At 65.6% G+C, this 57347-nt stretch carries 59 protein-coding genes, 1 tRNA gene, 1 other RNA gene and 1 pseudogene (1 of these 62 running past the window's edge); 33 read left to right on the forward strand and 29 right to left on the reverse strand.

The window, feature by feature from the left end:
- The coding region (locus VGM20_06410; GenBank protein HEY4100492.1) for a hypothetical protein at positions 1 to 665 on the reverse strand (665 nt) is incomplete at its 3' end.
- A gap of 141 nt (positions 666 to 806) precedes the next feature.
- Here VGM20_06410 and VGM20_06415 point away from each other — a divergent pair.
- Positions 807 to 1883, forward strand: coding sequence for a helix-turn-helix domain-containing protein (locus tag VGM20_06415; GenBank protein HEY4100493.1), 1077 nt, complete (start codon positions 807 to 809; stop codon positions 1881 to 1883).
- An 89-nt stretch (positions 1884 to 1972) separates the two neighbouring features.
- Here VGM20_06415 and VGM20_06420 read toward each other — a convergent pair.
- The 12 genes from VGM20_06420 to VGM20_06475 all read right to left on the reverse strand — a co-directional run bounded on the left by VGM20_06420 (position 1973) and on the right by VGM20_06475 (position 8635).
- Positions 1973 to 2045 (reverse strand) — tRNA-Phe (locus VGM20_06420).
- Positions 2046 to 2693: 648 nt separating this feature from the next.
- Positions 2694 to 3020, reverse strand: coding sequence for a quaternary ammonium compound efflux SMR transporter SugE (sugE, locus tag VGM20_06425; protein HEY4100494.1), 327 nt, complete (start codon positions 3018 to 3020; stop codon positions 2694 to 2696).
- Positions 3017 to 3532, reverse strand: coding sequence for a TonB family protein (locus VGM20_06430; GenBank protein HEY4100495.1), 516 nt, complete (start codon positions 3530 to 3532; stop codon positions 3017 to 3019). The genes sugE and VGM20_06430 overlap by 4 nt, the downstream gene beginning before the upstream one ends.
- A gap of 353 nt (positions 3533 to 3885) precedes the next feature.
- Entirely contained in the window at positions 3886 to 4284 is a 399-nt protein-coding gene (locus tag VGM20_06435) for a RidA family protein (protein ID HEY4100496.1), read from the reverse strand.
- The gene (locus VGM20_06440) at positions 4281 to 4493 is read right to left on the reverse strand and encodes a hypothetical protein (GenBank protein ID HEY4100497.1); all 213 of its coding nucleotides are present in this window, start codon (positions 4491 to 4493) and stop codon (positions 4281 to 4283) included. Before VGM20_06440 ends, VGM20_06435 begins: the two co-directional genes overlap by 4 nt.
- Positions 4490 to 4993, reverse strand: coding sequence for a DUF664 domain-containing protein (locus VGM20_06445; GenBank protein ID HEY4100498.1), 504 nt, complete (start codon positions 4991 to 4993; stop codon positions 4490 to 4492). Before VGM20_06445 ends, VGM20_06440 begins: the two co-directional genes overlap by 4 nt.
- A gap of 10 nt (positions 4994 to 5003) precedes the next feature.
- On the reverse strand, positions 5004 to 5582 hold the full coding sequence (locus VGM20_06450) for a hypothetical protein (protein HEY4100499.1): 579 nt from the start codon (positions 5580 to 5582) through the stop codon (positions 5004 to 5006).
- Between the two features lie 51 nt (positions 5583 to 5633).
- Positions 5634 to 6377 carry a class I SAM-dependent methyltransferase gene (locus tag VGM20_06455; protein HEY4100500.1) on the reverse strand — a complete coding sequence of 248 codons (744 nt, stop codon included), beginning with the start codon at positions 6375 to 6377 and terminating at the stop codon, positions 5634 to 5636.
- Positions 6378 to 6386: 9 nt separating this feature from the next.
- Entirely contained in the window at positions 6387 to 6974 is a 588-nt protein-coding gene (locus VGM20_06460) for an ATP-dependent Clp protease proteolytic subunit (GenBank protein HEY4100501.1), read from the reverse strand.
- Positions 6975 to 7114: 140 nt separating this feature from the next.
- A complete protein-coding gene (locus VGM20_06465) occupies positions 7115 to 7495 on the reverse strand; it encodes a carboxypeptidase-like regulatory domain-containing protein (GenBank protein HEY4100502.1) in 381 nt (126 codons plus the stop codon).
- 85 nt (positions 7496 to 7580) lie between these two features.
- A complete protein-coding gene (locus tag VGM20_06470) occupies positions 7581 to 8093 on the reverse strand; it encodes a nuclear transport factor 2 family protein (protein HEY4100503.1) in 513 nt (170 codons plus the stop codon).
- Complete coding sequence (locus VGM20_06475; protein ID HEY4100504.1) at positions 8090 to 8635, reverse strand: DUF4019 domain-containing protein; 546 nt, start codon at positions 8633 to 8635, stop codon at positions 8090 to 8092. The genes VGM20_06470 and VGM20_06475 overlap by 4 nt, the downstream gene beginning before the upstream one ends.
- Positions 8636 to 8761: 126 nt before the next feature.
- Here VGM20_06475 and upp point away from each other — a divergent pair, with 126 nt between their 5' ends.
- Genes upp through VGM20_06535 form a run of 12 tightly spaced genes read left to right on the forward strand, consistent with a single transcriptional unit; the run spans position 8762 to position 22547 of the window.
- A complete protein-coding gene (gene upp / locus VGM20_06480; protein HEY4100505.1) occupies positions 8762 to 9403 on the forward strand; it encodes a uracil phosphoribosyltransferase in 642 nt (213 codons plus the stop codon).
- Entirely contained in the window at positions 9400 to 10752 is a 1353-nt protein-coding gene (locus VGM20_06485) for an MBL fold metallo-hydrolase (GenBank protein HEY4100506.1), read from the forward strand. Before upp ends, VGM20_06485 begins: the two co-directional genes overlap by 4 nt.
- 59 nt (positions 10753 to 10811) lie before the next feature.
- A complete protein-coding gene (locus VGM20_06490; protein HEY4100507.1) occupies positions 10812 to 11342 on the forward strand; it encodes a YdcF family protein in 531 nt (176 codons plus the stop codon).
- The gene (locus VGM20_06495) at positions 11339 to 12742 is read left to right on the forward strand and encodes an MBL fold metallo-hydrolase (protein HEY4100508.1); all 1404 of its coding nucleotides are present in this window, start codon (positions 11339 to 11341) and stop codon (positions 12740 to 12742) included. The genes VGM20_06490 and VGM20_06495 overlap by 4 nt, the downstream gene beginning before the upstream one ends.
- Complete coding sequence (locus tag VGM20_06500; GenBank protein ID HEY4100509.1) at positions 12739 to 13284, forward strand: NUDIX hydrolase; 546 nt, start codon at positions 12739 to 12741, stop codon at positions 13282 to 13284. Before VGM20_06495 ends, VGM20_06500 begins: the two co-directional genes overlap by 4 nt.
- Positions 13285 to 13335: 51 nt before the next feature.
- Positions 13336 to 15291: a DNA polymerase III subunit delta gene (gene holA / locus VGM20_06505; protein HEY4100510.1), complete on the forward strand. Its 1956-nt coding sequence runs from the start codon at positions 13336 to 13338 to the stop codon at positions 15289 to 15291.
- Between the two features lie 59 nt (positions 15292 to 15350).
- Positions 15351 to 18011: a DNA mismatch repair protein MutS gene (gene mutS / locus VGM20_06510; GenBank protein ID HEY4100511.1), complete on the forward strand. Its 2661-nt coding sequence runs from the start codon at positions 15351 to 15353 to the stop codon at positions 18009 to 18011.
- A 28-nt stretch (positions 18012 to 18039) separates the two neighbouring features.
- On the forward strand, positions 18040 to 18420 hold the full coding sequence (locus VGM20_06515; protein HEY4100512.1) for a TonB family protein: 381 nt from the start codon (positions 18040 to 18042) through the stop codon (positions 18418 to 18420).
- Positions 18420 to 19805, forward strand: coding sequence for a pyridoxal-phosphate dependent enzyme (locus tag VGM20_06520; GenBank protein HEY4100513.1), 1386 nt, complete (start codon positions 18420 to 18422; stop codon positions 19803 to 19805). The genes VGM20_06515 and VGM20_06520 overlap by 1 nt, the downstream gene beginning before the upstream one ends.
- A 40-nt stretch (positions 19806 to 19845) precedes the next feature.
- A complete protein-coding gene (locus tag VGM20_06525) occupies positions 19846 to 20859 on the forward strand; it encodes a D-alanine--D-alanine ligase (GenBank protein HEY4100514.1) in 1014 nt (337 codons plus the stop codon).
- Positions 20860 to 20877: 18 nt separating this feature from the next.
- On the forward strand, positions 20878 to 21735 hold the full coding sequence (locus tag VGM20_06530) for a rhomboid family intramembrane serine protease (protein HEY4100515.1): 858 nt from the start codon (positions 20878 to 20880) through the stop codon (positions 21733 to 21735).
- A 2-nt stretch (positions 21736 to 21737) separates the two neighbouring features.
- On the forward strand, positions 21738 to 22547 hold the full coding sequence (locus tag VGM20_06535; protein HEY4100516.1) for a hypothetical protein: 810 nt from the start codon (positions 21738 to 21740) through the stop codon (positions 22545 to 22547).
- Between the two features lie 14 nt (positions 22548 to 22561).
- On the opposite strand, the gene yidC is transcribed toward VGM20_06535, so the two are convergent.
- From yidC to rpmH, 4 genes and pseudogenes are all read right to left on the reverse strand, one after another.
- The gene (yidC, locus tag VGM20_06540) at positions 22562 to 24262 is read right to left on the reverse strand and encodes a membrane protein insertase YidC (GenBank protein HEY4100517.1); all 1701 of its coding nucleotides are present in this window, start codon (positions 24260 to 24262) and stop codon (positions 22562 to 22564) included.
- A gap of 15 nt (positions 24263 to 24277) precedes the next feature.
- Positions 24278 to 24499 (reverse strand): membrane protein insertion efficiency factor YidD, encoded by a 222-nt coding sequence (gene yidD / locus VGM20_06545; protein ID HEY4100518.1) that lies wholly within the window; start codon positions 24497 to 24499, stop codon positions 24278 to 24280.
- 1 nt (position 24500) lies between these two features.
- Positions 24501 to 24818: pseudogene (rnpA, locus tag VGM20_06550) on the reverse strand (ribonuclease P protein component).
- A 25-nt stretch (positions 24819 to 24843) separates the two neighbouring features.
- Entirely contained in the window at positions 24844 to 25005 is a 162-nt protein-coding gene (gene rpmH / locus VGM20_06555) for a 50S ribosomal protein L34 (protein ID HEY4100519.1), read from the reverse strand.
- Positions 25006 to 25147: 142 nt separating this feature from the next.
- On the opposite strand from rpmH, the gene dnaA reads away from it, so the two are divergent.
- The 3 genes from dnaA to VGM20_06570 all read left to right on the forward strand — a co-directional run bounded on the left by dnaA (position 25148) and on the right by VGM20_06570 (position 29849).
- A complete protein-coding gene (dnaA, locus tag VGM20_06560; GenBank protein ID HEY4100520.1) occupies positions 25148 to 26539 on the forward strand; it encodes a chromosomal replication initiator protein DnaA in 1392 nt (463 codons plus the stop codon).
- 232 nt (positions 26540 to 26771) lie between these two features.
- Positions 26772 to 27884 carry a DNA polymerase III subunit beta gene (dnaN, locus tag VGM20_06565; GenBank protein HEY4100521.1) on the forward strand — a complete coding sequence of 371 codons (1113 nt, stop codon included), beginning with the start codon at positions 26772 to 26774 and terminating at the stop codon, positions 27882 to 27884.
- Between the two features lie 81 nt (positions 27885 to 27965).
- Positions 27966 to 29849 carry a M28 family peptidase gene (locus VGM20_06570; protein HEY4100522.1) on the forward strand — a complete coding sequence of 628 codons (1884 nt, stop codon included), beginning with the start codon at positions 27966 to 27968 and terminating at the stop codon, positions 29847 to 29849.
- Positions 29850 to 29856: 7 nt separating this feature from the next.
- Here the strand turns inward: VGM20_06570 and VGM20_06575 are convergent, their stop codons facing one another.
- From VGM20_06575 to rnpB, 4 genes are all read right to left on the reverse strand, one after another.
- Positions 29857 to 30705 (reverse strand): biosynthetic peptidoglycan transglycosylase, encoded by an 849-nt coding sequence (locus VGM20_06575; GenBank protein HEY4100523.1) that lies wholly within the window; start codon positions 30703 to 30705, stop codon positions 29857 to 29859.
- A gap of 34 nt (positions 30706 to 30739) precedes the next feature.
- The gene (locus VGM20_06580) at positions 30740 to 31615 is read right to left on the reverse strand and encodes a hypothetical protein (GenBank protein ID HEY4100524.1); all 876 of its coding nucleotides are present in this window, start codon (positions 31613 to 31615) and stop codon (positions 30740 to 30742) included.
- Positions 31616 to 31697: 82 nt separating this feature from the next.
- Complete coding sequence (locus tag VGM20_06585; protein HEY4100525.1) at positions 31698 to 32486, reverse strand: hypothetical protein; 789 nt, start codon at positions 32484 to 32486, stop codon at positions 31698 to 31700.
- 66 nt (positions 32487 to 32552) lie between these two features.
- An RNA gene (rnpB, locus tag VGM20_06590) (RNase P RNA component class A) lies at positions 32553 to 32955 on the reverse strand.
- 113 nt (positions 32956 to 33068) lie between these two features.
- Between rnpB and VGM20_06595 the strand changes: the two genes are divergently transcribed.
- From VGM20_06595 to VGM20_06605, 3 genes are all read left to right on the forward strand, one after another.
- Positions 33069 to 33908: a helix-turn-helix domain-containing protein gene (locus VGM20_06595; GenBank protein HEY4100526.1), complete on the forward strand. Its 840-nt coding sequence runs from the start codon at positions 33069 to 33071 to the stop codon at positions 33906 to 33908.
- A gap of 74 nt (positions 33909 to 33982) precedes the next feature.
- Positions 33983 to 34816, forward strand: coding sequence for a hydrogenase maturation protease (locus VGM20_06600; protein ID HEY4100527.1), 834 nt, complete (start codon positions 33983 to 33985; stop codon positions 34814 to 34816).
- 81 nt (positions 34817 to 34897) lie between these two features.
- Entirely contained in the window at positions 34898 to 35557 is a 660-nt protein-coding gene (locus VGM20_06605) for a hypothetical protein (protein HEY4100528.1), read from the forward strand.
- An 89-nt stretch (positions 35558 to 35646) separates the two neighbouring features.
- Here the strand turns inward: VGM20_06605 and pyrE are convergent, their stop codons facing one another.
- Positions 35647 to 36195 carry an orotate phosphoribosyltransferase gene (gene pyrE / locus VGM20_06610; protein HEY4100529.1) on the reverse strand — a complete coding sequence of 183 codons (549 nt, stop codon included), beginning with the start codon at positions 36193 to 36195 and terminating at the stop codon, positions 35647 to 35649.
- Positions 36195 to 37091 carry a serine/threonine-protein kinase gene (locus tag VGM20_06615; GenBank protein ID HEY4100530.1) on the reverse strand — a complete coding sequence of 299 codons (897 nt, stop codon included), beginning with the start codon at positions 37089 to 37091 and terminating at the stop codon, positions 36195 to 36197. Before VGM20_06615 ends, pyrE begins: the two co-directional genes overlap by 1 nt.
- Before the next feature lie 79 nt (positions 37092 to 37170).
- Here VGM20_06615 and VGM20_06620 point away from each other — a divergent pair, with 79 nt between their 5' ends.
- Complete coding sequence (locus VGM20_06620) at positions 37171 to 38601, forward strand: GWxTD domain-containing protein (GenBank protein ID HEY4100531.1); 1431 nt, start codon at positions 37171 to 37173, stop codon at positions 38599 to 38601.
- A gap of 34 nt (positions 38602 to 38635) precedes the next feature.
- Positions 38636 to 41500 carry a DNA polymerase I gene (gene polA, locus VGM20_06625; GenBank protein HEY4100532.1) on the forward strand — a complete coding sequence of 955 codons (2865 nt, stop codon included), beginning with the start codon at positions 38636 to 38638 and terminating at the stop codon, positions 41498 to 41500.
- Between the two features lie 24 nt (positions 41501 to 41524).
- On the opposite strand, the gene VGM20_06630 is transcribed toward polA, so the two are convergent.
- Positions 41525 to 43795 carry an MMPL family transporter gene (locus VGM20_06630; GenBank protein HEY4100533.1) on the reverse strand — a complete coding sequence of 757 codons (2271 nt, stop codon included), beginning with the start codon at positions 43793 to 43795 and terminating at the stop codon, positions 41525 to 41527.
- Positions 43796 to 43887: 92 nt separating this feature from the next.
- On the opposite strand from VGM20_06630, the gene VGM20_06635 reads away from it, so the two are divergent.
- Complete coding sequence (locus tag VGM20_06635; protein HEY4100534.1) at positions 43888 to 44688, forward strand: matrixin family metalloprotease; 801 nt, start codon at positions 43888 to 43890, stop codon at positions 44686 to 44688.
- Positions 44689 to 44718: 30 nt separating this feature from the next.
- On the forward strand, positions 44719 to 45837 hold the full coding sequence (locus tag VGM20_06640) for a serine hydrolase domain-containing protein (protein ID HEY4100535.1): 1119 nt from the start codon (positions 44719 to 44721) through the stop codon (positions 45835 to 45837).
- A 17-nt stretch (positions 45838 to 45854) separates the two neighbouring features.
- Here the strand turns inward: VGM20_06640 and VGM20_06645 are convergent, their stop codons facing one another.
- The 5 genes from VGM20_06645 to VGM20_06665 form a co-directional block, all read right to left on the reverse strand.
- Positions 45855 to 46187, reverse strand: coding sequence for a metal-sulfur cluster assembly factor (locus tag VGM20_06645; GenBank protein HEY4100536.1), 333 nt, complete (start codon positions 46185 to 46187; stop codon positions 45855 to 45857).
- A 3-nt stretch (positions 46188 to 46190) separates the two neighbouring features.
- On the reverse strand, positions 46191 to 47348 hold the full coding sequence (locus tag VGM20_06650; GenBank protein ID HEY4100537.1) for an HRDC domain-containing protein: 1158 nt from the start codon (positions 47346 to 47348) through the stop codon (positions 46191 to 46193).
- Entirely contained in the window at positions 47349 to 47519 is a 171-nt protein-coding gene (locus VGM20_06655; GenBank protein HEY4100538.1) for a hypothetical protein, read from the reverse strand.
- A gap of 303 nt (positions 47520 to 47822) precedes the next feature.
- A complete protein-coding gene (locus VGM20_06660; GenBank protein HEY4100539.1) occupies positions 47823 to 48086 on the reverse strand; it encodes a ferredoxin family protein in 264 nt (87 codons plus the stop codon).
- 122 nt (positions 48087 to 48208) lie between these two features.
- Positions 48209 to 48595, reverse strand: coding sequence for a hypothetical protein (locus tag VGM20_06665; GenBank protein HEY4100540.1), 387 nt, complete (start codon positions 48593 to 48595; stop codon positions 48209 to 48211).
- Positions 48596 to 48771: 176 nt separating this feature from the next.
- On the opposite strand from VGM20_06665, the gene VGM20_06670 reads away from it, so the two are divergent.
- The 10 genes from VGM20_06670 to VGM20_06715 form a co-directional block, all read left to right on the forward strand.
- Positions 48772 to 49467 (forward strand): helix-turn-helix domain-containing protein, encoded by a 696-nt coding sequence (locus VGM20_06670; GenBank protein ID HEY4100541.1) that lies wholly within the window; start codon positions 48772 to 48774, stop codon positions 49465 to 49467.
- Complete coding sequence (gene sufB, locus VGM20_06675) at positions 49464 to 50900, forward strand: Fe-S cluster assembly protein SufB (GenBank protein HEY4100542.1); 1437 nt, start codon at positions 49464 to 49466, stop codon at positions 50898 to 50900. The genes VGM20_06670 and sufB overlap by 4 nt, the downstream gene beginning before the upstream one ends.
- Positions 50901 to 50915: 15 nt before the next feature.
- Positions 50916 to 51677: a Fe-S cluster assembly ATPase SufC gene (sufC, locus tag VGM20_06680; GenBank protein ID HEY4100543.1), complete on the forward strand. Its 762-nt coding sequence runs from the start codon at positions 50916 to 50918 to the stop codon at positions 51675 to 51677.
- On the forward strand, positions 51647 to 52984 hold the full coding sequence (gene sufD, locus VGM20_06685) for a Fe-S cluster assembly protein SufD (GenBank protein HEY4100544.1): 1338 nt from the start codon (positions 51647 to 51649) through the stop codon (positions 52982 to 52984). The genes sufC and sufD overlap by 31 nt, the downstream gene beginning before the upstream one ends.
- A 31-nt stretch (positions 52985 to 53015) precedes the next feature.
- Entirely contained in the window at positions 53016 to 54242 is a 1227-nt protein-coding gene (locus VGM20_06690; protein HEY4100545.1) for a SufS family cysteine desulfurase, read from the forward strand.
- Entirely contained in the window at positions 54239 to 54664 is a 426-nt protein-coding gene (locus VGM20_06695) for an SUF system NifU family Fe-S cluster assembly protein (GenBank protein ID HEY4100546.1), read from the forward strand. The genes VGM20_06690 and VGM20_06695 overlap by 4 nt, the downstream gene beginning before the upstream one ends.
- Positions 54665 to 54693: 29 nt before the next feature.
- Positions 54694 to 55113, forward strand: a complete 420-nt coding sequence (locus tag VGM20_06700; protein HEY4100547.1) for a BrxA/BrxB family bacilliredoxin — start codon at positions 54694 to 54696, stop codon at positions 55111 to 55113.
- Positions 55110 to 55391, forward strand: coding sequence for a hypothetical protein (locus VGM20_06705; protein ID HEY4100548.1), 282 nt, complete (start codon positions 55110 to 55112; stop codon positions 55389 to 55391). The genes VGM20_06700 and VGM20_06705 overlap by 4 nt, the downstream gene beginning before the upstream one ends.
- Positions 55392 to 55497: 106 nt before the next feature.
- Positions 55498 to 56451, forward strand: a complete 954-nt coding sequence (locus VGM20_06710) for an ATP-binding cassette domain-containing protein (GenBank protein ID HEY4100549.1) — start codon at positions 55498 to 55500, stop codon at positions 56449 to 56451.
- On the forward strand, positions 56448 to 57347 hold the 5' portion of the coding sequence (locus VGM20_06715; protein ID HEY4100550.1) for an ABC transporter permease. The gene runs 417 nt beyond the window's last position; the window shows 900 of its 1317 coding nt (coding positions 1-900); it begins with the start codon at positions 56448 to 56450; its stop codon lies off the right edge, out of view. The genes VGM20_06710 and VGM20_06715 overlap by 4 nt, the downstream gene beginning before the upstream one ends.

A 57347-nucleotide genomic window follows, 5' to 3' on the forward strand; every position in this document is an offset into this window, starting at 1 on the left:
GTCGTGATGTAGTTGAAATACTGGATCCGAAGATGCTCCGCGCGCGCCGATGTGCCGAGGTAGTTCTCGCGATCGCCCAGCCCGAGGCCACCTTGCAGAAGAAACGCGACGTAGCTGCGCTCGCCGTGAATGCTCGGTTCCACCGACAAGCCGAGGATATGCGACGAGCGATAGATCCCCCAGTTGAGCGGATCGACATCGGCCGGCGTTTCGCGGCCGAGGTACCGGGTCAGCGCCACGTTGTCGCGGAGTTGGTCGATGGTGTCGAGGGCGGATCGAAGTGGCTCGATCCCGTGCGCTTCGATCGTCGCGTCGTCGAGCCACGCGGCGCGAAAGTCGGCGATTCTGCGCTGATTCGATCCCGGAGGAGCCGTCGCTGCGTCGTCGAGAAGCTGCACGATGCGCTGCCGGGTCCGCTGGTCGATTTCGTTGCGCGCACCCCAGCGCTCCATTCCCGCCGGGATCGGCGTGGAGTGGAGCCACTCGCCGTTGGCGTAGGCAAAGAAGTCGTCCCCGGGGCGGGTATGCGGGTCGACACCGGTCAGCAGTGGCGATGGCTTCGAGGTCCCCGCGTCCTGGGCACGGAGAGCGAGGGGCCGAACGGACGCCAGGGTGGCGAGGATGGCGAGGGTGCTTCGCGAAATCGTACGAAGAGTTCTGATCATGGCGCGAAGGCTATCGGGCGCGACCGATGTCCGCGCTGCCGCCGCGCGACAAGTTCAGATCAATTTCGGACGACGGGGTAGTCTCATTGGTTGAAATGCCAGAATTCGTGCTATCGTTCCGACCATGCCGGATGTCCTGAAATGATCGCTCGTACCGAGACGATCGATCTCCTCTTCGTCATCGTGCCGCACGCGCTGCTGCTCGACATTGCCGGCCCCGCCGAAGCGTTCCGCCTGGCGAACCTGCACCGTGAGCGTCAGGGGTTGCCGCCGCGCTTCGTCCTGCGGTTTGCCGGGCCATCATCGACCATGCCGACGTCGGTCGGCCTTGCCCTCGGCGAACTCGAACCACTGCCGCGGCACCTCCCCGCGCCGACGTGGGTCGTCGTGGTTGGTCAGCCGACCGCGCACACCACGCAGGCGACACCTGCGATCATGGCGACCGCGCGATGGCTCAATCAGATCCTTCACTCGTCGCTGCGAGATGCCGGCGCGCCACATCGTCTGGTGACGATCTGCTCGGGAGCGCTCCTCGCTGCGCGTGCCGGTCTCCTCGGCGGCCGCCGCTGCACCACGCATCACGAACTCCTCGATGCGCTGCGCGCGCTGGCACCCGGCGCCCAGGTCATCGACAACCGCGTCTTCGTCCTCGACGGCGCAATCGCCTCGAGCGCGGGCGTCACGGCGGGAATCGACATCGCGTTGCATCTCATCGCCGAGGAGTGCGGCGAGGCATTGGCGGCAAGCGTGGCCGAAGACATGGTGGTCTACCTGCGGCGATCGCCGCGCGATCCGGAGCTCTCGCCGTTCCACATGCACCGGCGGCACTTGCACGCCACGGTCCACCGCGTGCAGGACGCCATCATCACCCGCCCCGAGCACGAGTGGGACATGCCGGCGCTCGCGGCGGTCGGAAACACCACCACCCGTCATCTGCTCCGGCTCTTTGTCGAGCACGCCTGCATCTCGCCGCTCGACTTCCTCCGGTCGATTCGCCTGGAACGCGCCCGCCAGTCACTCGAATACGGCGCCTCGGTCAGTCGCGCCGCGAAGGTCGCCGGTTTCAGTTCGGGTCTGCAATTGCGACGGGCGTGGCGGAATCAGTGGGGCGGGTCGCCGCGCGACGTGGTGCGAGCAGCGGGTCGATCGGAAAGGAACAGCACGGGTGTGGCGGGGGATGCGGTCGAAGCGCGCCGGCGGGGGATCACCTCGGCATGAAAGAAGCCCGACATGAGTCCCCGAACATCTCCCCGAACTGTCCGGGAGTCGTCGAGTCTACGATCGGGCTAAGTCGTTGTGCGACAACATGGCCAGGGGCAGAATCGAACTGCCGACACCGTGATTTTCAGTCACGTGCTCTACCAACTGAGCTACCTGGCCGAACGCGACGACAAGCTTAATGGCGGAGCTTCCGGGGTGCCACGTGCGCCTGCCGCGATCATCGGGACGTCGGCCGGCCGGATCGGGATTTCGCTACCCCGTTTTGAGCGCCCGTCGAGTTGAACGGGGCTTCCCCCCGACGAAACATCGCGTCCGGCCCTCGAGACACTGGTTCTGGCAGTTGAGACATCACTTCCGCGCGTCCCGACGCGGCCCCGACGTGACGCAACGCGATTTCAGCCCAATCGAAACGACTTCCGCCGAATTCGACTTCACTTCCGCCGAATCACGCCAGACTTCCGGCGAATTCGACCTCACTTCCGCCCAATTCGATCTGACTTCCGCCGATTCTACGTGGCTTCCGCCAACGCGTTCGTCCCGTCCGGGATTGCGATCAGCCGATCCGCCGCAGTTTCCGTCCATTGTTTCCGGAATTCGAAGCTTCCGGTCTCGGATACACCACTTCCGACGACGCGGAGGTCACTTCCGCGCGGCTATCGGCCGCTCCGTTTTCGAATTCGCCTCTTCAGCCGCCGCGTTCGTCGCTTCCGGGTGCCGTTCGGACGATCCGGCGCCGCGTCGATCGCTTCCGCCGGGCGCGCACCCCGCAGTTCCGGCGGAGGAGCATCAATCCTCTCGTTGCGCACTTCACTTTGCGAGTCGCAACCCCACGATTCCCGCGACAATGACCGCGATCGACAGCAGCCGCAGCGGCTGACGCGATTCGCCGAGGAGGACGATCCCGAGGATCGCCGTGCCGACGGCGCCGATTCCGACCCAGACGGCGTAGCTCGTCCCGGCGGGAAGGACCCGGATCGCCTGCGCGAGGAGCCACATCGAGGCGAGCATCGCGATGACAGTGATCACCGTCGGCAGCGGCCGCGAAAAGCCGTTGCTGTACTTGATGCCGACCGCCCAGACCATTTCCAGCAGGCCGGCGACGATGATGAAGATCCAGGCGCGGGATTCGGTCATCGGCGGCCGATGGTGAACAAAACTCGCTGCCGTACCAATTGCTTCACCGGACATCCTGCCGTGCGGGCCGGGGTGAATGTCGATGTCATGATTGCGTCGATCGCCGACTTCGCGAAGTCCTGAGACGGTGCCGAGATGAGTCGGATAGATCCGGGCAACGTGCGACCAGACTCATCGACGATGTACTGGAGATCGACGATCGCTTCGATCCCATCTGCCCGCGCGGATAACGGATAGTAAACCTTCCCCGCGCGACGCATCACGCTCGGGGTATCGATCTCGACCTCCGGAATCCTCAGACGCACCAGCGGAGCGATCGCGTTTGTTGAATCCTGGGCGACCAGCTGAACATGAATCGGCCGATGCTGCTGGCCCGCGAGCGTCGCGAGGATTCTCGCGTCGGATGTCCCTCCGGTCTCGTTCAGCGCCGCAAGCAGGGCGGCATCGGTCGCGAACTCTCCAGTCGGTTCCAACCATTTCAACGTGCTGAACGTCCCGTCCGGCTCGATCACGAGGTCGAGTGTGCCGAAAACCCGTGGCCTGTCGGCGAATGCCGATTTCCGGGTGTCCTGTGTGGGAGGGCGTTTCGGATTCTTCGGGGGCCCGGTGAACGGATAAAACAGCGCTCCAATCGACGGCGGAGGCTGAAAGCGTTGCCGAATCATTGAGGCGATTGCGTCAGACATGACTGAATCGTCGGAGGCATCACCCTGATGACTGGCCCGAAGCGAAAGGATCTCGACTGTCGTATCCCGATGCGCCGCGGTATCGAACACGCAGGCCTTGGGCGCTGCCTCGTTCTTGTGCCCCTGCGCAGCCACCGCAGCCGGCATCAGTCCAGCAACTGCAACCAGCGCTACGAGCCTCATCCCACCACCGCGTCGGCCTCGATTTCCACCAGCATCCGGTCGTCGATCAGCCGCGACACCTCGACCATCGTCGTTGCCGGCATGATCGCGCCGAACGCTTCGCGATGCGCCCGGCCGACCTCTTCCCATCGCGAGATGTCGGTGACGTAGATCCGCGTGCGCACCACATCCTCCAGTCGCGCACCGCCCTTCTCCAGTGCGCTGGCGATGTTCGCGATTGCCTGCACCGCCTGCGCGTACATGTCACCCGCGCCGACGATCGCGCCGTCGGCATCGGTCGCCGTGGTGCCGGTGACATGCACCAGCGGTCCCACCCGCACCGCGCGCGAATAGCCGACGATCGATTCCCATTTCGCGCCGCTGGCGATGTTCTGCCGCGACCACGAACCGCTCACGGGCGCTTGCCGCTGGTGAGCACCAGCACCAGCCCGCCGAGCGCCACGATCCCGCCGATCCACGGTGCCACCGATTTCTTGCTGTCGGTCGTGACCCGCACCTGGCCAATGTCGAGCACATCCTTCTTGGTGTGATACGAGAGGCCGCGCGCCAGGATGATCCCGCCGAGAAGGATGCACGTCGCGCCAATGATGACGCGAAGTCTCATGGCATCACCGGATCGCTGAGCGGCGGAATCGTCACCATGCCGAGGCCGGTCGTTTCGCCGGTGACGAGGCGGCGATGAATGTCGGCCTGGCCGAGATGGTATCCCAGATGGGAGACATGATGAATCAGGAAGCGTTCGGTCGAGAGCGTCACCTTGCCGAGCGGTATGGGGAAATCGCGCGGCAGGAGTTCGGGGTCGAGATGATCCAGGGCGCGCGAAACTTCGTCGCGAGTCACCGCGAGGAGCATCTCGAGTTCGACGCGCGGGAGCCCCCGCACCGCGAACTCCGCTTCGCGATCGCGCACGTAACCGCTCCGGCCAAGCACCCCGCCGATGAAGTGACGCAATGCGCCGCAGCAGTGTACCACCAGCGTCCCGGTCGAATTGCTCACGCCACGCGGGAGCTCCCACACTGACGCGTCGGTGGGAAAGGCGTCGAGCTGGAGCCCGAACCCTGCGAGGTCCCGGAGAAAGCATCGCTTCACCGCATCGGCGACCATTCGCCCTCCCTCACATCGTCATGGTGAACATGATGTGCGCCTTCGGCGTCCCGGCATCCATCAGCCACGGTCCCTGCGCCAGCGGCTGATCCGGGAGCCCTGTAGACGCGGCGGTGGCGAACGGCGTGTACACCGAGTAGCGGAGCTTGATGGCACTCGTCACCGTCCCGGCCTTGGCATCGACGCCGCTCATCGGACCGTCGAGCGCCCAGAGTGCCGCGGGCTGCTCCGGCATCTTGATCGTCCCCGCCTTCACCTGGGCGAAGCGTGCGCTGTCGACGTTCTTGACGCCCTTGCCGCGCAGCGTGCGACCGGCCGCCATGAACGGCTCCATCGTGTTCGCGTAGCACGCCGCGTGAAAGACCGAATCACCGGGGACACCGGCGAGGCAGGTCATCGATCCGCTCCCCGGGCGAAGCGTCACCAGCTTGCGGGCGTTGTCGTAGCCGAGCACGGTGGCGCCGGCGCGGAAATTCATCGGCAGCGGCAGCACCGCGAGCGCGATCTGTTGTGCCGGCGGCAGCGGCTTCTGGCCACAGGCGGCGACGGGGAGGACAAGCACCATGACAGCTGCGCGAATGAGTCGCATGATCTACTCCAGCGAAGGACGCTCAACGATGCCACGAAACGCCCCGGGGCGCTACCCGACCCGACCCGCCACGATCGTCAGCGGCCAGTGAATCGTTCGCGGTACCGCTCCCCAGTCGCGTCGCAGTCGTGCACCGAAGTTCTCGACCGGATCGGCCCGGTTCACCTCGATGTATCGTCGCACCGCCGACCAGGTTCGCAGGTATCCGAGGAACTGGTCGACGGTCCACTCCGCGCTCATGTCGATCGGCGGCGGTTCAATCGGATCGAACGGCAGCGCGATCCGGCGATATCCCTGGTCGACATGTCCCCGCTCCTTCGGCCAGTACTCGCCGACCACGTCGTCGTGAAAGTGTCGCAGCTGGTCGCTGGTGGCGGGATCGTCGAGCGTGGCGAGGCCGTAGCTCCACGCCACGAAGATGCCGCGCGGGGCGAGGACGCGGCGCACCTCGATCCAGAATCGGGGCAGGTCGAACCAGTGGAGCGCCTGCGCGACTGTCACGGCATCGAAGGCATGATCCGCGAGGCCGCTCGATTCCGCCGCGGCGACGCGCCAGGTGATTCGCGGGTTCTTCGGCGCCTCGCGAAGCTGTTCCGCGCTGGCGTCGGTGCCGGTGACCTGCTCGAAACGTTCGGCGAGAGGCAGCGTCGCCTGGCCGCTGCCGCAGGCGCAGTCCCAGGCATTCCCCCGCGATGGTGCCGTCGTAGCGATCCAGTCGAACAGCGCCGCCGGATAGGTCGGACGATACCGGGCGTACGAGGCGGCGATGCTCGAAAAGTGATCGGGGAAGGTCACCGCCCGACGTCAGCCAAGTTCACTCTGCGTGGAGATGATCGTCCCGACGAGGCCGTACTCCTTCGCCTGGTCGGCGTCGAGCCAGAAGTTGCGCGTGGTGTCGTCCTCGATCCGTTCGATCGTCTGTCCCGTCTCGCGCGCGAAGATCCTGTTCAATCGTTCGCGCATCTTGACGATCTCGCGCGCTTCGATGGCGATGTCCGACGCCGTGCCGCCCATCCCGCCCGCCGGCTGGTGCAGCAGGAAGCGGGTGTTGGGGAGGCAGTACCGCAGCTTGCGCGGCACCGAGACGTAGATCAGCGCGCCGGCACTCGCCACCCATCCGGTCCCCACCATCCGGATCTCGGGAGTGACGAAGCGGAGCATGTCGTGGATCGTGTCGCCGGCTTCGACGTGCCCGCCCTGCGAATTGATGAACACGGTGATCGGCTTGTCGGAGTCGGCCGAGAGGGTGAGCAGCTGCGACAGGGTGCGATCGGCGACGCTCTGCGTGATCTCGCCCGAGATGATCACCGTCCGCGCCTTGAAGAGCTTCGCGGCGAACGGATCGAACGGCGACGGGGACGACGCGGCATCAGGAAGATCGGTATCGGGCATGGTCTCGGGTGCGGTGAATGTGAACGATCGTACCGGGCGTGAACCCTAGCACGGCATCGCGCGGATGGCCATTGGCGACGAACCCCCGTCAGCGGTCGGTGCCGCCGACGAGGGTTCAGCCACGGTTGCGCAACGCCTCGTCAGCGGCCCTGCGGCTCCAGCTCGCAGACGTGCCGCGGGTACGCTACCCGCCCCGAGTCGCCGCCGCGGATCAGCGAGAAGTCGACCCGGGCCGACGAATCCGACACCGTCATCGTGTCGGTCTGCCGGCTCAGGTACCCGCGGAACGACGCCGTCAGCGTGAAGGTCCCCGCCGGCGGGTTCAGCAGGTGATAGTGACCGTTGGCCAGGGTGGTCGCCCGGGCGTTCGAGTTGGTCACCTGGATCTGCACGCCGCGGAGCGGGCAGCCGGTGGTGTCGTCAAAAACCCGTCCGCTCACCGCGCGCGGCGCCGCCTGCGCCTGTGCCACTGCCGGTGCCGCAACGGCAAGCGCCAGAATCAGAATCGTCATTCGTGACATTGCTGTCTCCTTTCGTGAACCGAACCGGCTCGTCACCGCACCTGATGACGATCCAGCCGGTGGCGCCGCCACGAATGGGGCCCGATCAGGACCGCGGAGGCTTCCGGGGTGCCCCCGAATCGGCGGGGACGATGACCGACGAGGTATGCCCAATGAGGAAGCGCCATCCCGAGTCGCCGTGGACCGCGGTCATCGACAACGCGCCGGCGAGTCCGATCGTCTCCCCGGTGGTGTCGGTGATCTTCTCGGCGAAATTGGTGGTGACGATCGCCACCCCCGGCGCCACCGGCGTGATCTCCGGCTCGATCAGCGACATGCCGAAGTCGCGCACCACGGGCGCCATCGCGAGCATCGTGTCGGCGAGTTCGCGAGCGGACCGGTACTTGAGCTCGCCATCCTGGAACCAGCGGAAGGCCGAGTCGGACGAGTAGAACGTTGCCGCGCGGCCAAAGTCGCGGGCAGCGAGCGCGCCGCGCCACGCGTCGAGCATCTGTGCCACGCTGTCGCGCTCCGCCGCCCGGTGCCCCGCGGTGAATTGCGATGCGTGACATCCGCCGAGAGCCAGGGCGACGACGAGTGCCGCACAGGCCGCCCTCATGGATGGTGCGGCGCCACGGTGGTGCGCGGCGGAGCGGCAGCAGGCGGCGCCTCGCGCTGCTGACGATGCTCCCGCACCACGATCGGGTCACCATCGACATTGGGGAAGAGATCGTACGTCGCCGGCTTCCACGATCCGTCGGATTCGTGCGCCATGATCATCCGTTCGCCGACTTGCCGGTCATCGCCCAGGTCGGTCAGCCAGCGCAGCACGACGTACTCCGCCGCAGGCAATGGCGGTTCGTCCTTGAGCCAGTGTGCCTCCACCAGCTTGCGCAGATCGGCGCGGTGGAACTGGCGGTCGAGCCGGCCGGCATTGACGGTCCACTGTTCGCGCGAGACGTGCTGGCGAAAGAAGCTGTCGGTCTGCGCCCAGCTGGCGCCGTAGTTGGCATCGGCGAGGAGCGCGAACCAGGAGCGGGCGGCGTGCACGGCGCCGTCGATCGCGGTGTCGGCAGCCACCCCCGTGGCCTGCGCCGGGAGCCGGGTCGCGGCCGTCGCCGCGATCAGCAGCGTTGCTCCTCCCACCAGATAGCGGTGCATTGTCTCTCGATTACGCGAGATCGCCGCGACCCGTTCCCTCGCTGCGGCGGCGGACCGGCATTCGGCCGCTCCGGAAAAGGTACCTCGTCATTGCCAATCCTCCCCCGGCGGCGTGACCTTTCCCCAATGGCCCCTGCATCCCGTCGCGGGTTGACGGTCATCGATCATCCGCTCATCCGGCACAAGATCGCCCTCCTCCGCGACGCGACGACGTCGACCAGGGACTTCAAGCAACTGGTCGGCGAAATCGCCGCGCTGATGACGTACGAGGTGACGCGCGACCTCCCGACCGAGCCGGTCGAGGTCGTGACGCCGCTGGAGACCACCACCGGCGAGCGGGTCAGCGGGAAGATCGCCCTGGTGCCGATCCTTCGCGCCGGCCTCGGAATGGTGGACGGAATCGTCCAGCTGATACCGAACGCGCGGGTCGGGCACATCGGGCTCTATCGTGATCACGTGACGCTCCAGCCGGTGTCGTATTACTTCAAGGTTCCGACGCCGGCCCCCGATCATCGCTTCTTTCTTCTCGACCCGATGCTGGCGACCGGCGGCTCGGCCATCGCTGCCGCGGCCGAACTCCGGCGGGCCGGCGTGACCGACATTTCGCTCCTCTGCCTGGTTGCCGCCCCCGAGGGCGTGGCTGCATTCACGAGTGCGCACGCCGATATTCCGATCTACGCAGCCGCCTTCGACCGGGAGTTGAACTCCCTCGGCTACATTCTTCCAGGCCTCGGCGACGCCGGGGACCGCCTCTTCGGAACAAAATGAGCGCTCCTCGTACCCTGACATTCTTCGGCGGCGCAGCGACCGCAACCGGTTCGATGATTCTGCTCGAAGCGGCCGGCGCGCGCGTCCTCCTCGATGCGGGGCTCTTCCAGGGGAATGTGGCCCAGGCGGACCAGAGCAACCGCGATCTCCCGCTCGATCCGGCCCGGGTCGACGCGATCCTCCTCTCCGATGCCGGGCTCGCCTCCGGTGGCCGGGCACCCCAGCTGGTGCGCCACGGCTACAAGGGGCCGATCTACGCCACCCCCGCCACGCGCGACGGCATCGCCATCCTTCTGGCCGAGACGGCGCTCGAGCTGGAGGCCCGGGGACACCTGCTCTATTCGCTGGAGGATGTCTTCGCCACGCTGCGCCAGACCGTCGGGCAGCCGTGCCGCCGTGCATTGCACCTCCGCCGCAACCTGGTCTTCGAATTCACCGAGGCGGGGCACACGCTCGGCTCGGCCAGCATCGAATTGCGGACCGGTGAAGGCGGGTCGCATCGGATCGTGTATTCGGGCTGCATCGGGCGCCCCGGGACGACAGTCTTCCGCGACGCCGATCCCAACCCGGGCGAGGTCGATACCCTGATCATCGGCTCACCATTCGCGCATCTGCGCCACCCGATGTTCAGTGACGCGCGCGAACGGATCGCCGCCGTGATCAACGACACCGTGGCGCGCGGCGGGCAGATCATCGTGCCGGCGGCGACGATCGGACCGATTCACGAGTTCGTGCGTGTGGTGCAGGAACTCTGGCATCGCGGCGCGATTCCCGAAATCCCGATCTGGATGGACGTCCCGACTCCGGTGTCGCTCACGACCGTGTTGCGGATGCATCCCGAGACGATCGCGGCAGGCGAGCGTGCCTATCTCGACGAGACCGGCGCCTTCGACCGATCGCTGCTCCACTATCTCCCGCAGGGAAAGCGCGACGTCGTCGCCACGCTCGAGGGCCCCGCGATCATCGTGGCGCCCAACGAGACCTGCGACGCCGGCCGCTCGGCGTTTCACCTCCGTCGCTGCCTCGGCGATCCACGCCACACGATTCTTCTCACCGCGTTTCAGGAGGAAGGTTCGATCGGCCGGCTCCTCCAGGACGGCGCGACGTCGGTGGAGCTCGACGGCGCGGTGATCGAGCGCCGCGCGGCGATCGAAACGATGACTGCGTACTCCGGCTTCGCCGATGGCGAGGAGATGCGCGGCTGGATCCGTTCTCTTGGTGGTCCGGTGAAACGTGCCTTCGTGGTGCAGGGCGACGACCTGGCCGTCGCGATGATGGTGACGATTCTCCGCGAAGAAGGAGTTCGCGACGTCATCGTGCCGCGCCGCGGGGAGTCCTTTCCGTTCTGACGCGCCGCGCCCGCCCGTGGATTGCTGGTGCGGTGGGAGCGGTTGCGTGCATCTATGTCGTGTCGTTGGCCGATGTCATCCGGACCGCTCGCCGCGACGAGCGCCGCCCCTCCGACGCGATCGTTGTCCTTGGCGCCGCGCAGTACAACGGTCACCCGTCACCGGTCCTCAAGGCTCGACTTGACCACGCCTTCGATCTCTATCGGCAGCATCTCGCCCGATTCATCATCGTGACCGGCGGCATCGGCGAAGGCGACCGGATGAGCGAATCGACCGCGGGCCAGAAATACCTCGTGGCTGCCGGGGTGCCGGCCGATTCGGTGGTCCTCGAGGCCGGCACGAGCACCGCGACGTCGATCGATTCGGTCGCACAATACCTGCACTTCCAGGGGATCTCGCGGGTGATCCTGGTCAGCGATCCGTTCCACATGGCGCGCCTCCATCTCGAAGCGCGCCGCGTCGGGCTCGAGGCGTACACCTCGCCGACCCGCACTTCGCCGATCTCGCGCAACTTCTCGACCCAACTCGGATACTTTCTGGCGGAGGCCGCCAAGGTTCCGCTCATCTTCGTCAAAGGACTGCTGTCGTGACCATTGCAGTGACCTTCTGGGGCGCCGCCGGGCAGGTGACCGGTTCGTGCCATCTGCTCGAGTGGAGTGGGCGCCGCGTCCTCCTCGATTGCGGCATGTTCCAGGGCAAGCGCGCCGATGCCGCGAAGCTCAACGCGACGATGTCGTTCGATCCGCGCCAGCTCGATGCCGTGGTCGTGAGTCACGCACACATCGATCACACCGGACGTCTGCCGCTGCTCACGGCGCACCAGTTCAACAAGACGATCCATGCCACGCCGGCGACGCGAGATCTTGCCGCTTCGATGCTGCCCGATTCGGCGCACATCCAGGAGAGCGACTTCCTCTATCTCAAGAAGAAGGGACGCGCGGCTCCGGAGTCGGCGCCGCTGTATACCATGCCCGATGCCCTCAGGGTGATGGACTTGATCGAATCCCATCCGTACGAACGGCCGTTCACGGTGGCGCAGGAGCTGACCGTGACCTATCGGGACGCGGGGCACATCATCGGGAGCGCCAATGTCGACGTGCAGTTCGGCGGTTCGACGCCGCACCGGCTGGTCTTTTCCGGCGACATCGGCCGGTGGGGACAGCCGATCATCCGCGATCCCACCGGCCCGCGCGGCGCGATCGACACGCTGATCATCGAGAGCACTTACGCGCTCAAGAATCACGACACGTCGAACACCGCGACCGATCATCTCGGTGAAATCGTCCGCCGGATCGCGGCGCGAAAGGGGCTGGTCCTGATTCCGTCATTTGCACTCGGCCGCACGCAGGAGCTGATCTACGCCCTCCATCAGCTCGCCGATGCGAAGCAGATTCCGCAGATCCCCATCTATATCGATTCGCCGCTCGCCGTCGAGGCGACCGCGGTCTTCCGCATGCACCCCGAACTCTTCGATCAATCGGAGGAGCTGATCCGGGCTGATTCGAGACTCTTCGACTACCATCTCGTCACCTATGTGCGCGACGTCAACGAATCGAAGCAGCTCAATTCGCTGCAGGGTCCCGCGATCATCATCGCGGCGTCGGGGATGGCGGAGAACGGACGGATCACCCATCATCTCGCCAATCATTGCGAGGACTCGCGCAACTGCATCCTCCTCGTCGGGTACCAGGCCGAAGGAACCCTCGGCCGTCGCATCCAGGATGGGCAGCGCGATGTCCGGATTCTTGGCGAGCCGCATCACATCACTGCCGAAGTCGCAACGATCGACGGCTACTCGGCCCACGCCGGGCGCGACGAATTGCGCCGCTGGGTTCGCGAGCTCGGCGGCCCGATTCAGCGGGCGTTCTGCGTGCACGGCGAACCGGAGTCGCTCGTCGCGATGCAGAAGATCCTGCAGGAAGAAGGGGTCAAGGAGGTCCACGTGCCGAAGCAGGGTGAGCAATTCGTGCTGGCCGGAGATGCGGCGTGACGCTGATCAGCAGCGAGCGAGTCTACAATGGTCGCATTGTGTCGCTCGATGTCGACACCGTCCGCTTTCCGAACGGCGTGGTCGGCACGCTCGAGATGTTGCGCCATCCCGGTGCGGCGGCGGTGGTCCCGTTCCTCGACGACCCGGCCAGCGACGACCCCCGCGTCCTCCTGATCCATCAGTTCCGGCACGCGACCGGCGGCATGCTGTGGGAGATTCCGGCCGGCCGGCGCGATGGCGACGAAGCACCCGAGGAGACGGCGCGCCGTGAGCTCGGCGAAGAAACCGGATACAGCTGCCGCACGCTGCGCCGCCTGACCCGGATCTGGACCACGCCCGGATTCACCAACGAGACGATCGACCTCTTTCTCGCAACCGATCTCACCCCGGGCGAGACGCGGCACGAAGCCGACGAGATTCTCGAGATTCATCCGATCCGATGGTCGGCGGTCCGCGGGATGATCCGGGAGGGCGAGATCACTGACGGCAAGACGCTCTCGGCGCTGCTCTATGTCGCGTCGGAGGTTCGCGGCGGCCGGTGATTCCGATCGTCTGACCTTCTCACCCGGCTCGCGGCCCGGGTAGTTTGCAGCATGGCTGCGACCGATCTCTCGGGGCTCCGCCGCTCACTCGCGAAAGCGCCGCCCGCAGGCTCCTACTACATCTTTGGCGCCGAGGGAATCTTCAAGGACGAGGCGCTCGCGCTGCTGCTCGACCGCGCCCTCGATCCCGCGACCCGCGACTTCAATCTCGACATCCATTCAGCGCAGCAGCTCGACCCCGGCGCGCTCGCCGCGGCATGCGCGACGTTGCCGATGATGGCCGAGCGGCGAGTCGTTGTCGTACGCGACATCGAGGCGTGGAAGAAGAAGAGCAAGGCGAAGCTCCCGGCGGTGGAGTACCTCCGTCGTCCGATGCCCGAGACGGTTCTGGTCCTGGTGCAGGCCAACGACGACGATCCCGACAATGATCTCGCCTCGCAATGCACCGCGATCGAATGCCGCGCACCGGTCGGTGACCAGCTCGAGGCGTGGCTCGATGCCCGGCTCGCGGCGCAGCAGGTCGAGATCGCGGCGGCGGCGCGCGAACACCTGCTCCGCGCCACCGGCGGCGATCTCGGCATGCTGACCGCCGAAGTGGAGAAGCTCGCAGCACTCGACGTGCGCGGCCCCGTGAATACCGAGATGGTGGCGGCACTCGTTGGTGTGCGCTTCGGCGAGACCGCCGATGACTGGCGTGACGCTGTCCTGTCGGACGACACCGCCCGCGCGCTGACCACCCTCCCCGATCTGCTGGAAGTGAGCGGCAATTCCGGGGTGCGGCTCGTCTCGCTTCTGGGGACGTCGCTCCTCGTCCTGCGATGGGCGCGGGTGACGGCCGAGCGGCGGAAGATTCGCGATCGCGCGCTGGCGGAACAGGTGAAGTCGTTCTGCTTTGCCAATCGCCCCGGCGTCGGAAGTTACGGCCCCTTCGCGCAGCTGGCCGGTGCCGTCGTCGGCCGCTGGCCGCTGGCGCGCCTTCGCGCGGCCACCGCCGCGACCCTCCAGGCCGACGTCGCACTCAAGGCGACCCGAATCTCGGACGAAGCTGGAGTGGTGACCGATCTCGTTCTCTCGCTGGCGGCGTCGCGGATCAAGCGCGCGGCGACAGTGGCGACGCTGCTGCTGCTGCTGGTGCTCGGCATCCGGCCGGCATCCGCCCAGGCGGCGCTCCTGCCGACGTCGCCGCGATTCAGGGAGATCGTGCAGCTGGCGCAGGATGGATACGGCGATTCGGCCCGCGCTGTGATTGGCCGGGTCCTGGCCCGCACGGCGAAGACCGATTCGAACTATCCCGAGGCGCTCTACACTGCCGGCGCGGTCGCCAACACCGGCGACGGGATGCGTTCGCGCTTCGCGGACATCGTGGTGAACTATTCGTCATCGGCATGGGCCGACAAGGCGCTGCTCCGCCTCGCACAGCTCGACTACGGTAATGGCGACATGACCAGCGTGATGAATCGCGTCACGCGGCTGTTCACGGACTATCCCGCATCGCCGGTCATTCCGAACGCTGCACTCTGGGGCGCGCGGGCGGCGTTCGATCGCCAGAAACTCCAGCAGGGGTGCGACTGGCTGACGCGAGGCATTGCCGCCGCGGGCGACGACTTCGAAGTCCGCAATCAGTTGCAGTTCGCCAAGCAGCGGTGCGACATCGGTGGAGGCGTCCAGCTCGCGCCGATGAATCGCGACTCGCTCCGCGCGCCGCCGTCATTCCCCGACACCTCCCGGCGAAGCGCGAGCCAGTCACCCCCGGCCGCTCCGCCACCGGCAAAGGGAGCCGAGGGGATCTGGCGGATACAGGTCACCGCGGTGAGCGACCAGGCGGTGGTGCGCCGCGTGGTCCAGAAGATCGAACACGCCGGCTTCAAGGCGTACACCGTCCGCGGACCCGGGAAGCTCACCAAGGTGCAGGCCGGGCCGTTCGCCACCCGGGCCGCGGCGGCGGCGGCGCTTTCCAGGGTGGCCGCGGCCGCCGGCGGCAAGCCGTTCATCACCACGGCGCCGTAACCGGCGATCTCGCCGCGCGTTTCCCTTCTTTCCCGGTCGTTTCTTCATAGACTTGTCGCGTGTCCGACTCCGCGACTCCGCTGCTGGCGCAATACCGGGAAATCAAGGCGCGTCACACCAACGCGATCCTTTTTTTCCGGATGGGCGATTTCTATGAAATGTTCTACGACGACGCCCAGATCGCCGCGCGCGCCCTCAACATCACCCTGACGGCTCGCGGGGACGGAGTGCCGCTGGCCGGCGTCCCGGTGAAGGCCGCCGCGGGATACCTCCGCCAGTTCATCGCCCAGGGCTACCGGGTCGCGATCTGCGAGCAGGTCGAGGACCCGAAGGTCGCCCGCGGCATCGTCAAGCGCGCCGTCGTCGAGACGATCACCCCCGGCGCCTTTCTCGACGAGGAATGGACGCCCGGCGCGCGCAACAACTGGCTGGTCGGGGTCCTCCCGGTCGAACACCAGGTCGGCGTCGCCGCGATCGATCTTTCGACCGGGGAATTCACCCTCGAAACGGTCCCCGCCGATGCGCTTGATGAAGTGATCTCGCGGCTCAATCCCGCTGAAGTGGTGGTGCCGGGCGACGCCAGGATCACGCTTGACGAAGCGACACTTCGCAGTGCGCGCGAGGCGTGGGAGTTCGACGGCGACCTCGGCTCCGAGGAACTCGCCCGCCGCTTCAATCTCGCGTCGCTCGACGGCCTCGGTCTCGCCGGCGGCGATCGCGCGGCCGTTGGCGCGGCAGGTGCCCTGCTCCGCTACATCGCCGAACTGCAGCCGAGCGGACTGCCGCACTTGGCGCGCCCGCAGGTGCGCCGCAGTGAAGAGCTGTGCTGGATCGACGAGATGACGCGCCGCAACCTCGAACTGGTGGAACCGCTTCGCGCCGGCGCGAAGGGCGTCACGCTGCTCGAAACGCTCGACCGGACGGTGACGCCGATGGGCGCGCGTCTCCTGAGGCAGTGGATCGTCTCGCCGCTGCGTGATCCGGCGCGGATCACCGTCCGCCTTGATGCCGTCGACATTCTCGTCGCGGCGGGGCGCGCCCGCGCCGGTCTCCGCGAGGCACTCGACGGCGTGCGCGACGTGGAGCGTCTCGCCGCGCGTGCCGCCTCGGGCCGTGCGACGCCGCGCGAACTCGGCGCCCTGCGCGATTCCCTGCAACGGCTGCCACAGGTGCATTCCTCGCTCACCGATCTCGCGTCGCTCTCCACCACGCGATCGTCGGACTCGATGGCGCTCCTGCCGCACGCCGCCGCAACGCTTGACCCGCTGACCGACCTTGCAGCAGAACTCGGACGCGCACTGGTCGAACGGCCGCCGGCTGCGCTCGCCGATGGCGACGTCATCGTGGCGGGATATGATGCCGAACTCGACGAGGTGCGCGCGCTCCGCGAAAACGGCAAGCGGGCGCTGGCCAGCATTCAGCAGCGCGAACGCGAGCGGACCGGGATTCAGTCGCTCAAGGTCGGCTACAACAAGGTGTTCGGGTACTACATCGAAGTGACGCACGCCAACACCGCGTCGGTCCCCGCAGACTACGAACGGCGACAGACGTTGAGCGGCGCCGAGCGCTACGCGACGCCCGAACTCAAGGAATACGAAACCCGCGTCCTCGGCGCCGAGGAGCGGATCGCCGAGCAGGAGTCGGCGCTGTTCACCGCGTTGCGCAACCGCGTCGGCCGGGAGATCGATCGCATCCAGCGGACGGCGCAACTCCTCGCCCGCATTGACGTCGTCGCGGCGCTGGCCGAGGTGGCGGCCACCCAGCAGTACACCAGGCCGGTGGTCCACGACGGCTTCGGCCTCAGGCTCACGGCGTCGCGGCATCCGGTGATCGAACGGATGATGGCGCGCGAGCGGTTCGTCCCCAATGACGTGCGGTTCGACGAGGCGGCGCGGGTGCTGCTCGTGACCGGGCCCAACATGGCCGGCAAGAGCACCATTCTGCGGCAGATCGGCCTCTGCGTGCTGCTGGCGCAGATCGGTTCATTCGTGCCGGCGGCCGAGGCGGAGATTGGCGTCGCCGATCGCCTTTTCACGCGGGTCGGCGCGAGCGACAACCTGGCGCGCGGACAGTCGACCTTCATGGTCGAGATGAGCGAGACCAGCGCGATCCTGCACAACGCGACCGCGCAATCGCTGGTACTGCTCGACGAGATCGGGCGCGGCACCAGCACCTATGATGGCGTCGCCATCGCATGGGCGGTGACCGAGCATCTGCACGACCGGATCGGCTGCCGCACCATGTTCGCCACGCACTACCACGAGCTGATGCAGCTGCCGGAAAAGCTGGCGCATGCGCGCAATCTCAATGTCGCGGTGCGGGAGACCGACAAGGGGATCGTTTTCCTGCACCGCCTCGAGGCGGGCGGGACCGATCGATCGTACGGCATTCACGTCGCGCATCTCGCCGGGCTCCCCGGCAGCGTGGTCAATCGGGCCAGGGAGGTCCTTGTCACGCTCGAGGGCGATCACCGGGTAGTCGCCGGTGCGCCGCCGCGCGATGCCGACCCGGCGCAGCCCTCGCTCTTCGATGGTGCATCCGGTTCGTCGCCACGATCTCGTGATGCGCAGCCGCGCGATTTGTCCCCGAGCGACCAGCGGGCGATCACCCTCGCCCTCCGCCTCCGCGGCCTCGATCCCAACACGATGACGCCGATTCAGGCGCTGCAGGAGCTGGCGCGGATTCGCGACGAACTCGAAGATGCCCCGCCGCCAGCGTGAATCGAAGCGACCGCACTATTCTTCCCCGGTGCGAACTGCATCGTTGTGCGCGCTCGCCTCACTCGCCGCCGCCTGCCGGCAAGCGCCGCCCGCCGACACCATCACGCCAGCGGTGCTCGTCTCGGGCGACTCCTCGATTCCGTATCCGCCCGATCTCTATGCGCAGCGTGTCGAGGGCGCGGTAATGCTCTACGTCGTGGTCGACTCGTCCGGCGCGGTGGTGCGTGACTCCACTCGCGTCACCAGGTCGAGCGGCCATGCGGCGTTCGATGCTGCCGCGCTGCAGGCGGCGCCCCGCCTCCGCTTCACGCCGGCATTTCGCGGCACGGTCCCGGTGGCCGCCCCGATCAAGGTTCCGATCCGGTTCACCCTTCCCGATTCCCTTCGCAGGTCATCCGGCACGCATTGATGGCACACAATCTCCGCCCGTACGACTCGGTCCTCGACACGATCGGCTGGACCCCGATGATCCGCCTCGCCCGCATCGGCCGCGGCATCAGGACGCCGATCCTCGGCAAGGCCGAGTATGCCAATCCCGGCGGATCGGTGAAAGACCGCATCGGACTCGCGATCATCGAGGGTGCGGAACGCTCCGGCGCGCTCAAGCCGGGTGGCGTGATCGTCGAGGGGACCGGTGGCAACACCGGCGTCGGCCTTGCGGTCGCCGCGGCGATCAAGGGATATCGCTGCATCTTCACGATGCCCGACAAAATGAGCCAGGAAAAAGTGCGCCTGCTCAAGGCGTATGGTGCCGAAGTGGTCACGACGCCGACCGCAGTGCCGCCGGATCACCCCGAGAACTACATCATGAAGGCGAAACAGATCGCCCATGACACCCCTGGAGCGATCCTCGCCAACCAGTTCTACAATCCGCTCAATCCGGAGGCGCATTACGCCACGACCGGCCCGGAGATCTGGGAGCAGACCGCCGGCAAGGTGACGCATTTCGTCGCCGGCGCCGGGACCGGCGGGACCGTGAGCGGCGTCGGGAAGTATCTCAAGGAAAAGAATCCATCGATCAGGATCATCGCCGGCGATCCTGCTGGCTCGCTCTACGCCGGCTATTTCAGGACCCACGAGCTCGGCGGCGACGGCGCGCCGTACAAGGTCGAGGGGATGGGCGGCGACAAGGTCCCGACGACACTCTGGTGGGATGTGATCGACGAATTCCGCACCGTCGCCGACAAGGATTCGATGGCAATGGCGCGCCGGCTTGCGCGCGAGGAAGGGATTCTCGCCGGAGGCTCGACCGGTCTCAACCTCCACGTCGCGCTCGCCGTGGCGCGCGAACTCAACGATCCCGATGCCTGCGTCGTGGTGATCCTCGCCGACACCGGCGAACGCTATCTCTCCAAGGTGTTCAACGACGCGTGGCTGCAGGAGAACCAGCTCCTCGACGCACCGCGTGCCACGGTTTCCGATTTGCTGCGCCGCCGCTCGCCCGATGCCCCCGCGCTGGTCCAGGTGGCACCCGCGGCGCAGGTGCGCCAGGCGCTCAACCTCATGGGAACGTTTGGTGTCTCGCAGCTTCCGGTGATCGAGGCCGGAACGTGCGTCGGATCGCTGGTGGAAAACTCGCTGATGACCGCAGCGCTGGAGGACCCGTCGCTGCTCGATCGCGCCGTACGCGATGTGATGGAAGCGCCGTTCCCGCTGGTCGAGGCGACCCTGACACTCGATCGCCTGGCGCCGATGCTGACACGTGAGACGCCGGCAGCACTCGTCGCCGAACATGGGGCGCTGCTGGGAATTGTCTCGCGCTACGACGTATTGCAGCTCATGATCGGGCGCTAGCGCGCCTCGCCATTCCGCGACACCCAGCGGCTACCTTTCGATGATGAAGATCTGTGTCCTCACCGGCGGCTCGTCGGCCGAGCGTGACGTCGCGTTCGCGTCGGCGGCACAGGTCGTTGCAGCGTTGCGACGCCGGGGCCATGAGGTCACCGTCGCCGATTCCACGACCGGCATTCTTGATTCCGCGGGTGAATCGCGGTTGCTGGTCCCGCTGGTCAGGATCGCGCCCCCCGACGTGCAGGAGCTCGCGGCACTCGCCGCCGCCGAACGGCGTATTCTCTTTGGCGGGCTGCTCGGCGAGCCGGCACTCCGCGACGCCGATGTCATCTTTCTGGGGCTGCACGGTGGACGTGGCGAGGATGGAACGGTCCAGGCGCTCCTCGAAACCGCCGGAATTCGTTACACCGGTGCAGGGCCGCTCGGGAGCGGCGTCGCCATGGACAAGGACCTCACCAAGCGACTCTTCCTCCAGGCGGAGGTGCTGACCGCGGCGTGGTTGATGGCCCCGGTGACAGCCGCCGAAGTCGACCGGGAACTCGACTGGCCGGTCGTGGTGAAACCTGGGAGCCAGGGGTCCACCGTAGGGTTGACGGTCGTCCGCGATCCGGCTGGGCTCGCCGCGGCGATCGCGGAGGCGGGGCGCCACGACGACGAGGTGATGGTGGAAGCGTTCGTACCGGGTCGTGAACTGACCGTGGGCATTCTGGGCGACGATGCGTTGGCGGTCGGGGAGATCATCCCGCGCCACGAACTCTTTGATTATGAGTGCAAGTACACGCCCGGCATGTCCCAGGAGATCTTCCCGGCGGAGATCCCGGACGCGCTGGCAGAGGAAGTACGTGAAATCGCGTTGCGCGCGCATGATGCGCTCAAGCTCGAGGGGTATTCCCGGGTGGACTTCCGGCTGACCGACGACCATCAACTCTTCTGTCTCGAGGTCAACACCCTTCCCGGGATGACCGCGACGTCGTTGATGCCGCAGTCCGCGGCGGCGGTCGGAATCGATTTTGCAACGCTGTGCGAGCGGATCTGCGAACTGGCGGTCGAAGGATGATGCAGGATGGGAGGGGCGATGAGTGATACCGCACCGCGGATCACGCCATGGGTAGGTCGCCTGCTGGCGGTCAACGCCGTCATCCTGCTATTGCAGGAAACGGTCTTCACCTCCGACTACCTGACCCAGCTCCTGTCGTTCGATCCCGGCCTCGCGATCGCCCGGCCGTGGACCTTCTTCAGCTACATGTTCGTCCACGCCGGCCTCTGGCATCTCGCCGGCAATGCTCTGGCACTCTTCGTCTTCGGACCGACCGTCGAACGGCGGCTCGGATCCTCGACCTTCATCGTCTACTACCTGTATTGCGGCATCGGTGCCGCGATCGGCGCGCTTGCGTTGCAGTCGCTCGGGATCGATGTCGGTTCCTTCATCGGGGCATCCGGCGCCATTCTCGGCGTGGCGTACGCCTTTGCGAGGATGGTTCCTGACGCGCCGCTCCTCGTCTTTCCGCTTCCGGTCCCGATCCGCGCCAAGTGGTTGATCGCGATGCTGGCGGCGTACGATACCGTCGGGCTCTTCTTTCTCCACGATCACATTGCGCACGGCGCCCACCTCGCCGGGCTCGCGTCGGGGATCTTCTACTTCGTGCTGCGCGGGATCGCGCGCCCTGCCGGACCGATGCCGCTCCCCACGATGCGGCCGCGCGTTCCGGTGGTCGCCCGCGGCGCCGGGAGCGAGCATCAGCCTGCAATCGCTGCCCGGAAGGCGCCCGCCACGCCGGAGCCGACGCGCGAGACCAAGGGCCGCAGCGATGAAACCGCAGAAATCGATCGGGTCCTCGACAAGATCAGCGCGACCGGGATCGAGTCGCTGACGACCGAGGAGCGTCGCTTCCTCGACGCGGTCGCTCGCCGTCGGCGCGATCCGCCCCACTGACAGTGATCGTCGATCTCGTCTCACCGTGGATGGCGGCGGTAGAGGCGAGCGACACGGTTCGCGCGCGGCAGGAGTTCCGCGCTCGCCACGCGCCGCTGCTCGACCTGATCCGCCAGCAGCGCGTTCCGCATCTCACCGAGTTGCCGCTTTCCGATGACCGACCTTCGCTGCGCTTGATCCGCGAACGCGCCACCGACCCCGGCACGTTCGCGACGCTGACAGACACCGTGGCGCGTGCATCGGCGCACGGCGCCGACGGATGCCAATCGGTCATCCTCCTTCCCGCCGGCGCCGGCGACGCTCCCGCAGAAGCACTTCCCGGGCTGGGCGGGACCGTCGTCGCGTTCATCGCCGCAGATCCGTTATCGGACGCGGATCTCGTGGCAATCCTGCTCGCCATCGCATCGCTGACGCGGTGGGAACGGGTGCATCGATGGAGCGGCGCGTGGAATCGCTGGGAGGCGGCCAGGGACTATCCACTCCGCGAGTGGATCTACAACGCAGGGCTCGGCCTGCATCTGGCGCTGAGTGTTCTTGCGATCGAAGCCCACCAGGCGATGGCGCTCAGCCGCACGACCTTCGCACGACTGCGCCAGCAGGAGAAGGTGTTGATGGCGCGGATCGATGGCGATCTCGATCAGCGTGGAACCGGCCTGGTGATGCGGTGGTTGGTGCCATCAGCGCCGAGATCACTGAGGACCGTCGACGGCGTCACGCTGCCGCCGATGGCCGGACACTATCTCGCGTGGCGGCTGGTATCGCCCCGCGTCGCGCGAGCGGGGTTGCGCGACGCAATGCTTCTCGGCGCTTGAGCGCGGCGCTCAGGTCACTTTTTCTTTTTCGGAGCCGGGGCGGGAGGCGGCTGCATGGTACGCCGCTCCTTCATCACCAGCCACTGCTGTGGAATCGACGTGAGGTTCTGGATCGCGTAGTACAGGTTCAATCCCGATGCGAATCTCGCGAAGATCACCAGCATGACGACTGGCATCATCCACGTCATCATCTTCGCCTGCGGATTCGGCGGCAGCCCCATCTGGCCGATCCGCGACACCGCATACATCGACGCCGCCATCAGGATCGGGATCAGGTACAGCGGATCGGCACGGGAAAGATCGGTCATCCAGAGGAATGACACCCCGCGCACTTCAATCGAATACTGGAGCACGAAGAAGACCGCGACGAGCACCGGATACGGCAGCAGCATCGGCCAGCACCCGCCCAGCGGATTGACCTTGTGTTCCTTGTAGACCTTGAAGGTCTCCTGCTGCAGCACCTGCGGATTGTCCTTGTACCGCTCCTGCAGTGACGTCAGGATCGGCTGGACCGCCTGCATTCGCGCCATCGACCGCATCGATGAGCGGCTCAGCGGCCACATCAGGATGCGCACCAGCAGGCCGAACAGGATGATCACCATCCCGTAGCCGAGACCGAGTGCGTTGTGCATCCAGACGAAAATCGCGCGGACCCAGACGGCAAATGGCCGGATCACGGGGCGCAGCCACGACCATCCGTATGGATTCACGTCGTCGAAGTCGTGTCCCATCCGATGCAGGCGCGAGTATTCCATCGGGCCGAGATAGAGGCGCCAGTGGAAGGCGCCGTCGGCCGGAATGGCGATCGATGCGGCGACGTGCGCGCGAACCGGGCGGCTCACGGTGTCCGACGGGAACGCCTGGAGACCGACGACATTCGGCTTGATCGTGGTGCCGCTCGAGTCGTACGAAAAGAGCCCCGCGACGAAGTATTTCGACTTCACGGCGATCCACTCGAACGGGCCGCTCTGCTGGAACATCTGTCGCGGCTTCAGTTTCCCGAATAGCGTGAGCGATGTCTTCTCGAGCTTGGTGACGAGGCCGATCTGCGCGTTATCCGCGGCGGTCGCTTCGACCGGCCGGAAACCGTTGCCGAAATTGATCAGCAGCAGGCCGCCGGTCGGCCCAAGGCCGCTCACCTTGCCCGAACCGATCACCTCGTAGTCGTCCGCGAGGAACTGATAGGTCAGGTCAATGGTGTAGTTCCCCGATTGACCGTGCAGGATCAGCGATGCTGGCGCCTCGAGCGAGTCGCCGCTGGCGGTGAAGTTGATCTGGTCGAGCCGGATCGTGTCGGTCCCGGCGATGAGCGTCCCGCCGAGCAGCCCGGCATCGGCCGGGAGGAGCTCCAGCGTGTCGCGGTGATCGCTCTCGGCCATCGACTGGTAGTGCAGCAAGCGGGACGAGACGATCACACCGCCGCGCGTCGAGACGGCGTACCGGTACAGCTTCGACCGTACCACGACGGTGTCGGCGGGGCCGGACGCAGTCGTCAGTGCCGCAACGGCAGTGTCCGCGCCAGCGGGCTTGCTTGCCACCGTCCCGGCGGGCGACGACACCGGCGTTGCTGCCGCCTGCGAAGCCTGCGTCGTGCTGACACTGTCGTGCCGGGTGAGCGCCCCCGCCTTCGGCGCAGATCGCTTGAGCAGAATGGTTGGCAACAGCGCGATGACCATGATCAGCGCGAGTGCCGACAACAGGCGACGATCGTTCACGCGCCGCTCGCCACGTCAGGGAACTGGGTCATAACCGCCTGGATTCCAGGGATGGCACCGTGCGATGCGCTTGGCAGCGAGCCAGCCGCCGCGCAGTGCACCGTACCGGTCGATCGCGTCCAGCGCGTACCGCGAGCACGAAGGCGTGAAGCGACACGACGGAGGGAACGCGGGAGAAATGAATCGCTGGTACCCGCGAATGCACAGGATGGCACCCCGCCGCGGCCACGTTGCCATCTCATCTCCCTCGCTCCTCGCACCAGGCCGCGACATCATCGTTCAATCGCTGGTACGGCGCATCATAACCCGCCGACCGCGCACGGAATACTACGTCCCACGCAGGGAGCCGGGTCCGGGTTTCACGTCGCCAGATCTCCCGCAGCTGACGGCGCAGGCGATTGCGAGCAACAGCGGTCCGGCGGAGCTTCGGCACGATCACGCCGAGGCGGGGGAAACCCGCCTCGTTGTCGGTCCAGAAAATGTCGATGTGGGGCCCGTGCTGGCGATGGCCGGCGGTGAGCACGCGGCGAAGGTCTGCGGGGTGAACCAGCCGGCGGGAGCGCGGGAGGCGCTCGTCGCCGTCAGGTGCGGGCGTGCTTCGAGCCGAGGGAAACCGTCAGGCGCTTCCGACCCTTTTTCCGGCGGCGCGACAGGACGGCACGGCCCCAGCGGTCGGCCATCCGCTTGCGGAATCCATGCTTGGCGATCCGTCGCTTGTTGCGCGGACGATACGTCGGCATCATTGCAGTAACGACCCCTCTGAAGAGCCGGACAACCTACCGTCCCGAGACCAAAAAGGTCAAGGTTTGACTTTTCCACATGCGGGCCGTAGAATCGGCCTCCCGAAAAACACACCGGCCTACTCGCACCCGAAAAATCGACACGATGCAGCTGTCAGCCAAAGATCTCTGGAAGCGAGTTCTCGAGGGCGCCAAGCGCGATATCCCCGAGCCGATGATCCAGACCTGGCTGTCCAGCAACGAAGCGATCTCGTTCGAACGCGGCACGCTGGTCGTGTCCACTCCCGACGACTTCGCCAAGCGCTGGAACGAGGAGAAGTACTCCTCGGCGCTCGGCGCGTGCGCCACCGAAGCTGCCGGCGAACCGGTTGCCGTCTCGTTCTGCGTCGCTGCTGACCGGCAGAAGCGCCCGCAGATGGACCTGTTCGTCCCTCAGGTTGCGATGGACCCCCCCGCGACGCCACTGGTCCCGGTCAATCCGAGCACCCAGCCGCTCAACGATCGCTACGCCTTCGCCGCGTTCGTGATCGGGAAATCCAACGAGCTCGCCGCCGCCGCCGCCCACGCGGTTGCGGAGGCCCCCGGGAAGCACTACAACCCGTTCTTCATCTACGGGCCGACGGGGCTGGGCAAGACCCACCTGATGCAGGCGATCGCGCACGAGGTCCTCAACAAGATCCCGTCCACTCGCGTCCTGTACGTCGGTGCAGAGCAGTTCATCAACGAAGTGATCGAGGGGATCCACGGGCGAACCATGCCCGACCTCCGGAAGCGGTACCGCACCGACGTCGATCTCTTCCTCGTCGACGACGTGCATTTCCTCGAGGGGAAGGAAGCGACCCAGGAAGAGTTCTTTCATACCTTCAACGCGCTCTACGAGGCCGGGAAGCAGATCGTCCTGACCTCGGACCGCGCCCCGAAGGAGATCCCCGGTCTCGAAGCACGGCTGGTGTCGCGGTTCGAGTGGGGAATGGTGGCCGACGTCAAGCAGCCCGACCTCGAGCACCGCATCGCCATCCTGCGCAAGAAGCAGGAGATGGATCACCTCCAGACCACCATCCCCGACGACGTCCTTGCGTTCATGGCGGAGAACATCCGCTCGAATGTTCGCGAACTCGAAGGGTGCATCATCAAGCTGCTCCTCTACGCGTCGCTCAGGCATCGCGAGATCTCGATCGATTTGGCGCGCGAAGCACTCGCCGACCGGATCCGCCCCGGCGATGACGGCGACATTCGCTCGCGCACGCTCCCGACGATCGAACGCGTCCAGGAAGTCGTGGCGCGCCGCTGGGGCGTGACGCCGGAAGGTCTGCGCTCCAAGGCACGGATCAAGACGCTCACCGTCCCGCGCCAGATCGCCATGTTCCTGGCGCGCGACCTGCTGCAGATGCAGCTGGTCGAAATCGGGCAGGCGTTTGGCGGACGGGATCACTCGACGGTGATCCACAGCGTCGACAAGGTGCAGACGCAACTCGGACGCGACCGCCAGTTCCGCGAGCGCGTAGAATCGGCACGCGCAGAGTTGTTGACAGTGTAGTTCACACTGTGTGCGGACGTATCGTGGATGGTGTTGGAGCGTGCGGATTGCCGTGGGGAAACGATGGCAGCATCCCCGCGCTCCACGACGACTCCACGCGAAGGTGAACGCGCAGTACGTGTGGTGCGAGCAGGTTACGGCGACGGTCCACATTTCCGGACCCTCTACTGCTACGATTAGATCAGTTAATAGGATGGAAACAGCAGTACTTCTGGCAAACCCGGGGTAGCCGATGAAGTTCACGATCACTCGCGAGCAGCTGCAGGAAGGCCTCACCGCCGTGGCGGCGGCAGTGCCGACCAAGACCACGCTCCCGGTGCTCGCCAACATCCTGCTCGAAGCCACCAAGGATGGGCTGCGGCTCTCGGGGACCGACCTCGACATCGCCGTTGGCACCACGGTTCCTGCGGCGGTCGACCAGGAAGGGGCGATCACCCTTCCCGCGCGCAAGCTGGTCGAACTGGTGCGCGAGCTCCCCAGTGCCGGGATCAGGATCACGACGCAGGGCGAGCAGCGGGTCACCATCGAGTGCGGCCGCTCGAAGTTCAAGCTCCTGGGACTTCCGCGCGAGGAGTTTCCTTCGTTCCCGCAGCTCGCCTTTGATGGGTCGTCACGCACCACTGCCCGCGAACTGCAGAAGCTGATTGCGCACGTTGCCTTTGCTGCAAGCACGGAAGAGAGCCGGCCGGTGCTCAACGGCGTCCTCTGGCAGCTCCTGCCCGACCGGATGCGCATGGTCGCGACCAATGGGCACCGGCTCGCCAAGATGGAAATCCCGATGCAGAGCACCGTGGCGCAGCAGGCCGAACTGATCGTACCGCCCAAGGCGCTGGAGCAGTTCCGCAAGCTCTTCGGCCCCGACGACGAGATCGAGATCGGCCGGTCCGACAATCACCTCGGCTTCCGTTCCACGACGACGCAGGTCTTTACCCGGTTGATCGAAGGTCCCTACCCCAATTACGAACAGGTCATCCCGCGCGAGAACGACAAGGCGGCAACCGCGGAGAAGGCCTCGCTGATGTCGGCGCTGCGTCGCATGAGCATCGTCGCGAGCGATCAGACCCATCGGATCCGGATGGCCTTCGGCGATGGTTCGTGTCGTCTTTCCGTGACGACGCCGGATCTCGGCGAAGCGCAGGAAGAGATCACCGTGTCGTACGAAGGTGAGCCGCTCGATATCGGGTTCAACGCCAACTACCTCCTCGAAGTGCTCAAGTACATGCCGACTGATGAGGTACGCATGACGTTCAAGGCCCCTGAGCGCGCGTCGACGATCGAGCCGGTTGGCTGGGACGATCCCGCGGCATACCTCACCCTCGTCATGCCGCTTCGACTGCTCGATTGATTGCTCGAGGCGGCGGCGTCCGTGCGGACGCTGCCGCCGCACCACCCGCCCGCCCGGGCGGGTCACCAGATGGAGACTCCCGTGGTTCGGAACATCGCAGCGTCCGCAGTGACCGCCCTGCTCTTCTCCGTGACAACACTCCACGCCCAGGCACCCTCGAAGGCAGCGCGTCCCGCCATCCGACCGGTCTGGCCTGACGAAGACGGCCCGATGAAGTGGGCGCCGCGACCGACAGCCCCGGCGATCACGGCGAACGACCTGCGCACGCGCCTCTACCAGTTCGCCGATGATTCAATGCAGGGGCGGCGAATCGGCGAGCTCGGGAACTACAAGGCAACGGCGTACATCGCGTCCGAATTCAAGCGGATCGGACTCAAGCCGGGTGGCGACAACGGCACCTATTTCCAGGAACTCGATTTCGGGCCGCTCGGCTTCGACGTCGCCGCGTCGACGCTCGCGGTCGGCGGAATGGCGCTTGCCCCGCGGACCGAGTGGATCCCCACCGCACCCAACGCGATGAACGGCGCGGGCGGTACCGTCGATCTGCGCGACACGCCGGTGGTCTTCGCCGGGACGTGGGGCGAAAGTGTTCCGCTCGATGCTGCCGCCTATCGCGGCAAAGTTGTTGTCTTCGTTTCACCGGCTGCGGGTGGCACGGGACGTGGCGGCGGCAGAGGTCGTGGTGGGGCAGGCGCTGATGGCGCGGGAGCCGTCTGCCCCGCCGACGCCGGCTTCCCCAATCAGCGCGGTGCAGCCGAGGCACTCGCGCTCGCCGCGCCTGCGGGGAATCGGGGCGGCGCGGGTGGCGGCCGGGGCGGCCAGGTCCGGGACACCCGTGCCGCCGCGGTCGGAGCGGCGGCGGTGCTGCTCGTCGAAGAGTCGATTCCGGCCAATGCCGCGAACGCGGCGTTCGGCGCGCGCGGCGCAATGAAGCCGATGCTGACCGCCGCCGGCGTCCCGATGGCGACGATCTCCGCCGCGGCGGCGAACCGGATCTTCGGCAAGAATGTCGAGCAATTGACGCCGGGAACGACGGGCCAGCCGGTCAGCGCACGGTGGAACTACGAATGGCACAAGTCGGCGACGCCGGGGCGCAATGTGGTCGGGATTCTGCCGGGATCGATTCCGGCACTCGCCGGCGAGTACGTCCTGCTCAGCGCGCACAACGATCACATCGGCGTCTCGCCGACCGCCGTCGACCATGATTCACTGCGCGCCTACAATCGCGTGATGCGTCCGCAGGGCGCCAATGATCGCGTGACGTGTCCGCCAACGCCATTGCAGCAGCACCTGATCGACTCGATGATCGCGCGTGCCCGCAGCATCCGGCCGCCGCGTCGAGACTCGATCAACAACGGCGCGGAGGACGACGGATCCGGGACCGTCATCCTCCTCGAGGTCGCCGAGAAGTTCGCCAGCGAACATCCGCACCCGGCGCGCTCCCTGATTTTTGTCTCCCACACCGGCGAAGAAGCCGGCCTCCTCGGCTCGGCGTGGTTCACCTCGCATCCGACGATTCCGCTCGACTCAATCGTCGCCGCCAATAACATGGACATGGACTCGCGCGGCCGTACGACCGACGTGAAGTTCGGTGGGCCGCACTCGGTCCAGACGCTGGGATCACGACGGGAATCGAAGGCGTTCGGCGACATCATCGACTCGGTGAACGCGCTCTCGCCGTCGCCGATGGCGATCGACCGTTCGTGGGACGTGACAGCGAATCCGTCGAACCGGTTCTGCCGCAGCGATCAGGTGAACTATGTCCATCACGAGATCCCGACGACCTACTACTCGACGGGTTACTACGAAGACTATCACCAGGTCACGGATGAGCCCGAATACACCGACTACAACCACGGCGCTGCGATTGGCAACTTCATGCACTCGATCATGACCGCGATCGCCAACCGGAAGGACAAACCGTTCAAGGATGGCCCCGACCCGAGCTACCCTGCCTGCCGCTGAACTGAGTTCAGGGTCGAGTCGGAAACTTTGACCGGGACGTCGTGTCCGAAGGCGGCGGAACGGCTGTAGCAACGGAATCAACCGAGGCCGTGGTGTCGGCATCGACCGGCACCCGGCTCACGCTATCGGGCAGAATGATTGCCGGACGGCCTCCCATTCTCGCCAGAATCAAATTTCTCCTCCAGATCATTCGCCCAGGTCGGTAGTCTGGATTGCTACTCCTAGGGAACGGAAGTAGTGCCGCCAAGGAAGCCGATTCCTCTCTTGTCATCCGGAGGGCGGGGATGCGGTAATACGCCTCGCTCGCGGCATCGGCCCCCCAAATCTCCTTCCCCATTTCAGACGTGTCGAGATAGAGCTCGAGAATCCTGTCCTTTGGGAGCCAGAATTCGAGCCTCCACGCCGTGACCGCCTCCTTCACCTTCCTGAGCGGATTCCGTGAAGGCGAGAGATAGAGGTTCTTCGCGAGTTGCTGGGTGATGGTGCTGGCGCCCCGGATTCGGCCGGGATGGGTGACGCTCCGTTCGATGGCATGCCAGAGATCGGAGCGGTCGCGGCTGCTCATCCACGAATAACTGTCTCGCGGATAGCCCATTGCGCGGCGCATTTCGACGTAGTCAATCCCGTGATGCTGATAGAAGCGAACGTCCTCGCCGATCAGAGCCGATCGCCGGAGCGCCATCGGAATCCCGCCGAGGCGCACAGGGTGATAGCGACGATGGAGCGCTCCTGCCGGGTCCTGGTGACGACGCAGAGCCATGAACGCCGTTTCGCCCGGGTAGTTCCATCGATACCAGATCGGAGGCGGCCAGACGCCAAAGAGCCACACCACGAAGAGGACGGCGGCGATGGCCACCCCGCGGCGAAGCCACCGGCGCGTTCGAGGAGGATTAGTCGGACTGTCCACGCATCTGTGAGAAGAAGTGCACCGATGTCCTCGAATAGCGCGTCGTCGGGATCAGCTGCCTGGTTCCCGGGATGGAGATGAGCATTGTCACCGAATCGCTAAGCTGGGCATCTGTGATCCGACCATCTGACTGAATGTAGTACACGCCGCTACTCCGCCCCTGCGATGTCATTGACATCTTCTGTCCGCCCTCCGCCCCGCTCCCCAGCTGTTCGAATTCCTGGTGCACCGACACGGGGAGGAGCCTGTCTCGTCCTGCGACGGGTCCAGCGCTCCATGTGGCTGTGCGCCGCTCGCTTCCCGAGAAGATATCAACCTGAACCTGGCCGTTTGACGTGTCCGCCCACGAGAGTCCGGCCCGGGCGCCGGACCGCGGGAGCCGCGGGAGCAGCTCGCGGACCATCGTGGTGAGGGGCGCGGCCGATGCGCTGGCGCGGCCGTGCAGCTGCAGTGCATTGAGATGATCGCCCGCCACCTCACCAGTCCAGACAGCCCCGACCGGATTTCCGGCGTCGCCGCTCGTACGCGGCTTCACGACGAGCGAGTCAAGCGTGATCGTAACGTCGCCGCCATCGGAGACCTTCATCAGAAACGAGGCTCGCCGGGAAAAGCGCTGCAATTGATGATCCCCCGACGGCAACGTCAGGATGATCGAGTCGTCACGGTCCACCACAACCCGCGCACGCCAGTCGTCACTCAGCAGGATACCGACATTGCGCCGGGAATTGGCGCGAGGGGAAGGCGCGGTTTGCGGATGGTGTCCGGCGCACCCCGCGAGTGCGGCAGCGGCAAGGAATAGCACCGCGAAGCCGCCGTGGTCGGCGGCGGCGGTCGTGGCACCAGCAGTTTTGGCTTTCATGTGAAGTGCGACGACGGTTCGTGGCGAGCAGACACATTTCGGGAACCGAGTGTCAATCGCGGGCCTCGGCTCGCGTCACGGATCAGGGCAACGGCACGAGCGAAAGCGATGCCGTCGTCTTCCCCGGGATTGGCGTCGACATGCCGGGGACCGAGATCGCCATGTCATTGGCCGTTTCGATCGTCGCGCGGCGCAGCGGGCCGGCTGGCGGAATCACGACGTGCTCGCGCGTGGTTCCGCTCAGTGTCATCGACTGGCCATGGGTCGGATCATCGGTCTTGGTGTGCGTCGTGGAGCTTCCGTCCAGTACCAGGGCATTTCCTTCATTGCCCACGACCTTCCAGACGGAAATGACCTGCCCATTGGTCTGCGGCTGCTGCGTTTGCGATGCATTGCCGGCCACGATGTTTGTGGTATCCGACCACCCCTCGCCGACCTTTGCGCCCCGGCGCAGCGAGGGAAAGAGGACGGCGAGTGCCTGCGCAACTGCGCCGAGCGCCTGGTTCGTCGAATCAGAAAAGACTGGAGGTCCGTGAATCCGGCCGCGCACGATGTACTGCGACACCCGTGCGCCCCTAGCGCTACGGGCCAAGCCAGGGTTGTTGCGCAGCTGATCTGCGAGCGCGCCGCTCGGGTCGAGCGTCAACGAATCGACGGTCGCCTCGGCGACAATTCCGTCGGCGCTGTCCCGGGTGACCACGGAAATCAATGCCGTGGTGGCGAGCCCTTCCGACAGCTTGGGGCGCCCCACTGCCGATTGGTCGACTTCGCGCGATGTCCTGACTTCGAGTCGATAGCGGTACGGCGGTGTTTGTGTCGCGGCGGGTGACGGTCCCTGCGCCAGCGCGAGTGCAAAGAGGGTCGTCAGCATCGGGTTCCTCGCTGCTGGGTGTGAACAGGTGACGCCGACTGCGTGGCCGCGCCGCACGAAGCGGCGCGGCAGGGCAGGACCGTAAGCCGAGTTCTGTTTCCCGGCCAACCTGGCCCGGGAGACGATCATCTCTCTGGGACGACCGTCGCCGGTCGCCTCAAGCAGCCTACCCGCGGCTCGAACGGTGCGGGCCGCACCTCGCCGCCTATTTGGCCTTGCTCCGACCGGGGGTTACCGTGCCCCCGCGATTACGCGCGGGGCGGTGGGCTCTTACCCCACCGTTTCACCCTTGCCTGTGTCCCTCGACTCGCGCTTGCGCGCTCCCTCGGGACCATCGGCGGTCTGCTCTCTGTTGCCCTGTCCGTCGCCTTGCGGCGCCCAGGCGTTACCTGGCGGTCTGCCCTGTGGAGCTCGGACTTTCCTCGATCCCCGGCTTGCGCCCGGAACCGCGATCGTCGCGTCCTGCCCCGACCGAAATCTAGTCGTCGCGGCAAAGCCGCGCCGCCGCTCGCTTTCGACGACGGATTGATCTCCTGTTGATGGAGTGGTGCGAGGCTCACGGTCCCTTCTCCGGAGCCCCCAATGCCCACCTCCACGACGCCCATCGTTGCCGCCGTCGTCGATCCATTCGAGCGACCCCGCGTCGACGCTGCAGGGAGCGGCTGCTTCTCGCTGGTCCATCGCGAGTCGGTGCGCGACGCGTTGCGGCTCTTTCGCGAGCGATCGGTCGATGCAATGCTCGTCTCGGTCCGCCGCTGCGACGGCGAGGCACCGGCACTGCTCGAGCAGTTCGCTCGCGCCTTTCCGTCGGTGCCAACGGTCGCGCTGGTCACCTCGCGCGAAGCCGGCGATGCCGAGGCGCTGCTCCGCCTCGGCGCAACTGGTGTGCGCCAGGTGGTCGACGCCACCAATCCCGCCGGGTGGCGGCGACTTCGCGAGGTCCTCGGCACCCCACCGACCGAACGGGCGCAGGCGATTCTGACACCGATTCTTGTCGCGCTCGGAGCGATGCCAGCATCGAGCGTCCGTTTCTGGGAACAGTTGGCCCGATCGGCGCCGCGAACCACAACGGTGCGTCAACTCGCGGCAGCGCTGGATGTCACACCATCCACTTTCGTGTCGCGGTTTGCGCGAGCGGGGTTGCCGAGCCCGAAGGATCATCTCGTTGCGATGCGGCTCTGCTATGCCGCGCGCCTCTTCGATGAAGGTGAGCTCACCATCGCCGACGTGGCGTACCGCCTGGAGTATGCGTCGCCTCAATCGTTCGGACGCCACCTGCGCATCGTCCTGGGGATCACGCCGAGCGAGTTTCGCGCGCGCTTTCCCTTCTGTGCCGTCCTCGACCGGTTTCTTGACCGATTCGTCCACCCGTATCGCGAAACGTGGAGGGAATTCAAGCCGTTGGCGCCGGGCCGCGGGTGACCGTTCGAACCGGCGCTGTGTCCCGGCCCGCTTGTGCCACGTCATCTTCGCGACATCGACGCCGGGGGTCGGGGATGAACGGCCGGGACATGGTTGGCGCACGAACGCCGTCGAGCATCCGCATTGGCGACATCGACGTGTCGGCGGGGAGCCGGGTGCGGCTCGCCCCGCGCGCCAGCCGCGACTTCCTCGATCTCGCACTGGCGGGAAAGGCCGCGACCGTGGAATCGATCGAGCTCGACATCGAGGGCTCACCGCATTTCATTGTCTCCGTCGACGACGATCGTGTGCGCGAGTTCCGCGATCACCAGATCTTCGGTCATCGATTTTTCTTCCGCGTCGACGAGGTGATGCCGGTCGACCGCGCCTTCCATGACGCAGCCTCGCGGGTCCTCGTCGCGGGGATCGGCAACATCTTCAAGGCGGACGATGGCTGGGGCATCGAGGTGGTGCAACGCCTCAAGGCCGACGGCAAGGTTGTCGGCGCCGACGTCGTTGATTTCGGCGTTCGGGGAATGGATCTCGCCTACGCCATCGCACAGTACGACACCGTCCTCCTCGTCGATGCGGCGCCGCGCGGGATCTTGCCGGGGACAGTCACACTCGTCAATGCCGATCGCGCGTGGCCTGACGCCGGACACGACGTCCACGGCGTGGATCCCTTCCGCGTGCTCGCGCTGGCGCGCTCGCTCGGCGCCATGCCAGTCCGGATACTTGTGGTGGCGTGCGAGCCGGAGCAATCGGGCGACGGTGATGACGTGACTGTGGGATTGTCGCCGGCGGTGGCCGCTGCGATCGACCCTGCGGTGGCGATGATCGTTTCACTGGTGCGAGACGCGCGGAGCGAGAGAGGATGGGACGACCCGGGAGAGGTCACGAGTGAGCGACCGGCGCTCACGCTGATGTAGGGCGCGGCCCAGTCCTGTCCGCTCGCCGTCGCCGCGATTAGCATAGGGTCCGGTTGAGTTCCCTTCCGCACCGGATGCCGCATGCCCGCTTCGCGACGAACCTTTCTCTCATACCTCGGACTGGGCGCTGTTGCGTCGACGTTGCACGCGACGACGCTCTCCGCCGCCGACGTTGAACGCGCCGGGCGCCTCGATCCGGTGGACGAGGCATGGGACCTTTCGTGGACCAAGAAGATCCGCGGCAAATACCGCGCGGTCTTCGATATCCCGACGATGGTTGGAGACCCGACCGCTCGGGCCGTGATGTGGCGTGACCAGTACAAGAAGGTCTTCGGTCTGGGCGACAAACAGCTGTCGACTGTCGTTGTCGTACGGCATCAGGGGATCGCCCAGGTGATGGACGATGCCTATTGGAATGAGTTCAATCCTCGCCGTCCCGCGGCCGGCGGCCGAGGCGGCGGGTCGGCGGTAAACCCGACTCCCGCGGACAGCACCGCACCGGCCACGCACTCGACCCATGGCAACAGCGGAAGCAAGGAGATCACCGCCTTCATCGCTGCCGGCGGCATCGTGCTGGCGTGCAATGTTGCCTTCGGCATGATGGTGGCGGACTTCCACGGGAACGATGCCCGCGCCCAGGCGATCAAGCATCTCATCCCCGGGGTGATTCTGCAGCCGTCCGGGCCGTTTGCGTTGATGCGCGCGCAAGACGAGCGGTGTCATTACATGATGGCGGGTTAACGCTATGGTGGTCTCATGAACGACTACTAGCCATCGGCCGGTGCCAAGTCTTTTGGTTCAAAGAACTTGGAGCAATCAATGAAATTGTCCTAGCTGATTCCAAGCTCGGATGCCAGAACCAGGGCACGGACGCCGACACCGGTCGTCTCGATCCGCTCTCGACCGCCGGATTCTCGATCAACCAGCGCCACGACCCCGATCACCTCGCCGCCCTCAGCGCGGATCGCACTGATCGCATCGAGGGCCGATCCCCCCGAAGTAATCACATCCTCGACCACGACGACTCGCGATCCGGACCGGAAATTTCCTTCGATCCGCTTTGCCGTCCCGTGTTTCTTCGGCTCCTTCCTCACCGAAAATGCGTCGATCGGTGTCCCTGCACGCGCACTTGCCGCGGCGATCGCATAGGCGACCGGGTCCGCGCCCATTGTGAGGCCGCCGATCGCATCCGGATTCCACCCGGCGCCACCGATCGCGGCGAGCGCCAGCGGGCCGATCGCGAGTTGTCCTGCCGCCGACATCGTGGTCAAGCGGCAATCGATGTAGTAGTGGGAATGAGCACCGGACGCGAGGATAAAATCACCGAAGCGGATCGATCGCTGCTTGAGAAGATCGATCAGCTGGTCCCGCTCGGACATCATCCGTCGCGCTTGAACAGCGACGAAAAGAACCCGCCCTTCTTCTCCGGCTCAGCGGTTGCCGCATCGCAGAAGGCGCGGGTGAAGTCCATCACGGTCTTCCACCGCTTCGACAGGTCGCGCGCCAATCCCTTCATGACGACTTCCTCGAGCCGGCCGCTGAACTTCACGCTGCGATCGGCCTGATTGAGGGCGATCGGCTCCTGCGTCAGCAGCTGCTGGAAGAGTTCACGGGGATTCTTTCCCGGGAACGGCGTGACTTCGGTCAGAAGCTGGTAAGCGATGACCGCGAGCGAATAGACGTCCGCCTGCTCGCCGACGAGTTCGCCGGAAAGCGCTTCAGGAGCCACATACTGGAGGGTTCCGACGAAGAACCCGGCGCGCGTGAGGCGTTCTTCCGCGGGAAGCTCCGAGTCGCGCGCGATACCGAAATCGAGCAATCGCGCCGTCTGTGTCGCCGGGTCGTACATGATGTTCGCCGGCTTGAGATCGCGGTGAATGATGCCGACCTTGTGCGCTTCTTCGAGGGCGGCCCCGAGCTGCTGAATGATGTTGGCTGCCACCGGCGGAGCGAGCTTTCCCGATCGCGCCAGAAAGCTCTCCAACGGCTCGCCTTCCGCCCATTCGAGCGCGAGGTACTGCACGCCGTCGGACTCGCCGAAGTCGAACGTGCGGACCACGTTCGGATGGGTCACGCGGGCGCCGAATTCGGCTTCGCGAAGGAATCGCTTCACCGCGATCGCGTCGGTGGCAAGACGCGGCCGGAGCACCTTGAGCGCGACCTTGCCGCGTTCGGGGTGTTCGGCGAGATAGACCTGGGCGGTACCGCCTTCGCCGACAGCCTTGCGAACGGTGTAGCCGGCGATCGTCCTGCCTACGAGGGGATCTGGTGGCATGGGGATCGGCAAAGGTATCGCCCGTACTTGCCACCCGGCAAGCGCAAGCGGTCTCGCCATGGTCGTCGTATTATCTGTCATGCGCCGTTTTTCAGTGGGTATCCCGGCAGCAGGAGCTCCACTGGCCCTCGCGCTCGCGATGGTCGGATGCGGTGGGACCGGGACCTGGCAGCGCGTCGGATCTACCCCGCAGACCGATACGCGGTCCGAAGCGGCCAGGATGCTCGATCCCAGCACCCTCTACTCGCAGTTGGGCCGCCTGGTCTCATCTCAGGGTATCCCCTACATCGGATCGGTCGCCTTCGTGGCAGGGGCGGGCGATTCGACCGAAGCGATTGTCGCGCTCTCCCTGGCCAACCGCGCGTTCGGCTTCGAGAAGAGCGGCAGCGCCTTCGCGGCCCGCTACCGGGTCGAGTACGAATTCGAGCGTGCCGGCGCGCCGCCGGTCATCGTCGGACGCGATGAATCGGTTCGGGTCGGTTCGTTTGCCGAAACCCAGCGCACCGACGAAAGCATCCTGCTGCAGCAGCGAATCCCGCTCGTCCCGGGGAGCTACCAGCTCGCCGTCCGGGTGCGCGACCTGGGCAACAACCAGGTGGGAACTGCCCAGCGAAAGGTCGAGGCGCCGGTCTTCGACGCGGGGAGTTACACGGCACCGATCCTGGCCTACAGCGTTCGCGGCCGGGCCACGCGCAACGATTCGCTGTCGATCGTCCTCAATCCGCGCGGCACCGTGTCGTACGGTGGCGATACGCTGCTGATCTACGTCGAGGGGAACGGCTTCACCAAGCCGACTGATGTCCCGATGCAGGTCCGCGATGAGCACGATTCGCTGGTGATGCACACCAGCGTGCATTTCACCGGCAACGGTGCGATCGAGGGGCGCGTCATCCGGCTCGCTCCCGACTCGGCACCGCTTGGACAGCTCGACATCCTGATCGGTCCCAACGCAGCCCGCACCGGCGCACAGCCCGAGCGATTCGCGGTCGGCGCCGGTCTCGACCAGACCCACCGCACCAGTGCAGTTGTCTCGTTCTCGTCGGCGTGGATCGTGACCAACTTCGATGATCTTCTCTCGCTGCTGCGCTATTTCGGCGAGGATCGCCGCATCGAGGCGATGCGACGGGCGAAGAATTCCGACCGGATCCAGATGTGGCAGGATTTCTACAAGGCGACCGATCCGAATCCGTCGACGCCGGAAAACGAAGCCCTCGACATCTACTTCGGGCGGCTGGCACAAGCAAATCAGCGCTTCCGGGAGGCGGGCGATCCAGGCTGGCGTACCGATCGCGGTGAGGTCTTCATCACGTTGGGCGAGCCCGACGAAATGCACGACCAGTCGGCGCAGCTGCAGAACGCCGGCCGGATCTTCATCTGGCAATACACCGATTACCGGCTGGTGCTGTATTTCCAGGACGTGAACGGGTTCGGTCATTTCCTGCTCACCCCGCAATCGCGCTCCGACTTCCAGAACATCCGCAATCGGATTCAGCGCTCACCCTCGCAGTGAACCTCGGTCGCTCCGCGCACGTTATTTTCGGGTGATGCCAGAGCATACCCCGCCACAGCTGTTCCTCATCGATGGCTACGCATTGATCTACCGGGCGTTTTTCGCGCTCATTACCCGGCCACTGCGTACCGCGCGCGGCGAGAACACCTCGGCCGTATGGGGAGTCACCAACTTCCTGCTGCGGCTACGCGAGAAGTACCGTCCCGACTACGTCGTGTGGGTCAACGACGCCGGCGATTCGTTCCGGACCGCCGAATATGCGGAGTACAAGTCGACCCGGGAAAAGCTCGACGATGAGCTGCAGGCCGATTTCGATCGCGCCGTCGAGCGGGTACGCACGCTGCTCGAGGGGTTCCGGATTCCATTGATTGACGTCGCGGGCTACGAAGCGGACGATGTCATCGGGACCTTGGCGCTCCGCGCGGCGGCGGCAGGTCTGCAGGCGGTCATCGTGTCGGGTGACAAGGATTTCTACCAGCTCATCCGGCCGGGCGTGGCGCTGCTCAACCCCGGGCGCGGCGGTCCGGCTGGTGTTGATGAAGTGTGGGTCACCGAATCGAACGCCTCCGAACGGCTCGGCGTGCCGCCGTCGCAGGTGACCGACTGGCTCGCGCTGGTGGGCGACACGTCGGACAACGTCCCCGGGGTGAAGGGAATCGGTGAAAAGGGTGCGGTGCAGTTGCTGCAGCAGTTTGGCAGCGTGGAAGTGCTTCTCGACCGCGCCGGCGAGATCACGCAGAAGCGCGCGCGCGAAGCATTGCAGCAACAGGGCGATGCCGCGCGGCTTTCCAAGCGCCTGGTCACCATCAAGACCGATGTCCCGGTCGAGCTCGACCTGTCGACCATCACCGCGCACGCGCCCGATCGTCTCATGCTGGCGCGGTTCTTTGCCGAGCTGGAGTTCAACTCGATCATCCCGAGGCTCGAGCGACTGACGTCAACGGGTAACGATGCGCCGCCGGCCGACGCCGATACCCGCGCTGGTGATGCCACGATTCCCGCAACGGTCGATATCCCCGAAATCCCCTTCGTCGATTGCAACGCCGTCGTGGTCGACGATGCTGCGCTGCTGCCGGCGATTGCCGCGGAGCTCCGCGCCGCGTCGCTCGTGGCGTTCGACTGCGAGACATCATCACTGCAGCCGCACGATGCCGAACTGATCGGGCTCTCCCTCGCCGCGGCGCCGGACCGCGTCTGGTATCTCTCCTTTGGCCACCGGGCACCGGCGCGAGATCTCTTTGGCGGTGACGGCGTCACTGCCGACTCGTCGCCACCGCCGCCTCGCAATCTCCCGCCGCTGACCGCGCCGGAATGCGCTCCGATCAAGGCGCTGCTTGAGGACGCCGCGGTGCCGAAGGCGGCCCACAACGCGAAGTACGACATCGCGGTGTTGCGGCGGGCGGGCGTTGAGGTACGTGGATTGGCGTACGATTCGATGCTGGCATCGTTTGTCCTCGATCCGTCCCGGCGATCGCACGGCATCGACGCCCTGGCACTCGAGTTTCTCGGCCGGCGCATGAGCCTCTACACTGATCTTGCCGGGAAGGGGAAGACCGAGATCCCCTTCGCCGAGGTGGCAGTGCAGCGCGCGGCAGCGTACTGCGGAGCGGACAGTGCCACCGTGCTCTCGCTGCATCGCCATTTCGCGGCCGACCTCGAACAGCACAAGCTCAATCCGCTGTTGCAGACGATCGAACTCCCCCTCGTGCCGGTCCTGGTCGACATGGAATGGGACGGTATCGCCATCGACGCGGTCGCATTTGCGGAACAGGCGCGCGAACTCGCCCGCGACCTCGAACAGGTGAGCGCCCAGATTCAGGCCGCCGCCGGCGGCAAGGCGCTCAACATCAACTCGCCGCGGCAACTTGCCGCGATTCTCTTCGAGGATCTTGGATTGCCGGTGCTCAAGAAGACGCGCACCGGCCCGTCGACCGATGCCGACGTGCTCGAGCAGCTTGCCGATCAGGGGCATGCCCTTCCCCGGCTGATCCTTGGCTACCGCGAACTGCAGAAGCTCAAGAGCACCTACGTCGATGTCCTGCCCCTCGCCGTGAATCGCGAGACCGGACGGATTCACACGTCGTACAACCAGGTCGGTGCGGCGACCGGACGGTTGTCATCGAACGATCCGAACCTGCAGAATATTCCGGTGCGCACACCGCGCGGTGAGGGCATCCGGCGCGGATTCGTGCCGGCGGCCGGAAACCTGTTCGTCGTCGCCGATTACTCCCAGATCGAACTGCGGCTGATGGCTCACCTGTCGCACGATCCCGCGTTCATCGGCGCGTTCCAGCGCGGCGAGGACATTCATCGCCAGACTGCAGCGATCATCTTCGGCGTGCCGATCGGCGAAGTCACCAGCGAAATGCGCGGCCGCGCCAAGACAATCAACTTCGGCACCATCTACGGGCAGGGCGCTTTCTCGCTCTCGAAGATGCTCGGCATTCCGCAGGACGAGGCGAAGCGATTCATCGCCGACTATTTCGCGCGGTTCGCCGGAGTGCGTGAGTATCTCGACCGGCAGGTGGCAGTCGCGCGGGAACAGGGGTACGTCGAGACGCTCTTTGGCCGCCGCCGCTATCTCCCCGAGATTCGCGACCGGAACTTCAACATCCGGGCCTTTGGCGAGCGGCTGGCGCAGAATACGCCGTTGCAGGGATCCGCAGCCGATCTGATCAAGCGAGCGATGATCGCCATTCACGCAGCGCTCCCCGCCGCGGGCCTCCGCGCGCGGATGCTTCTCCAGGTGCACGACGAACTGGTGATCGAAGCGCCCGAATCCGAAGCCGAGCGCGCGGCCCAGCTGGTCAAGGAGCACATGGAGGGAGCGGCCACACTCGACGTCCCGCTCGTGGTGAGTGTGGGGATCGGGAAGAACTGGGTCGACGCCAAGCGCTGATGGACTCCCGCGGAGCCGGTGCGCTCAGTCGACGTCGGGGTGATCCTCCCGCGGTTCGCGCACGCCGGGCCACCAGTTCCAACGCCCTGCGATCTGCATGAATGCCGGTACCAGCACCATGCGCACCAGGGTGGCGTCGAGGAAGACCGCGACAGCCAGGCCGAATCCGATGAACTGCATCAGCAAAATGTGCGCAAAGGCGAAGGCGCCGAATACCGCGATCATGATCAGCGCCGCCGAGGTGATTACCGACGCGGTCGCCGACAATCCCTCGCGCGTCGCACGGGTATTCTGGCCGCTGCTGTCGAACGACTCCTTGATCCGCGCGAGGAGGAAGACCTCGTAGTCCATCGACAATCCGAAGACCACGGCGAAGACCAGCACGGGCACGAGGACGTAGATCGCCGAAGTCGGCCCGCCGATGCCGAAGATCTGGCTGCCGATCCCGTGCTGAAAGACGAGCACGACGATCCCGAACGTCGCGGCAACCGAGAGCGAATTCATCACGATCGCCTTGATCGGTACCAGGACTGATCGGAAGACGATTGCCAGCATCAGGCCGGTTACGCCGAGAATGAGCGCGACGATCAGCGGGAACCGCGCCAGCAGCAGGCGCTGGAAATCGAGCGCCGCGGCGACATATCCGCCGACCCGGATGGTCGCGCCCTGAAGCTGCCGAATCCGACGGGACGCCACGAGTGCGCGCACATCCCGCACCACGTCCATCGTGGTGGTGAGTGATGTCGTGTCGGATGGAATCACATCCATCAGCGTCGTCCGGCCGTCGCGTGCGAGATACGCGTCGAGAAAGTCGGGATAGCGGGCACGGACGGTGTCCGGTTCGCTGTACAGCAGCGAATATTCGAGCACGCTCCTGCCGGGACTCAGATCGACCAGCGACTTGACGTCGCGAATCCGCGGATCGGCACGGAGCGAATCGGAGAGATGCTTGAGTCCGCGCAGCGCGACAGCACTGGTGGCCGCGGTCCCCTCCGGAAACTCGATGATCATACGGAGCGGTTGCACGTACCCCGACATTCCCATCCGGTCGAGGGTTGCCACACCGGCTCCCGCTTCGGTTTCCGTGGGCCACCAGTTGCGGCTCGGAAGGCCGATACGCAGGAAGAAGGCGGGGATCGTCAGTAGCGCGATGATGCAGCTGCCGATGATCACCGCGCGATATGGATGGCGCGACAGCGATCTCGCCCACCGCTCCCACACCGCCGGCCGGTGATACCACGCCAGCCGCCGTGCGATCCACCGTGGCCGATCGATCGACCGCCCCAGGACGGCGAGCAGCGCCGGGAGGAGGGTGATCGACAACAGGACCGCGACCGCGACCACCACCAATCCCGCGATCCCGACGCTCTTCGTCTCCGAGAGGGGCGTCAGCAGGAGCGCCGCGAAGCCGACCACGACGGTCATCCCCGACGTCAGCACGGCGTGTCCCGAGGTGGCGAAGGTGCGGGCGGCAGCCTCCCCCGCGTCGAGCCCCGCGTTGAGCTCTTCGCGGAAACGCGTGACGACGAGCAGTGAATAGTCGATCCCCACGCCCAAACCGATCATCGAGATCATGTTGAGGACGAACACCGACATGGACATGTGTTGCGCAATGATCCCGACGATCGTCAGTGCGATGGTGATGGCAAGGATCCCGACGATCACCGGCAGCAGTGCGGCGACGAGCGCACCGAAGGCGAGGACCAGCACCGCAAGCGTGATCGGCACCAGCTTGCGTTCGTTGTGGCGCGCATCCTCTGCGCTCACGGTGCGGATATCGATGTCGAGCGGCGCGCGGCCGGTCACCAGGACGCTGTACGCCTCCCCGTCGGGGAAATGCCGAAGCACTTGCTGGAACGCATCGCGCATCGGCTGCACGACGTTCCCCACCGAATCGTGGGAAACGCCGAGCGAGACGAGAAAGAAGGTCGTGCGGCGGTCGTGCGCGAGAAATGTCGAATCGTGGGTGGTACGAAATGACAGGACGCCGCGCACCCACGGCTCGGCCTTCGCGGTTGCGGTCAGCGAATCGAGCAGCGCACCGGCGACGCCTTCGGTCACTGGGGTCGGGCTCTGGAGGGTGACGGCGAAGAACTCCGAGACTGGCCGCGAAAAGCGCGCGCCAAGGAGCGAATCGGCGATTCGCGCCTCGGTCATCTCGTCGGCGCCCCCGCGAAGCTCAAGGCGGCCCACCGTTTCACTCGCGTGGGACGCGGCGTACGCGCCCACGATCGCCCAGAGGGCAATGACCACCCATCGCCCGCGCACGAGGGCGCTTCCGATCCTGTCGAACACGGCACAATGGTAGGACTCGCCGGGCGGGATCGCTAGGTATCCCGCTGACCACGCCCTCGCAAAAAACTCCCCCTCCTGCCGATATTCCCAACGTGCTCCGTAACGTTCTGGGAATCCTCCTCGCCGTTCTGGTCGTGATCATCATCGGCGGATCGAGGCACGGCACCAGCCAGCCTCCGGCTCCGGCTGCCGTCCATGGGCCGGCGGTCGGGGTGACCACCACTACGACGACCCGCGTGGCCGCGGCCCCGAAAGGCCCGGCCGGGGCTGACCCATCGATTCCGGCGGTCTCGACCCCGGAACTCGATCTGTTCACCCGCCTCGCCGTGCGGCGCCGCATCGCGCGGGAGGGGAACAGCGTCTATCTCGATTCGATGCTCATGAAGACCGACTCTACCGTCACGCGCTGGCCCGACAGTGCGACACTCCGGGTCGCGTTCGTCGCCGATACGACGGTACCAGGCTGGACACCTCTGCTGGTCGCTGAAGCGCGCACTGCGCTCCACAAATGGGATGGGAATGCATCCGGTGTCACGTTCAAGGAAGTACCAACAGCCGACTCGGCGGATATCCAGGTGCACTGGGTGGTCACGCTACCGGACACGGGCCAGATCGGAAACACCACGGTCAGCTGGGGAACCGACGGTGTCGTACACTCCGCAGACGTGACGCTCGCGCTTCGCCGGAACCGCGATTCGACCCTCGTGCCACCGGCGGTGCGGATGCGCGTCGCCACCCACGAGTTCGGACACGCCCTCGGCCTGCCTCACTCCGGTGATCCCGGCGACCTGATGTTCCGTACCGCCCCGGTCGCCGGACCGTCCGATCGCGACCAGGCGACTCTGCGTCTGTTGTATGCCGTCACCCCCGGGCCGCTGCGCGTTCATCCGTAACCCGCCGTGCGCCTGTCGTGGTTTGCCGCCGTGCTGTTCATTGCACTTCCCCGCCCTGCATCGGCGCAGCGTTTCGCACAAGTCGACGCCGCGATTCGCGATGGCATCGCACAACGGATCTACCCCGGCGCTGTCGTGGTGGTCGGCCGGGCCGACACGATCCTGTATGCGCGCGGCTACGGTCACTTCACCTGGAGCAGTTCGTCTCCCTCCCCTGACCCGGCCACCACACGCTGGGACCTGGCGTCACTGACGAAGATCGTCGCGACGACCGGTGCGCTCGCGGTCCTGGTGCAGCAGCACCGTGTCGAACTCGACGCGCCGGTTTCGCGATACGTGCCCGCATTCGCCGGCGGCCGCAAGAACCAGGTCACGGTTCGGATGCTCCTGACGCATACCAGCGGGATGCCGGCGTATATCAAATTCTGGATTACGTCGCACACGCCCGCCGAAGCGCTTCAACAACTCTTCATCACGCCGCTCGCCGGAATACCCGGAGCCAAGCCGGTCTACAGCGACCTCAACGGGATGCTTGCCGGGCTGGTCGTCGAACACGCCTCCCACCAATCACTCGATCGCTTCGCCGACTCTGCGGTCTTCTCGCCACTCGGCATGGTCTCCACCGGGTATCGACCCGACAAGCGCGCCCAGGTGGATGCCGCGCCCACTGGACTCTGGCACGGGCACCCGGTCGGTGGCACGGTGAACGACCGCAACGCAGCAACATTCGGCGGCGTCTCCGGGCATGCGGGACTTTTCTCGACGGGGCTCGACTTGGCGCGCTTCGACCAGGGGTGGCTCAAGGGCGCCGCTGGCCACGGGAAGTGGCTCAAGGAATCAACTGTCTCGGAATTCCTCAGTCACACGGCGACCAGCGGAACGCGAGTGCTCGGCTGGGACACTCCACTCCCGCCGGGAGGCAAGAAGGTCTCGCTTTACGGGCGCTGCGCAACGCCGACGACATTTGGTCACACGGGGTGGACCGGCACCGAGATGTGGATCGACCCTGCCAACAACCTGTTCGTCGTCCTTCTCACCAATCGCGCGTTCGATCCCGCACGACCGGAAGCGTCGTTTGTTCAGCTCAAGGAGATTCGGTTGCGCGTTGCCGACGCGGTTCGCGCGGCCCTCGGCGGCTGTCACGCGTAGCTGGTCTGTGGCGGGGTTCAGTGTCCCAGGAAGGCGCGAACTCTCGGATCCATTCGCTCGGGGGTCCAGTACGGCTCCCACACGAGTTCGATATCGACGTCGGCGACGCCTTCGAGGTCGGTCAGGGTCCGCTTGACGTCTTCCATGATCTCACCGCCTGCGGGACATCCTGGCGACGTGAGCGTCATGCGGACGTGCACCACGTTGTCGACAGTCACCGACACGTCGTACACCAGCCCGATATCGATGATGTTGAGGCCGAGTTCGGGGTCCTTCACCGCGCGCAACGCTTTCCGCGCCAGGTCGGCTGATACCGGCGTTGCTGCTGCGGCTGCTTCACCATCGGTCATCTCTCAGATCTCCTTCACCGCGGTCGGCTCCGCAGTCTGCATTGCGGTCACCAGTGCCGCACCGAATACCCCGGCCTGCCACGTCCGGACGCCGGCCACTCGCGCCAGCGACTCGACGTTCTCCGGCTCGGCGCGCGCGATCGCTTCGAGCGTCCCATTAGGACAGAGGACACCTGGCGCAAGAGAGAACTCCGTCGCAAGCCGATTCCGTTCCCGCTTCAACGCCTCCAGCCGCGTTTCGTAGGCTGGATCGGCGAGCCGGCGCGGCGGACGCGGGATCCTCGGGAGTTCGTCATCCGGCACTCCCTTCCCCTCGCTGATCGCGGCCAGGATCTCGCCACTCCGGCGCTCGCCGATGTCCCGACCGATTCCCTTGACCCGTGTGAGCTCCTGGCCGGAGTCTACTGGGTGCTGGGCCAGATGCAGCATGACCTCATTGCCCATGATTCGAAACTCGGCGCGATCGAGTGACGCTGCCAGCTCGGAACGCCACCGATACAGAGCTCTGAGGATCGCCAATGCGCGCCGATCGAGCGCGCGCGCTCCCTTGACCCTCAGGAAATCGAGCGACGGGTCGGATTCGGAGGCAGTCCAGCGGATCTCCTCGGCAAGCCCGAACTCTTCTTCCACCCACGAAAGTCGGGAGATTCCATCGAGTTGTTGACGTAGTATATCTCGCAACTCACAAAGATTTCTTGTATCGCCGGCGGCGTACTCAAGCATCGCTGTCGAAAGCGGCCGCACCGACCAGTCGGCGCGCTGAAACCGCTTGTCTGCCTTCAATCCGAAGTACTTGTCGAGAAGGGCAGCGAGTCCGATCCCTGGCTCATTCAGGAATTGCGCGGCGATTCTGGTATCGAACAGGTTCGTTGCGTGGAAGCCGAACTCCTTGTCGAAGAGCCGCAAATCGTAATCGGCATCGTGAAAGACCTTTTCGACCGACCGATCGGCGAGGAGGCGCCCAATCGGCGCGAGGTCCCCGACGCCGAGGGGATCGATCACAGCGGTCGACGTGCGGGTCGATAGCTGGATCAGGTAGATGCGATCGTGATATCGATGAAAGGAGGCCGCCTCGGTGTCGAGCGCGACGAGATCGGCGTCGGCGATCTCGGCGAGCAGGCCGGTGAATGCTTCGGGGCGGTCAATCAGCCGGACGGTCACTCAGTCGCGTCGCTTTGCGATTAATTCGAGCCCGTCGGCGACGTCCTCGAGCGCCTTGGCAAGACTCTTGTAGAACTCGGGATCAGGAGCGGGCGGCGTGCCCAAGGCGCTGTCGAGATACACCTTGCGGGCGAGCTTGGCGGCATGGCGGATGTAGTCGGTGGTCGGCATCGGCTCCCTCGGGCGTTGCAGGCCATCAAACGTAGCACCGGCTGTTATTGACCCTGGGTGTGAAACATTCGGGGGTGGGGAGCGTCTTTAGGAATGGCGGTCCCGACGGAACCTCTCCATCCGTCACCGCCATCACATTGCAAGCCTTCCTTGAGACGCCCGTCGGGATTCCGGCTAGTCCGGACCTGGCGGGCGTCCTCTTTTCGGTCTTCGGTCTCGGGGAGGTTGGTCGGGCTCGCAGATGGTGCAGCCCGGGCGCGGATGCGGCGCAGGGGGCGGGGAAGGAGACGCGACTCCGACCGGCTACTTGTTGGGCCGCCCCGGCGGCGTGTCGGAATCGAAGACCTCACGGTTCTTCGCGATATAGGCCTGCAGGTTCGCCGGAACATCTTCCTCGGGAAAGATCGCGCTGACCGGGCATTCCGGCTCGCATGCGCCGCAATCGATGCATTCGTCAGGATGGATGTACAGCTGATCGTCGCCTTCGTAGATGCAATCCACCGGACAGACATCCACGCAGGCGCGATCCTTTATGCCAATACACGCTTCCGTAATGATGTAGGGCATCGAGGTTCTCCTTCACAATCCCGAACTGAATCAGGAAGCGCAGCACAGCTTCCGGCGTGGCACACAGTAGGAACGCCCCCCGGCGTGCGCAAGGGGGAGCCGCCGCCAACGCGTGTCGCGACCTAGTGTTTTGGCTTCCCCGGCACAAAGAGGAGCTTCGACCACCCCGCAGAACAGGTCTCGCTCTTCACGTCGAACGCATACCCACCGCGCTCCTGGCGCACGATGTACTGCCCGGGCTCGCTGCACGCCTGGTCGGTGTATGTGGCGATCCCGTCCTTCTGCATCAGCTTGCCGCTGAAGGTCAGCGTATCCGGCGACGTGATCGTGAAGGCGCCATTTCCCTTGAGCACCAGCGGCCAGCCAGCCATCCCGACGCTGTCGGCCCTGGCACTGTCGCGCGCCTGGATGATGTAACTCCCCGCCGGCATGGTGACCGGAGCCTGGGCACAGAGGTGGGATGCGGCCACAGTGGCGGCAACGAGCGGAGTGATCCAGCGAAATCGCATCGAGAGATCCGGGGTCGAGTGTGCCAGTGGTACGACAGGAGATGATACAGGGTTGGTTCGCCCGATCCCAGCCCGCTTGTCAGATGATGAGGCGTTTGCAGCACAATGACTTAGACGTTCGCACCAAAAAACTGGTGTGAATTGACAAGGGAGCCTGCCAAGTCTAGGATTGCGCCATGCGAACGTCGCGACCCACAGATCAGCACCCCGGCGGACTTCCCCCGGCGAAGGTGCGGGGTGCCCGGGCCGAGCTACTGCTGGAACTCAAGCGGGCCGGTTCAGCCACGGCATCAGATCTCGCCGGGGCGCTCAACTGTTCGCTCAATGCCGTCCGTCACCACCTCAAGGAGCTTCAGCGCGAAGGCGCGGTGCTTCACGACCGTACGCATCACGGTGTCGGCGCGCCGGCGCACACCTACCGACTGTCGCCGCTGGGGCACGACCTCTTTCCGCAGCGGCACGCCAGCACCGTCGCATTCCTGCTCGATCAGCTCGTGGCGCTCGAGGGACGCGCCGTCTCCGCTGCACTGGTCAACGACCATGTCAGCGGCACCGCCGAGCGTGTCTGCGCGATCGGCAACGCTGCTGATCGGGACCGGCGGGGGCAGCAGATCGCCGACGCCCTCGATGCCGAAGGGTACATGGCGACATGGGAGCAGGGGCAAGACGGCGGCGTGCTGATCGAGCACAATTGCCCACACCGGCTGATCGCCGAGCGATTCCCGGAAATCTGCCGGGCGGAAGAGGCGTTTCTCGGTCGTGCCTTCGGCGTCGCGGTGACCCGTCAATCGCAGATCAGCGGCGGCTGCGGCACCTGCACCTACCGGGTGAGCTACGACGCGGCACAGGCAGGGGGAGGGGGAGGATCATGACCTCGTCGATCGAATCACTCGTCAATCGTGAATACAAGTACGGCTTCGTCACCGACATCGACCAGGAGACCGCACCGGTCGGCCTGTCGGAGTCGACGATTCGGTTCATCTCCGAGCGCAAGCGCGAACCTGAGTGGCTCCTCGATTGGCGGCTCAAGGCATATCGGCGGTGGCTCGAGATGACCCACGAACCAACCTGGGCGAACATCCATCACGAGCCGATCGACTATCAGGCAATCACCTACTATGCCGCGCCGCGCACCCAGAAGCCGCTCGGCTCGCTGGAGGACGTCGATCCCAAGCTGCTGGAGACCTACGCCAAGCTCGGTATCCCGCTCACCGAACAGAAGCTGCTTGCCGGTGTGGCGGTCGATGCAATCTTCGATTCGGTCTCGGTCGGGACGACGTTCAAGGCAACGCTCGCCAAGGCCGGCGTGATCTTCTGCTCGTTCGGCGAGGCCGTGCAGGAACACCCCGATCTGGTTCGCAAGTATCTCGGATCGGTGGTCCCGGCGTCGGACAACTATTTCGCCGCGCTCAACTCGGCGGTCTTTTCGGATGGCTCGTTCGTGTACATCCCGAAGGGTGTCCGCTGTCCGATGGAGCTCTCGACCTATTTCCGGATCAACGCGGCGAACACCGGCCAGTTCGAGCGAACGCTGATCGTCGCCGACGAAGGGAGCTCCGTCTCCTATCTCGAAGGTTGCACGGCGCCGAAGCGCGACGAGAACCAGCTGCACGCGGCGGTGGTCGAACTCGTCGCGCTCGACGACGCGTCGATCAAGTACTCGACGGTGCAGAACTGGTACGCCGGCGACGCGGAAGGGAAGGGCGGCATCTACAACTTCGTCACCAAGCGAGGCAAGGCGCTCGATCGCGCCAAGATCTCGTGGACGCAGGTCGAGACCGGATCGGCGATCACCTGGAAGTATCCCAGCGTGATCCTGCAAGGCGACGACGCGGTGGGCGAGTTCTACTCGGTGGCGGTCGTGAACGGGATGCAGCAGGCCGATACCGGCACCAAGATGATCCACATGGGCCGCAACACGCGCAGCACGGTGGTCTCGAAGGGGATCAGCGCCGGCCGCGGCCAGAATTCGTACCGCGGTCAGATCAAGATCCTCCCCCGCGCCACCGGGGCCCGCAACTACACCCAGTGCGATTCGATGCTGATCGGCAATCGCTGCGGCGCGCACACCTTTCCGTACATCGACGTGGAGAATTCGTCGAGCGACGTCGAGCATGAAGCGAGTACGTCGAAGATCGGCGAGGACCAGATCTTCTATTGCAAGCAGCGCGGAATGAACACGGAAAACGCCATCTCGGTCATCGTGAACGGCTTCTGCAAGGAAGTCTTCCGCGAGTTGCCGATGGAGTTCGCCGTCGAAGCGCAGAAACTCCTCGGGATCAGTCTCGAGGGGAGCGTGGGTTGAGGAGACCAGGCTGACATGGCGTTGCTCGAGATCAACGATCTGCATGCCGCGGCAAATGGCCGCGATATCCTCCGCGGGATCACCCTCGCGGTCGACGCCGGTGAGGTCCATGCCATCATGGGCCCCAACGGCTCCGGAAAGAGCACGCTCGCCCAGGTTCTCGCGGGGCACCCGGCATATCAGGTCACGTCCGGCACGGTGGTGTTCAACGGGAAGGACCTGCTCGACATGGAGGCCGAAGAGCGCGCTCAGGCAGGGCTCTTTCTCGCCTTCCAGTATCCGGTCGAAATCCCCGGAGTGACGAACGCCTACTTCCTGCGTACGGCGTACAACGCGATCCGGAAAGCGCACGGACTCGAAGAACTCGATCCGATCGACTTCTACGACCTCCTCGAACAGCGGCTCCGCATCGTCGAATGGGGCCCGGAAATCATGGAGCGTGCGGTCAACGCCGGGTTCTCCGGCGGTGAGAAGAAGCGCAACGAGATCCTGCAGATGGCGGTGCTCGAGCCGAGGCTCGCCGTACTGGACGAAACCGATTCCGGTCTCGACATCGACGCGCTGCGCATCGTCGCCGGCGGAGTCAACGCCTTGCGCCGTCCCGATAACGCGACGCTGCTGGTGACCCACTACCAGCGGCTCCTCAACTACATCGTCCCTGACCAGGTGCACGTGCTCGCGGCCGGGCAGATCGTCAAGTCGGGTGGGAAGGAGCTGGCACTCGAACTCGAGGAACGCGGCTACGAATGGCTGATGCCCGAGGCTGCGTCGGCGTGACCGCCACGGCGTCGCGTATCCCGTTTGCGGATCTTGCCGCGCAGCTCCAGGCGACCGGACCGACCGATCCGTGTTGCGGCAATGCACGCGAGGAGGCTTTTGCGCGGTTCGCGGCGGTCGGCATCCCGACCTCTCGCGACGAGGAGTGGCGCTTCACGCCGGTGCGGCATCTTGGCGCCACGGAGTTCGGGCTGCCGGGTGACTCGCCGGCGCTGAGCGCTCAGGACATTGCGCCGTTCCTCACGAGCGGTGGTTCGCTTCGAATTGTCGTCGTCGATGGCCGGGTTGATCCAGCGCTGTCGCACTTCTCAAGTGCCGCGGGGATTCGGGTCGCTTCGCTTGCCGGTGCAGGCGCCGCGAACACTCAGGGTGTCATCACCTGCGCCGGCGACAGCGCCACAGCGCTCGCCACGCCGTTCGCCGCCCTCAATGCGGCGCTCTGGAGTGATGGTGCGGCAATTCACATCGGACCGGGCGTCACCGTCGAGGCGCCAATCGAGATCGTCCATGTCGCGACCCCCGCCGCCGATGTCGCGGTGATCTCGCCGCGGACGGTGATCTATGCGGCAGCCGGCGCGTCGGCAACAGTGGTCGAATCGTTCGCGGCATTGACCGGCGCTGGCTATTTCACCAACGCGGCGTGCGAAATCGTTCTGGGCGAGGGTGCCCGGCTGCAGCACGTCCGGCTCCAGCGCGAGGATGCCACCGCGACGCACATCGGGATCACCAGCGTCCAGCAGGAGCGTGGGTCGCACTACCGGTCGTTCGTCCTGTCGCAGGGTGCCCGCCTGTCGCGCCACGACCTGCACGCCCGTCATCATGGCGAAGAGGTGGAGACGCTGCTCTACGGGCTCTATCTCGGACGGGACGAGCAGCTGGTCGACAACCATACCGCGATCTTTCACGACCAGCCGCGTTGCAATTCGTGGGAGGTCTACAAGGGCGTCCTCGCTGATCGGGCCCGCGGCGTCTTCAACGGCAAGGTCGTGGTGCAGCCGGTGGCGCAGCGGACGGACGCGAAGCAGACCAACCGGAATCTCCTCCTGTCGGACAGGGCAAAGATCGATACCAAGCCCCAGCTGGAGATCTTCGCTGACGACGTGAAGTGCACCCACGGCGCGACGGTGGGACGGCTCGATGAATCGCAGCGATTCTACCTCCGCGCACGCGGCATCGCCGGTCGCGAAGCGCAAATGCTGCTGGTCACGGCGTTCGTGGCCGAAGTGTTCATGGAAATCACCGATCCCATGATCCGTTCGGCCGTCGAACGCCTGGTTCGCGCCGAAATAAACACACTGATCGGTTGAGACGATGAGTGCCCCCGCGACTTCCGCTCCCGTGCAGTCCTCACGACGCGCCTTCGATGTTGCGGCGATCCGTCGCCAGTTTCCGATCCTGGAGAGATTGTCGCGCGGCAAGCAGCTGATCTATCTCGACAACGCCGCGACAAGCCAGAAGCCCGATGCCGTGATCGCGGCGCTCGATCATTACTACCGTGCCGGGAACAGCAATATCCATCGCGGCGTCTATCAGCTGAGTGAGGAGGCGACGCTTGCGTGGGAGGCTGCGCGCCAGCGGGCAGGCCACTTCATCGGGGCGCCGAGCAGCGATGAAATTGTCTTCGTTCGTGGGACGACCGAAGCGATCAACCTGGTGGCGAGCTCGTTCGTCCGGCCCCGCGCGACCGCCACAAGCGTGGTGCTCGTGACGGCGATGGAGCATCACGCCAATATCGTCCCGTGGCAGCTCGCCGGCGCCAGCACGAAGGCGATTCCGATCTCGGGCGACGGCGTCCTCGACCTCGAGGCCGCGGAGCGAATGCTGGCGGAACGGCCGATCCTTCTTGCCGTCGCCCATGTCTCGAACGCGATCGGCACGGTCAACCCCGTCGCCGAACTCTGCCGGATGGCGGCGCGGCACGGTGTCCCGGTGCTCGTCGACGGCGCGCAGGCCGCGCCGCACTTTGCGATCGACGTCCAGGCACTGGGATGCGACTTCTACTGTTTTTCGAGCCACAAGGTGTTCGGCCCGACCGGGATCGGCGTACTGTGGGGGCGGAGCGAACTTCTCGATGGAATGCCGCCGTATCAGGGCGGCGGCGACATGATCGATGAGGTCACCTTCGAGCGGACCACCTTTGCGCCGGTGCCGCGCCGGTTCGAGGCGGGCACTCCGCACATCGCCGGAGCGGTCGGGCTCGACGCGGCGCTCGGATGGTTTGAGGCGATTGATCGAGATGCGGCGGTTCGCTACGAGGAAACGCTTCGCGATCACGCCACGAACGTCCTGGGGACAATTCCCGGCGTACGGCTCTTCGGCGCTGGCGCCGAAAAGGCGCCAATTGCCACCTTCACCCTCGACGGGGTTCATCCGCACGATCTCGCCTCGCTCCTCGACGGCGACGGAATCTGCGTTCGTGCCGGACATCACTGCACGCAGCCGCTGCACCGCGCTCTCGGCGTCCCCGCCACCGTCCGGGCGTCGTTTGCCATCTACAACACCACCGCCGAGATCGACGCGCTGGGCGACAGCGTGATCCGGGCTCGAACGATCATGGGCCGATGAGTTCCCTCGCCGAGCTCTATCAGAGCGTGATCGTCGAGCATGACCGGAGTCCGCGGAACTTCCGGGCACTGGTTGCACCATCGCATCACGCCGAGGGACGCAACCCGCTCTGCGGCGACGAGGTGGCCGTCGATCTGCGGGTGGGTGACAATGGTGCGATCGAAGAGATCGGGTTCCAAGGCCAAGGCTGCGCGATTTCCCGGGCATCCGCGTCGATGATGACGGCCGCATTGCAGGGGAAAACGGTCGCCGAGGCGCGGGATTTGTTCGACCGGTTTCACGCATTGGTCACCGGAGGAAGTGCGGACGACGTAGGAAAACTCGCCGTCTTCCGCGGCGTTGCCGAGTACCCGATGCGGGTGAAGTGTGCGACGCTGGCGTGGCACGCGATGATAGCTGCGCTCGATACGGGCGCGAAATAACGACACAACATCAGGAGTTCGAGGTAGCGATGCCGTATTCAGAAATGATGGTCAAGCCGATGCGCGAAGAGGTCACCCGGCTGGGTGTCGAGGAGCTTCGTTCGGTCGCCGATGTCGACGCCGCCCTGGCAAGCGGGGATGGGACCGCACTGGTCTTCGTGAACTCCGTCTGCGGCTGTGCGGCGGGGATGGCACGTCCGGCGCTCGCCCGGGCGCTGGAGCACGGTACCCGCCCGGCGCACCTGTACACCGTGTTTGCCGGCCAGGATCTCGACGCCACGGCGCGGGCCCGCTCGTATTTCGGCGAGTACCAGCCGTCGTCCCCGTCGCTGGCGCTGCTCAAGGACGGCGAAGTCGTCGCGTTCGTGCACCGGCACCAGATCGAGGGGCGTCATCCCGACCAGATCGCGTCGATGCTGACGCAGGCGTTCGACGCCCACTGCGCGTGAGCGGGCACGTCTTTCACCCCGACCGCGACGAATGGCATGGCGTCACCGTCGTGGTCAGCGCGCACGACGGGAAGACCTATCTCGGTCGATGGCATGAACGGGGACCGCGCGGTGTGGTGATGCACGATGTCGCAATCCACGATCCGGCGACAGCGTCGGCGCCAATCGACGCATGGCTCGCGAAGCAGGACAAGTTCGGCGTTGCGGTGACGGAACGTTTCATGATCGTCCCCGACGCCGCGGTCGCTGCTGTGCGCGTGTTCAATTCGAAACTGTAGCTTTCCTGTCGCGTACGCTGTCGCGCACTATTTCGAGTGCAGGCGCGACAGCAGAAGTCCGTGACCAGTTGCGCGAACAGTTCTCCTCCATGCAAGGAGTGCCTTGATGGCCACCGCTGCGGTGCGCGTCGATCATGTGACCAAGCGATTCTCAGGTCACACCGCCGTCCGGAATCTCTCGTTCGACGTCCCGACGGGGGGAATCTTCGGCCTGCTCGGTCCGAATGGGGCTGGCAAATCGACGACGATCAGGATGATGATGGACATCATCGAACCGGATGAGGGGAAGATCACCGTGCTGGGATCGACCAGCTCGTCGCGTGACCTCTCGGCACACGTCGGCTACCTCCCTGAAGAGCGAGGCCTGTACAAGGACATGCGGGTCCAGGAGCACCTCGCCTTTCTCGCCGAGGTGAAGGGGGTCCGTCGATCGGACGCCATGAGATTGGCTGCCAAGTGGTTGAATCGTCTGGGGTTGGGTGATTGGTCGATGAAGAAGGTCGAGGATCTTTCCAAGGGGATGCAGCAGAAGGTGCAGTTCGCCGGGACGCTGATCCACGATCCTGACCTGGTCATCCTCGACGAACCGTTTTCGGGGCTCGATCCGGTCAACCTGCAGGTCATGAAGGACATCGTGGTCGAGTTCGCCCGCGGCGGAAAGACGGTGATTTTCTCGACCCACATCATGGAGCAGGCCGAGCGGATGTGTGAGCGGATCGTGATCATCGCCCGCGGCGAGAAGGTGGTCGATGGCGCGGTGAGCGAGGTCAAGGCGGGCTTCGGCTTCCGCAACGTTGCCCTGCGTTATTCGTCGGACGCCGCGAAGGCGGTTCCGGTGCTCGCCGACCGGAGTCTCGTCGCGCGGGCCGACGAGTATGGCAATGCGGCCGAGGTCGAGCTGGCGCCGGGCACCGATCCGCAGCGCCTCCTGCACGCACTGGTGCAAAGCGGTGTCGGACTGGGGCGATTTGAGGTCGTCGAACCGTCGCTCGAGGCGATCTTCATCGCCAAAGTCGGCGATGGTGCCGCCGTGGTCCCGGCCAGGGCGGAGGCCGCATGAACAAGCTTTTCGCCGTCATTCGCCGCGAATTCATCGCGCGGGTGCGAACCAAGGCGTTCATGATTTCCACGGTGATCCTCCCGGTCTTCATCGTCGCGATCACGATTGTGCCCGCGCTGATGATGCGGGGATCGAGTCGCACCATGCATATCGCGATCGCCGACGGAACGACCGACAGCGTCGGCAACGTCGTGGCGGCCGATCTCAAGGCGATCACGATCACGCCGGGTGACGAACCGATGCCGGCGTACACCGTCGATCTTTATCACGGAGCTGGTCACATCGACGCCCTCCGGGATTCGCTGGTGTCGCGGACGGCGCGAGACCGCGCCATCGATCCTGCGACGTTCGACGGTGTGCTCGTCATCACCGACGCGACGACGGCGACGGGGAAGGCGGACTATCTCGGCGCCAATACCAGTTCGATCGATGCGATGAACCAGCTCGAGTCGACGCTGTCACACGTGCTGATGACGCGCCGCCTGGAGCGATCGGGGGTCGATCCGAAGCTCGTTGCCGGCGCAATGACCCGCGCAGATCTCTCGACAACGAAGGTGTCGGACGGGAAAGCCACCGGCCAGAGCGGTGCGGAATCGTTCGCGATCGCGTACTTCATGGGGTTCCTCCTGTACTTCGTTGTCACGATCTATGGCCAGCAGACGTTGACGTCGGTGATCGAAGAGAAGAGTTCGCGGATCATGGAGGTGCTGGCGTCTTCGCTGCGACCGTTCCAGATGCTCCTCGGCAAGGTGATTGGCGTGGGGTCGGTGGGGCTGTTCCAGATGACGATCTGGGCGGCGACCTTTTTTTTCGTGTCACGCGATCGCGCTCAGCTCGCCGGTCTCTTCCACGTGAGCCCTGCGGCAATGCAGCAGTTGCCGATACCGACGATGCCG

Source organism: Gemmatimonadales bacterium (assembly GCA_036500345.1).
Classification (GTDB): Bacteria; Gemmatimonadota; Gemmatimonadetes; order Gemmatimonadales; family GWC2-71-9; genus Palsa-1233.

Bases quoted from the DNA above. Each gene is read 5' to 3' on its own strand.
- VGM20_06415 (HEY4100493.1), top strand. From the start codon at position 807: ATGATCGCTCGTACCGAGACGATCGATCTCCTCTTCGTCATCGTGCCG.
- sugE (HEY4100494.1), bottom strand. From the start codon at position 3,020: ATGACCGAATCCCGCGCCTGGATCTTCATCATCGTCGCCGGCCTGCTG.
- VGM20_06440 (HEY4100497.1), bottom strand. From the start codon at position 4,493: ATGAGACTTCGCGTCATCATTGGCGCGACGTGCATCCTTCTCGGCGGG.
- VGM20_06445 (HEY4100498.1), bottom strand. From the start codon at position 4,993: ATGGTCGCCGATGCGGTGAAGCGATGCTTTCTCCGGGACCTCGCAGGG.
- VGM20_06450 (HEY4100499.1), bottom strand. From the start codon at position 5,582: ATGCGACTCATTCGCGCAGCTGTCATGGTGCTTGTCCTCCCCGTCGCC.
- VGM20_06460 (HEY4100501.1), bottom strand. From the start codon at position 6,974: ATGCCCGATACCGATCTTCCTGATGCCGCGTCGTCCCCGTCGCCGTTC.
- VGM20_06465 (HEY4100502.1), bottom strand. From the start codon at position 7,495: ATGTCACGAATGACGATTCTGATTCTGGCGCTTGCCGTTGCGGCACCG.
- VGM20_06470 (HEY4100503.1), bottom strand. From the start codon at position 8,093: ATGAGGGCGGCCTGTGCGGCACTCGTCGTCGCCCTGGCTCTCGGCGGA.
- VGM20_06475 (HEY4100504.1), bottom strand. From the start codon at position 8,635: ATGCACCGCTATCTGGTGGGAGGAGCAACGCTGCTGATCGCGGCGACG.
- upp (HEY4100505.1), top strand. From the start codon at position 8,762: ATGGCCCCTGCATCCCGTCGCGGGTTGACGGTCATCGATCATCCGCTC.
- VGM20_06485 (HEY4100506.1), top strand. From the start codon at position 9,400: ATGAGCGCTCCTCGTACCCTGACATTCTTCGGCGGCGCAGCGACCGCA.
- holA (HEY4100510.1), top strand. From the start codon at position 13,336: ATGGCTGCGACCGATCTCTCGGGGCTCCGCCGCTCACTCGCGAAAGCG.
- VGM20_06520 (HEY4100513.1), top strand. From the start codon at position 18,420: ATGGCACACAATCTCCGCCCGTACGACTCGGTCCTCGACACGATCGGC.
- VGM20_06525 (HEY4100514.1), top strand. From the start codon at position 19,846: ATGATGAAGATCTGTGTCCTCACCGGCGGCTCGTCGGCCGAGCGTGAC.
- VGM20_06530 (HEY4100515.1), top strand. From the start codon at position 20,878: ATGAGTGATACCGCACCGCGGATCACGCCATGGGTAGGTCGCCTGCTG.
- yidD (HEY4100518.1), bottom strand. From the start codon at position 24,499: ATGGCAACGTGGCCGCGGCGGGGTGCCATCCTGTGCATTCGCGGGTAC.
- rpmH (HEY4100519.1), bottom strand. From the start codon at position 25,005: ATGATGCCGACGTATCGTCCGCGCAACAAGCGACGGATCGCCAAGCAT.
- dnaA (HEY4100520.1), top strand. From the start codon at position 25,148: ATGCAGCTGTCAGCCAAAGATCTCTGGAAGCGAGTTCTCGAGGGCGCC.
- dnaN (HEY4100521.1), top strand. From the start codon at position 26,772: ATGAAGTTCACGATCACTCGCGAGCAGCTGCAGGAAGGCCTCACCGCC.
- VGM20_06580 (HEY4100524.1), bottom strand. From the start codon at position 31,615: ATGAAAGCCAAAACTGCTGGTGCCACGACCGCCGCCGCCGACCACGGC.
- VGM20_06585 (HEY4100525.1), bottom strand. From the start codon at position 32,486: ATGCTGACGACCCTCTTTGCACTCGCGCTGGCGCAGGGACCGTCACCC.
- VGM20_06595 (HEY4100526.1), top strand. From the start codon at position 33,069: ATGCCCACCTCCACGACGCCCATCGTTGCCGCCGTCGTCGATCCATTC.
- VGM20_06600 (HEY4100527.1), top strand. From the start codon at position 33,983: ATGAACGGCCGGGACATGGTTGGCGCACGAACGCCGTCGAGCATCCGC.
- VGM20_06605 (HEY4100528.1), top strand. From the start codon at position 34,898: ATGCCCGCTTCGCGACGAACCTTTCTCTCATACCTCGGACTGGGCGCT.
- pyrE (HEY4100529.1), bottom strand. From the start codon at position 36,195: ATGTCCGAGCGGGACCAGCTGATCGATCTTCTCAAGCAGCGATCGATC.
- VGM20_06615 (HEY4100530.1), bottom strand. From the start codon at position 37,091: ATGCCACCAGATCCCCTCGTAGGCAGGACGATCGCCGGCTACACCGTT.
- VGM20_06620 (HEY4100531.1), top strand. From the start codon at position 37,171: ATGCGCCGTTTTTCAGTGGGTATCCCGGCAGCAGGAGCTCCACTGGCC.
- polA (HEY4100532.1), top strand. From the start codon at position 38,636: ATGCCAGAGCATACCCCGCCACAGCTGTTCCTCATCGATGGCTACGCA.
- VGM20_06645 (HEY4100536.1), bottom strand. From the start codon at position 46,187: ATGACCGATGGTGAAGCAGCCGCAGCAGCAACGCCGGTATCAGCCGAC.
- VGM20_06655 (HEY4100538.1), bottom strand. From the start codon at position 47,519: ATGCCGACCACCGACTACATCCGCCATGCCGCCAAGCTCGCCCGCAAG.
- VGM20_06660 (HEY4100539.1), bottom strand. From the start codon at position 48,086: ATGCCCTACATCATTACGGAAGCGTGTATTGGCATAAAGGATCGCGCC.
- VGM20_06665 (HEY4100540.1), bottom strand. From the start codon at position 48,595: ATGCGATTTCGCTGGATCACTCCGCTCGTTGCCGCCACTGTGGCCGCA.
- VGM20_06670 (HEY4100541.1), top strand. From the start codon at position 48,772: ATGCGAACGTCGCGACCCACAGATCAGCACCCCGGCGGACTTCCCCCG.
- sufB (HEY4100542.1), top strand. From the start codon at position 49,464: ATGACCTCGTCGATCGAATCACTCGTCAATCGTGAATACAAGTACGGC.
- sufC (HEY4100543.1), top strand. From the start codon at position 50,916: ATGGCGTTGCTCGAGATCAACGATCTGCATGCCGCGGCAAATGGCCGC.
- sufD (HEY4100544.1), top strand. From the start codon at position 51,647: ATGGCTGATGCCCGAGGCTGCGTCGGCGTGACCGCCACGGCGTCGCGT.
- VGM20_06695 (HEY4100546.1), top strand. From the start codon at position 54,239: ATGAGTTCCCTCGCCGAGCTCTATCAGAGCGTGATCGTCGAGCATGAC.
- VGM20_06700 (HEY4100547.1), top strand. From the start codon at position 54,694: ATGCCGTATTCAGAAATGATGGTCAAGCCGATGCGCGAAGAGGTCACC.
- VGM20_06710 (HEY4100549.1), top strand. From the start codon at position 55,498: ATGGCCACCGCTGCGGTGCGCGTCGATCATGTGACCAAGCGATTCTCA.